Genomic DNA, 56,072 nt, shown 5'->3' with positions numbered 1-56,072 from the left:
TAGGCGTTGCCGTAGGTGGCGTAGCCGCTGATCTCGCAGAGGATCTCCGCGCCGCGGGCCCGCGCGTGCTCGTACTCCTCCAGGACGAGCACGGCCGCGCCCTCGCCCATCACGAAGCCGTCGCGGTGGGCGTCGAAGGGCCGGGAGGCGTGCTCGGGGTCGTCGTTGTTGGGCGACGTCGCCTTGATGGCGTCGAAGCAGGCCATCGTGATCGGTGAGATCGGCGAGTCCGACGCCCCCGCGACGCAGACGTCGGCCCGGCCCTCGGCGATGGTGTGGAAGGCGTAGCCGACCGCGTCGAGCCCGGAGGTGCAGCCGGTGGAGACGGTCTGCACCGGGCCCCGGGCGTCGAACCGCTCGGCGACGACCGAGGCGAGGGTGCTCGGCGAGAACGCCAGGTGCAGCTTGGGCTCGGCCTGCCGGTGGTCCACGTCCCAGCGCCGGCCCCGCTCGCTGACCAGCACGTAGTCGTGTTCCAGCCGGGTGGTGCCGCCGACCGCGCTGCCCAGCGAGACCGCGGTGCGCCACGGGTCCATGGTCTCGGTGTCGAGTCCGGAGTCGCGCACGGCCTCGGCGGCGGCGACCACGGCGAACTGGATGTACCGGTCCGCGTGCTGGCACAGATCCGCGTCCAGGCCGTGCTCGAACGGGTCGAAGTCGCACTCGGCGGCTATGCGCGAACGCAGACCCGCCGGATCGAACAGGGAGATGCCGCGGGTCGCGGTGCGGCCGGCTGTCAGAAGATCCCAGAACGCCGTCGCTCCGATGCCGCCGGGAGCGACCACACCTATACCGGTGACGGCCACTCGCCGGGTCATTTTATGGCCTCGCTCGGCTCGGCCGACCGGCCGATCTCGGGACCGCCGACCGTCAACTGCGGCCCGGTGGAGGCGCTTTCGGTCTCCTCGGTGTCGACGTGGCCGAGACTCGGGTGCGGGGCGAGCGGGCCCAGGTGGAACACCATGCGGGCCTCCTGGTCGCCGACGTTGCGGAAGCGGTGCCGCATGTCGATGGGGATCATCAGTCCCTGCTCGGCGCGGAGCGCGAACGGCTCGCCGTCCAGGTCCACTTCGAGCGCGCCGCTGACCACGTACACGAACTCCTCGGAGTACGGGTGGTAGTGCTCGCCGATGCGCTCACCGGGCTTGATGATCGCCAGGCCCATGAAGCCGCTGGTGGAGCCCACGGTGGCCGGGGTGAGCAGGGTTCTGAGGTCACCTCCGCGCCGTCGGTTGGGTTCCGTCTCGCTCAGGTCCACGATGCGTGGATGCTGCTTGGACATGGTTGTTACCTCCGGGTGTGCCGGTGACGTCCGGGCGTCCGCGGTCGCGGACGTCACCGCGGTGGACCGTCAGGAATCCGCGGAGCTGCGGTCGGTGACGGGCATCATGTCGGCGTGCGCCAGGAGCCGGTGCAGGGTGCGCTCCGAGTCCAGGGAGCCCTCGACGCCGATCGCGGCGCCGTCCAGGAGACGCTCCAGCTCGGCCGCCCCGCCCGGGGCCTTGACGCCGAGGGCGGCGGCGGGGTCGAGATCGAGCTCGTCGGTGACGTCGATCATGCGGACCACGACGTCGTCGCGCTGGAAGACGGTGCTCGCGTACACCGGGCTGTCCGGGTCGTTCGCCGCGGCCTCGTCCTGGTGGGCGAGGAACCTGGCCAGCTCCAGGCCGCGGTCCGCCACGGCCGGGTAGTACAGCATGTGCCGCCGCAGTTCGGCGGGTTCCGGACGGCCGGACGCCACGTGCTGCATGGCCGGGAGCGCCGCCCGGGTGAAGAACACCCGCGCGGAGTCGGAGTCGGACAGGTCCCGGTCCTGCTCCAGATAGGGGTTGATGGCCTCCTCCACCGCCTGGACCTCGGGCTGGCTGGCCACGTGGCACAGGGTGGCCAGCAGGTCGCCCTCCACCTCCACGGCCCGCACGACGCGGTTGCCGTGCATGAAGAGGGAGGTGCGGTGCAGTCGCGTGGTGCCGTTGATGCGCGTCTCGGGCGCGTCGTAATTGGCCAGGATGTCCACGACCTTGGACTCGGAGCCCGGCTTCACGGTGAAGGTGAGGGCGTGGCGGGTGATCCCGGCGCCCACGCGCGCTGCCTTCTGCAGGCTCGCCCGCGCGACCTCGGTGGTGAGCGGCTGGTCCGGGTGGGTCTCGCGCAGGACGCTGTAGCGCATCGACCGGGTGTCCCGGACGCAGCTGTGCATCGGCCGGACGATCTGGATGTGCTCCTCGCTGTTCACCCATGCGAGGAACGGCAGGGCGCTCTCCCACTCGCTGGTGATGAGCCACTGCGAGGGGTTCTCGATCGACTGGCACAGTTGGTCACTGATGTGACCGGGGACGGACGCGACCTTGTTGCGCATGTGCTCGTACGCGTCGAGGAACTGCTCCTGGGCCCCCTCGTACAGGTCGAGCAGCAGGATCACCCGCAGCCTCGAGCCGTCGAACGCCGACTGCGATATGCGTGCCGACATGGTCATCCGGCGCACCTCTCCTCTTCGTCGGAAGGTCGGGAACGACCGCCGTGCCCGTCGAAGGGCCGGGGTCGCCATGAGTCGATCGTTGACGCGTCCTTCCGGTGCGCGCGAGCGACACGGGGCAGGTGGGTGAACCGCGTGCCATCCGGGTGCCGCCGGGACGCGAACGGTCCCGCACCGGGCATGAAAGGTGCGTCCCATCCCACAGCCCGTCGAGGGCGACGCTGGAGGCGTTTCAATGAATCGATCGGATACGGCCGGCCGGGCGGATCACCGCACGCCGGTCCTCATCGTCGGCGGTTCCCTGGTGGGCCTGTCGATGTCCCTGTTCCTGGGACGCCTCGGCGTGCCGCACACGCTCGTCGAACGTCACGCGGGCACGTCGATCCACCCGCGCGGGCGGGGGAACAACGTACGCACCATGGAGCTGTTCCGGGCGGCCGGGGTCGAGCAGCGCATCGGCCGGGCCGCGTCGGTCCTGGCGGAGAACCACGGCATCTGGCAGACCCCGAGCCTGGCGGGTGACGAGGGCGAGTGGCTGCTCCAGGAGATCGACCCCGGTGGCGGGCTCGCCCGCTTCAGCCCCAGCGGGTGGTGCCTGTGCAGCCAGAACGACCTGGAACCGGTGCTCCTGGAGGGAGCCCGGGAGCTCGGCGGGGACCTGCGCTTCGGGACGGAGATGCTCTCCTTCGACCAGGACACCGAGGGTGTGACGGTGCTGGTCAAGAGCCGGGAGACCGGCGAGCACACCAGGATCAGGGCGGACTACCTCGTCGCCGCCGACGGCCCGCGCAGCCCCGTCCGCGAGTCGCTGGGCATCGGACAGAACGGTCCGGGCGACCTGTTCCACAACGTGAGCCTCACGTTCACCTCCCGCGACCTCGCCGGCGTCGTCGGGGACCGGCGGTTCATCGTCTGCTACCTGACCAACCCGGAGGCCGACGGGGCCCTGCTGCCGGTCGACAACCGGGAGCACTGGGTGTTCCACGCCCCCTGGCACCCCGAACACGGCGAGACACTCGAGGAGTTCACCGACGAGCGGTGCGTCGCCCACATCCGCAAGGCCGTCGGCGTGCCGGACCTCGACGTGGAGATCACCGGCCGGGCCGCCTGGCACGCCGCCGAGCGGGTCGCCGAACGGTACGCCGACGGCCGGGTGTTCCTGGCCGGCGACTCGGCCCACGAGATGTCGCCCACCGGGGCGTTCGGCTCCAACACCGGCATCCAGGACGCCCACAACCTCGCCTGGAAGCTGGCCGCCGTGCTCGGCGGCTGGGCCGAGCCCGGCCTGCTGGAGTCCTACGACGCCGAACGCCGGCCCGTCGCGGAGGCGACCAGCGCCCGTGCCTCCTCCCGCTCGAGCGAGCACAGCCACCCCGGCTACACCCCGGCCCCCGGTGCTCCCGCCCTCGGCGCCCCCGCACCCGGCGGTCCCGGAGCCGGCGGTCCCGGCGGACCTGGTGGCCCCGGCGGTCCGAGGGCCGGTGGTCCCGGAGCCGGTGGTCCCGGTGGTCCCGGAGCCGGTGGCCCCGGTGGCCCCGGCGGCCCCGGGATGAAGCCGGGCGGCATCCTCAACGTGGCGCTCTGCTACCGCTACCCGCGCGGCGCGGTCCTGGGCGCCGACCCGGCGACGCCGGTCATCCCCGACGGGGTGATGCTGACCGGCGAGCCCGGCAGCCGCGCCCCGCACGTGTGGCTGGACCGCTCCGGCACCCGGATCTCCACGCTCGACCTGTACGAGCGGTCGTGCGTGCTGCTGAGTTCCGCGGACGGCGCCTGCGACTGGCACACCGCGGCGGCGAAGGTCGCGAAGGACCTGTCCGTACCGCTCGACGCGTACCGGGTGGGCGACGGCCCCGACGCGGAACTGACCCCCGAGGACGGTGCCGACTGGGCCGGGGCGCACGGGATCACCGCGGACGGCGCGGTACTGGTCCGCCCCGACGGCTTCGTCGCCTGGCGCTCCGAGGGACCCGCACCGGACCCGGCGGCGGTGCTGCGGGAGGCCGTCACCACCGTCCTGGCACGGAACTGACGCGGGAGCGGCGGCCGGCGGACGTCACCCTCCGCCGACGCCGCCCTGCCGTCCCCGTTCCGCCTTGGCCTGGTGCTGCTCGAACCGCTGGAGCGCGGGCCCGTCGGTGTTCCACGGCCAGGGTGTGACCATGCCCTGCAGCGTCTGGAACACATGGTGCGCGTCGACGGCCCGGCCGGCCGCGCACAGCGCGTACGCCAGCACGTTCAGATCGGCCTGCGCCGCCGCGTGCTGGAAGAAACCCGGCTTCGCCCACAGCGCGGCCGCCTGGTCCAGCGCGGCCGCGATCTGTCCGCCCTCCCACAGCTGACCGGCCGTCATGGCCCGCACCCCGCCCTGCGCCAGCAGTCCCTGGTACTGCCGCACGGCCGCGGTCAACTCGACCGCCGCACAGGCCGCGTTGGCCGGGATACGGGTGCGCACCACGTCGACGAAGTCGAGGACGGCCGCGCTGGACCCGCCCTCCTCCGGCGACAGGTAAGCGAGCATCTGCAGATACGCCTCACGGTGCCAGCGGTCGCGCCCGGTGGCCTCCCGCCAGACGGCGTTGACGTCGTTCTGGCCGTAGCGCTCGATCCGGGACACACCGAGCAGGACCACCCACGGCAGCGGATCCTCCGGTCTTCGCTCGGCGGCCTGGTGGCACTGGGAGACCAACTGTCCGGCGTCCTCCAGGTGTCCGTCCCGCAGACCGCGCACCAGCCCGGTCCAGGAGTGGAACACCAGGGCGTCCGCGCTCTGCGGCTCCCGGCCCAGCCACGCCGCCGCGATCCCGGCGTCGGCCGTCGCCTCGGCCAGTACGGACACCCGGTGACCGCGACGGTCCCAGTCGTCCCCCGTCTCCTCCAGCAAGGAGGACACGAGGGTCACGTCCGCGGCCCTGCCGCCCCCGTTCCGCTTGCTCAACCGCCCCAGTACGCGCGCCAGCTCGGCGTCGTCGAGGGCGGGCACGATACGGGGGCGTTTACCGGTGCGACTGCTGAAGAGGGCCATGCCGGAAGACTAGGAACTCCACGTGCCCCGGCAACCCGTACGGGATGATCGTTACCGATCTGCCCCTTACCGCCGGTACAGCGGGCATACCGGGGCGGGGCCGGGCATCTCGCCCGCCCCGTCCTGTCGTCGCGTCCGTTCCGCTTGCCGGCCTCCCGGGTCAGACCGCCGGGGCCGGGTAGGTCGGGTACTCCACCCCGGAAACGTACTGGACGACCCGGATGACCTGGCAGGAGTAGCCGAACTCGTTGTCGTACCAGAGGTAGAGGATCGCGTTGTCGCCCTCGACCTTCAGCGCGCCGGCGTCGACGATCGAGGCGTGGCGCGAGCCGATGAAGTCGCTGGAGACCGCGTCGGGCGCGCTGATGAAGTCGATCTGGCGCTTGAGCGGCGAGGTCAGTGACACGTTGCGCAGGTGGTCGAGGACCTCCTGACGGTCGGTGGCACGGCCGAGCTGGAGGTTGAGGATCGCGATCGAGACGTCCGGCACGGGCACCCGGATCGAGCTGCCGGTGATGGTCGCGTCGAGGTCGGGCAGCGCCTTGGCGACGGCCGAGGCGGCACCCGTCTCGGTGATCACCATGTTCAGCGGCGCCGAACGGCCGCGGCGCTCCGACTTGTGGTAATTGTCCAGCAGGTTCTGGTCGTTGGTGAACGAGTGCACCGTCTCCACGTGCCCGCGCAGCACCCCGTACTCGTCCGCCATCGCCTTCAGCGGCGGCACGATCGCGTTGGTGGTGCAGGACGCGCAGGACAGGATCCGCTCGTCCGGCTTGAGGGTGTCGTGGTTGACGCCGTGCACGATGTTGGGCACGTCGCCCTTGCCGGGCGCGGTGAGCACCACCTTGTCGATGCCGGGGCGCAGGTGCAGCGAAAGCCCCTCGCGGTCGCGCCACTTGCCGGTGTTGTCGATGAGGATGGCGTTCTTGATGCCGTACGCCGTGTAGTCGATCTCCGTCGGGTCGCCCGCGTAGATCACCTTGACGGTGTTGCCGTTGGCGGTGATCGTGCTGTTCGCCTCGTCGACGGTGATGGTGCCCTGGAACTGGCCGTGCACGGAGTCGCGGCGCAGCAGCGAGGCCCGCTTGACGATGTCCTGCTCACCGCCCCGGCGGACCACGATCGCGCGCAGGCGGAGACCGTTGCCGGACCCCGACTTCTCGATGAGTAGCCGGGCCAGGAGGCGGCCGATGCGGCCGAAGCCGTAGAGGACGACGTCGCGCGGCTCGCGGCGGTCGATCTTGTCGGCGCCGGTCGCGCCGGCGACGGCCTCGGCGGTGAACCCGGCCACCGACAGCCCCCGGTCGTCGGCGCGGTAGGCCTCGGCGAGCAGGCCGATGTCGATCTGGGACGGGCCGAGGTCGAGCGTGGTGAGCGCCTGGAGGAAGGGCAGCGTCTCGGTGACCGAGAGCTCCTCGCCGGCGATCTGCCGGGCGAAGCGGTGGGTCTTGAGGATGCTGACCACCGACTTGTTCACCAAGGAGCGGCTGTGCAGCAGGACGGTGACGTCCCGCTCGCGGTGCAGCTTCCCGATGATCGGGATCATCGACTCCGCGATCTCCTCGCGGTGCTTCCAGCTGGTGAACGAGTCTTCGTTGACAGTCACAGGATCATCTTTCGAGCTAGAGGGTGCTCATATGATAGCCATGCGGATCATCGGGTCCGGAGGGGGTGCCGGAAGGGCGGTGAGCAGGCCGGAACCCGCAGGGTTGCGCGACATGCGAACGGGTACGCGTGCAGCACCGTGCCCGGGCCGGATCTTGTCCCGGGCGGGCCGTACGACCGCCGCTACCAGGGAATCTGCCATGGAAACACCCGCGCACGAGAACAACGCCCCCACGCCCGCGCAGCGGGCCCTGGACGCACTGTCGGAGAACACCGAGGACACGATGGCGCTGGACGCCCTCGCGAACAGCGACGTACTGATCCCGGTGCCGGACGACGCGGGCGACGAGGAGGCCGCCGACCCCGGCGCGGTCGCCCTTCCGGTGCTGGAGCAGCCGGGCGGCACCCAGGTGGTGCCCGTGTTCACGTCCGAACTGGAGATGGCCGGACTGCTGCCGTTCGTCTCCCGCTACCGGCTCGTCCCGCTCGGCGCGCTCGCCGCCCAGTGGCCGGCCGAGGAGCTGTCACTCACCATCGACGGCAGCTCCGAGCACCGTCTGACGCTCACCTCGGAGGGGGTGCGTACGCTGCTGGCCCGCCCGTAGGTCCGGCCCGGGTCCTATTCGCCCAGTGTGCGGGCGAGTGCGGCGCGCTGTACCGGCAGCGCCTCGGCGTGCAGCTCCCGCCCCTTCGGGGTGAGCTGCACGTACACCCCGCGCCTGTCCTCCAGGCACATGCTGCGCTCCACCAGGCCGTCCTTCTCCAGGCGGGCGATGAGGCGGGACAGCGCGCTCTGGCTGAGGTGGACCCGGCCCACCAGGTTCTGCACCCGGCACTGCTCGCCGTCCGGAGGCGTCGCGGTCGCAAGCAGATCGAGCACCTCGAAGTCGGAGGCGCCCAGACCGTACGGGTGCAGCGCGCGGTCGATCTCGCCCAGGGTGCGCGCGTGCACCGCGAGGATGTCACGCCACCGTTCCTCGAGCCGCGCCCCGGCCGTCTCCGCTGCCATACCCGAACGGTAACACTCGTCCGACATTCAATGAATGTGCAACGAACGCGCGGCGACGGCCCTTCACGGCAGGTCGGGCGGGCGCGTCCCGGAGCGGACCGGCGAGGTCGCCGTCCGGGCCCCGCACGGAGGCGATCGGCGTGCCGCCGCCGGCGTCCCGCGGGGTTCCACCCCGAGCAGGACCCGGAACCGTGCCTTCGCCGGGCCGGGGCCCCGCGCGGGGCCTACGTCGAGTCCCGCTTCACCAGCTCCGTCGGCAGGATCACCGCCGCCGGGTCCTCGCCGCCGATCTGCGCCAGCAGCACCCGCACCATCTCCGTGCTGATGCGGTCCCACGGCTGGCGGATCGTGGTGAGCTCGGGGCTCGCGGCGACGGCCGCGGGGGAGTCGTCGAAGCCGCCGACCGCGACGTCCTCGGGCACCCGGCGCCCCGCCCGGTGCAGCGCCGTGAGCACGCCCTGGGCCATCAGGTCGGACGCGACGAACACCGCGTCCACGTCCGGGGCCCGCGCCAGCAGCCGCTCGGCGCCGGCCTCGCCGCTGGCCCGGCTGTAGTCGCCGGAGACGACGAGCCGCTCGTCGGCCTCGACGCCCGCCTCGGCGAGCACCTCCCGGTAACCTGCGAGGCGCTCCACGCCGCCAGGGGTGTCGAGCGGACCGGTCACCACGCCGATCCGCCGCCGGCCCAGTGCCAGCAGATGCCGCACCATGTCCCGCGCGCCGTCCCGGTCGTCGGCGGCCACGTAACTGACCTTCGAGCCCATCCCGATGGGCTTGCCGCACGCGACCAGCGGCACTCCCGCCGCCCGCAGCTCCTCCGCCACCGGGTCACCGGAGTGGCTGGACACCAGCAGCACCCCGTCGACGTGCCCGGCGGTGATGTACCGCGTGATGCGCCGCCGTTCGTCGTCCGTGCCGGCCAGCATCAGCAGCAGCGGCACGTCGTGCGCGGCCAGCGCCTGCGTGCAACCACGCAGCAGGACATTGAAGTTGGGGTCCTCGAAGAACCGCTCCTGGGGCTCCGTGAGCAGGAAGCCCACCGAGTCGGACCGGCCGGTGATCAGCGAGCGGGCGTGCCGGTTGACGACGTAGCCCGTCTTGCGGATGGCGGCGTCGACCGCCTGAGCCGCGGCGGGGCTGACGTAGTGACCGCCGTTGAGCACCCGCGAGACGGTGCCGCGCGAGACACCGGCCTCGCGCGCCACGTCGTGGATCGTCGGCGGCTTGCGCCTGCCCCCCGTGTTGCTCATGGTCATGACTTTACGGCCCCGGAGAGCAGATCCAGGCTCCAGAACCGCTGGACGACCAGGAACAGCGCCACCAGCGGGAACACGGCGAGGAACGCGCCCGTGATCACCAGTGTGTACAGCGCCGGGGTGTTGGCGCCCTGTTCGAGCAGGGTGTGCAGACCGAGGGTGATCGGGAACTTCTCGTCGTCGCTGAGCATGATGTACGGCAGCAGGAAGTTGTTCCAGATCGCCACGAACTGGAACAGGAAGACCGTCACCAGTCCGGGCACCATCATCGGCAGCGCCACCCGGGAGAAGATCCGCCACTCGCCCGCGCCGTCCATCCGCCCGGCCTCCACCACGTCCGTCGGCACCGCGGCCGCGGCGTAGATCCGCGCGAGGTAGACGCCGTACGGGGAGAGGATCTGCGGCAGCAGCACCGACAGGTAGGAGTCCGTGAGGTCCGCCTTCGCCAGCAGCAGGTACTGCGGGATGGCGAGGATCACCGGCGGCATCAGCACGCCCGCGAGCAGCACGTTGAACAGCGCCTCACGGCCCCGGAAGCGGTAGACCGCCAGCGCGTAGCCGCTGAACGCCGACACGCACGTCGACAGCAGCGCGCCCGCTCCGGCGTACAGGGCGGAGTTGCCCATCCACTGCCAGTAGACGCCGTCGCGGTAGGCGCCGAGGTCGGAGAGGTTGTCGGCGAAGCCGGTGCCCGGCCAGAACGTGAAGGTGGAGAACAGCTCCGAGCCGGACTTGGTGGAGGCGATGACCACCCAGGCGACCGGCAGCAGGCAGTACAGCGCGCCGAGCAGCAGCGTCACGGTCGGGACCAGCGCGGTCCGGCGGGGGCGCGCCGGACCGCGGGCGGTGCCGGCCGTGGGCTCGGCCTTGGGCAGGGCCAGAGAGCTCATCGGGCCGCCTCCTGCTTGTTGCGTCGGTTCGTCGCCCGCAGGAAACCGAAGGACAGCACCAGGGTGGCGAGCGCGATGAGGGTCGCCTGGGCGGCGGCCGCGTGGATGTCGCCGTTGCCGAAGGCGTCCTGGTACACCTTCATCAGCGGACTCCAGGTGGTGGAAACGGAGTTGGTGAGCGGCTTGAGGACGGTCGGTTCGCTGAACACCTGGAGCGTCGCGATGATCGAGAAGAAGAAGGTCAGCACCAGTGAGGGCGCCACCATCGGGATCTTGATCCGCAGCGCGATCTGCAGCGGCGTGGCGCCGTCCAGCTTCGCCGCCTCGTACACCTCGGCGGGGATGGCCCGCAGCGCGGTGTAGATGACGATCATGTTGAAGCCGGTGCCGCCCCAGACCGCGATGTTCGACAGCGCCAGATACAGCGGCCCGCCGTCCAGCAGATCCGGCTGCGGCAGACCGAACTCGTCGAGCACGAAGTAGAACGGGCTCACGTCCGGCAGGTACAGGAAGCCCCACAGCAGGGCCGCCACCACACCGGGGACGGCGTACGGCAGGAAGATCGCGAGCCGGGTGAAGGGAGCGAGCCGCACCTTCTCGGAGTCGAGCATCAGCGCGAACAGCAGCGCCAGGCCCAGCATGACCGGCACCACGATGCAGCCGTAACCGAGCACGCGCAGCGCGCCGTTCAGCAGCTCGCTGTCGGACAGGGCGTCGGTGTAGTTCTCCAGACCGGCCCAGACCTCCTCACGGGCGCCGGCCCCGAGGCCGAGCCCGGAGACCTGCACCTTGCGGAAGCTGAGCCAGACGGCGTACCCGATGGGCAGTGCGAAGAACAGGAGGAACAAGAGGGTCGCGGGGACGAGGAAAAAGTAGGGGGCGCTTCGCGCTCGTTTGAGGGCGGTGGTGGGAGACGGGTGGGCGTACGGGGCCCCCTTGACCCCGTACGACGTCCGGCGGACGGGGGACTTCACTCCGCGACCCCGAAGCCCTGCTTCTTCAGGTCGGCGACCGTGTCCCGCTGCATGGTGTCCAGGGCGGCGGTGAAGTCCGACTTGTTCTTCGCGGCGGCACCGAAGGCGTCCTTGAACGTCGTGTAGGCGACGTTGACGTTCGGGCCCCAGGCGGACGGCGCGGTGGTCTCCGCGATCGCGGCGGCCTTCTTGTAGAAGTCGGGCTGGTTGGCGAAGTACTCGGGCGGGCTCATGAAGGCGCCGCTGAGCTGGGCCGAGGTGGAGGCCGGGTAGATGCCGCCCTCCTTCGCCAGCGCGTTGAGCGCGTCGCCGTCGGTGTTCAGCCAGGCGGCGAACCTCGCGGCGGCCTCCTTGTTCTTCGAGTCGGTGGTGACACCGGTGGAGGAACCGCCCCAGCTGCCGGTGCTGCTCTCGCCGTCGCCCCACTGGGGGAGCGGGGCCATGGCCCACTTGCCCTTGGTGTCGGGCGCGGCCGTGGTCAGCGTGCCCGGCGCCCACACCGCGCTCACCCACGCGATCTGCTTGCCGGTGTTGAGCGCCTTGTTCCAGGCCGGGGTGTACATCGGCTGGTTGTCGACGGCGCCCTCCTTCACCAGGCCGCCCCAGAACTCGGCGACCTTCTTGGTGGCGTCGTCGTCGATGCCGACCTTCCACTTGTCGCCGGAGGTGGTCCACCACTGGGCGCCTGCCTGCTGGGCGAGCCCCGCGAACAGGCCGGAGTCGTTGGCGGAGAAGGTGGTCAGGTCCTTGTCGGGGGCCTTCCTCTTCAGCTCGCGGGCCGTCTCGGCGAACTCCTCCCAGGTGGCCGGGACGGAGAGCCCGTACTCCTTGAACAGGTCCTCGCGGTAGTAGAACATCATCGGCCCGATGTCCTGCGGGACCGCGTAGACGGCGTCCGTGCCGAGCGTGGTCTGCTGCCAGACGCCCTCGGCGAACTTGCTCTTCACGTCGCCCACGGTGTCGCCTATGTCGGCGAGCGCGTCATTGCTGACCAGCGTGGGCAGCGCCTGGTACTCCGCCTGCACCAGGTCGGGCGCCTTGCCGGCCTTGTGCGCGGTGAGGATCTTGGTGACCAGCGTGTCGCCGGACGCCTGCTTCTTCACCGTGACGGTGATCTGCTCCTTCTTGCCCGGCCCCTTGTTCCACAGGTCGACGACCTTGTCCATGCCGGGGGTCCAGGTCCAGTACGTCAGTGAGACCGGGCCCGACCGGGCCTCGCCGTCGTCGGACGACGAGCCGCAGGCGGCGAGTGCGGTGGCGCCGAGCGCGACGGCGACGGCGGAACTCACGAGGCGACGGCGCTTCGTGTACGGCATGGAACTCTCCCCTGACCTGGGGCCTCCGCCTGATGCGAAGACCAGCCATGCTTCTGTGATCGTTCACAGTAGAGAAACATCCCGGACACTTGTCAATGGTTGTTGCTGTGCGGTTATGTTGGCCCCGCACCGCCGAAAATGTGTGTGCACGTTCCCAAAAGATCGACACATCGGGAGAGAATCCATGCCGGAGACCACCCCCAGGGGCCTCACCGGGCTCGCCTTCGGTGGGGACTACAACCCCGAGCAGTGGCCGGAAAACGTCTGGGACGAGGACGTACGGCTGATGCGGGAGGCCGGCGTCACCATGGTGAGCGCCGGGATCTTCTCCTGGGCCCTGCTGGAGCCCGCGCCCGGCGAGTACGACTTCGGCTGGCTCGACCGCAACCTCGACCTGCTCCACGCGGGCGGCATCCGCGTCGACCTCGGCACGCCCACCGTGGCGCCGCCCGCCTGGTTCTACCGCGCCCACCCCGACGCGCTGCCCGTCACCGAAGACGGCGTGCGCCTGGGGTTCGGCTCCCGCGGCGCCATCTGCCACAGCAACGCCGACTACCGGGCCGCCGCCGCGAACATCACCACCAAGCTCGCCGAGCGCTACGGCGACCACCCCGCGCTCGCCCTGTGGCACGTCCACAACGAGTACGGCGTCCCCGTCTCCGCCTGCTACTGCGACTCCTGCGCCGCTCACTTCCGCCGCTGGCTGGAGCGGGAGTACGGCACGGTCGACGCAGTCAACGAGGCCTGGGGGACCGCCTTCTGGGGCCAGCGCTACGCCGCCTTCGACGAGATCAACCCGCCGCGCCGGACCCCGACGGTCGGCAACCCCGCCCAGGCGCTGGACTACCGGCGGTTCGCCGACGCCACCATGCGCGAGAACTTCACGGCCGAGCGGGACATCCTGCACCGCCTCTCACCCGGCGTCCCGGTCACCACCAACTTCATGACCGCCCTCAGCCAGTGCGACTCCGTCGACTACTGGGCCTGGGGCCGCGAGGTGGACCTCGTCACCAACGACCACTACCTGATCACCGACGGCCGCCGCACCCACGTCAACCTCGCCATGGCCGCCGACCTCACCCGCTCCGTCGCCGGCGGCGCCCCCTGGCTGCTGCTCGAACACTCCACCTCGGGCGTCAACTGGCAGCCCCGCAACCCCGCCAAGGCCCCCGGCCAGATGGCCCGCAACTCCCTCGCCCACGTGGCCCGCGGCTCCGAGGGCGCGATGTTCTTCCAGTGGCGCCAGTCCCGGCGCGGCGCCGAGAAGTTCCACTCCGCGATGCTGCCGCACGGCGGCACCGGGACCCGCGTCTTCCGCGAGGTGACCGAACTCGGCGCGTCCGTCCGGTCGTTGGCGCCGGTCCGGGGCACCCGCACCGAGGCCGACGTCGCCGTGCTGTGGGACTGGCACTCCTGGTGGGCGCAGAACCTCGACTGGCGCCCCAGCGAGGACCACGACGCCCGCGAACGCGCCGACGCCTGGTACGAGGCCCTCTACGACCACCACCTCACCGTCGACTTCGCCCACCCCGAAGCCGACTTGTCGAGGTATCCCCTTGTCGTCGTACCGGCCCTGTACCTGATGACGGAGGCGGCCGGGAACAACCTCAGGGAGTACGTCGAGAACGGCGGCACCCTCGTGGTGTCGTACTTCTCCGGCATCGTCGACGAACACGACGCCGTGCACGAGGGCCCCTACCCGGGCGCCCTGCGCGACGTCCTCGGCCTGACCGTCGAGGAGTTCTCCCCCCTCCTCCAGGGCGAACGGGTCCGCCTGACCGGCCCCGACGGCGCGGAACTCGACGCCGACGTGTGGACGGAGTTCGTGGTGCCGCGGGGCGCCGAGACGGTGTGGACGTACGCCGACGGTCTGACCGGGGGACGCCCGGCCGTCACCCGGCACCGCCTCGGCGAGGGCACCGCCTGGTACGTCTCCACCCGGCTCGGCGCCGAGGGCCTCACCACCCTGCTGGGCCGGGCCGCCGAGGACGCCCGGATCGCCCCGCGCGCCGACCTGCCCCGCGATGTCGAAGTGGTGCGCCGCGCGGGCGAGCCGGGCACCTTCCTGTTCGCGATCAACCACACCGCCACCGACGCCAAGGTGCCGCTGGACACCCCCGGCACCGAGCTGCTGACCGGTGAACGCGCCGCGGGCCGCCTCGCGGTCCCGGCAGGAGCCGTCCGGGTCGTACGACTCGACGGCTGAGCCGCGACTCCCCTCCGCCCGCGTGAGCGCACAGGCCGCGGGCGGAGGGGGCCTCGCCCTCGCCCTCCGGGCGCGGGACATCCCCCCTCCCCACGTCGAAGGGACGACGAACGCCCATGTTCCATCCCAGACGCACACTCCGGGCCCTGCTGCCACCGCTCGTGGCCGGGCTCGCCCTCACCGCCCTGCCCGCCCAGACCGCGACGGCCGCGAGCACGCTCACCAACGGCGGCTTCGAGACCGGCGGTTCCGGCACCGCCACCCCGGCCGGCTGGTCCGAGTACGGCGACACGGCCGCCTCGTACACGGAGTCCGGCGGCCGCGGCGGCGGTCACCGCCTGTCCCACTGGTCGTCCTCCGCCTACCAGGTGGAGACGTACCAGTACCTGTCCGGCCTGGCCGACGGCGACTACAAGCTCACCGCCTGGGTCCGCTCGGGCGGCGGCCAGAACTCCGCCCACCTCGCGCTGAAGAACTGCGGAGGCGCCGAGCAGCGCACCGACCTGCCGGTCTCCGACTCCGGCTGGATACGGATCGTCGTGCCGGTGAAGGTGACCGGCAACCAGTGCACGATCAGCGTCAACAGCGACGCGAACGCCGGCAACTGGATCAACGTCGACGACCTGACCTTCGCCCGCGGCACCTCGGGCCTGCCGGTCAAGGGCGCCGACATCTCCTCCCTGCCCAAGAGCGAGGCCAAGGGCGGGGTCTACCGGACCGCGTCCGGCTCCGCCGGCGACCCGGTCGCGATCCTGAGGTCCGCCGGCATGAACTACGCCCGCCTGAAGGTCTGGGTGAACCCGGCCGACGGCTACAACGACAAGGCGCACGTCCTCGCCATGGCCAAGCGGATCAAGGCGCAGGGCATGAAGCTGCTCGTCGACTTCCACTACTCGGACGCCTGGGCCGACCCGGGCAAGCAGAACAAGCCCGCCGCCTGGGCCGGACACGGCTACGGGCAGCTCAAGAAGGACGTCTACGACCACACGTACGACGTCCTCGACGCCCTCAAGAGGCAGGACACCACCGCCGACATGGTCCAGGTCGGCAACGAGATCAACGGCGGCATGCTGTGGAGCGAGGGCTCCACCGACGACTGGGGCCGGCTCGCCGGACTGCTCAACTCCGGCTACGACGCCGTCAAGGCCGTCAGCCCGTCCACGGTAGCCGCGCTGCACCTCGCCGAGGGCGGTGACCTCGACGGCACCCGCTGGTGGTTCGACAACGCGGTCTCCCACGGCGTGAAGTTCGACGCCATCGGCCTGTCGTACTACGGATACTGGCACGGCACGCTGCACGACTTCCAGACGACCCTGGACGACGCGGCCGGCCGCTACGGCAAGCCCGTCTTCGTCGCCGAGACGGCCTACCCCTTCCGTCTCGACAGCGAGGACGGCCTCGAGAACATCATCGACCTCGACGGCGAACTCGTCCCCGGCTACCCGGCGTCCACCACCGGGCAGACCCGCTGGATGAACGACGTGGCGAGCATCGTGGAGGCCGTCCCGAACGGCCGTGGCCTCGGCGTCTTCTACTGGGAGGCCACCTGGACCGCCCGCGCCGGCAACGGCTGGGACCCGGCCGACCCGTCCTCCGGCAACGGCTGGGAGAACCAGGCGCTGTTCGGCTACGACGACCGCGCGCTGCCCGCGACGGCCTGGTTCCGCCACCGCTGAGCCCGCCGGCCCCGCCCCGCAGACCGGGGGCGGGGCCGAACGGCCTTTTCCCGCACGCCCGTTGGGTCCCGGACAAGGTGCCGTCGGACCGGGACACGGAGCCCCCGCTCACGGCAGAGTGGAAGGGCTCCGGAGCGCGAGGCCCGGCGCGGAGGTGTACGAGATGCTGAGGACCCCCGTCGACGGGACACGACTGCGCATCCTGACGCTGCTGAGGGAACAGGACGCGGCGGCCGACGGCCTGACCGCGGAGGCCGTCGCCGCACGGCTCGGTCTGCCCCACCCGGCCGCCCTCACCCACCTGCGGCTGCTCACGGCCCTCGGCCTGCTGCGCACCACCCGCTCCGGCGCCCGTGTGCGCTACCGGCGCGACGAGGCGCGGATCGCCGAGGTGGCGCGGCTGTTCGAGAAGGGCTGGTAGCGCGCAGGACCGCGACATGACCCGCCGCGTTCCGGGACGTTAGGCTGATCCCGAGCGAGTGGGAGACGTACGACGGTGACAGCCCCGGAAACCGAGGGCCCTCGGGCCCGCCCCGCCTTCCGCACCCAGGCCCCCGTCGTCGCCGCCGTCGCGGTCGGCGGGGGAGCGGGGGCGGCGGCCAGGTACGCGGCCTCCCTGTGGTGGCCGACACCGGCGTACGGGTTCCCCTGGACGATCCTCTGGGTCAATGTCGCCGGCTGCGCCGTCATCGGCGTGTTCATGGTGACCATCACCGAGGTCCGCGCCGCCCACCCCCTGCTCCGCCCGTTCTTCGGCACCGGCGTCCTCGGCGGCTTCACCACCTTCTCGACGTACGCCGTCGACATCCGGAACCTGCTCGACGGCGGCGAGGCGGGCGCCGGACTCGTGTACCTCGCGGTGACCCCGCTCGCGGCGCTCGCCGCCGTGTGGACGGCCGCCACGGCGACCCGCCGCGTTCTGATCAGGAGGCAGCCATGACCCGGCCGACCGGCACCGTCCTCCGCCTGACCGTGTACGTCGGCGAGAACGACACGTGGCACCACCGGCCCCTCTACTCGGAGATCGTCCACCGGGCCCACGCGGCCGGACTCGCGGGGGCCAGCGTCTTCCGCGGCGTCGAGGGCTTCGGCACCTCCTCCGTCGTCCACACCTCCCGGCTGCTCTCCCTCAGCGAGGACCTGCCGGTGGCGGTCGTCGTGGTCGACACCGAGGAGCGCGTACGGGCCTTCCTGCCGGAACTCGACGGGCTGGTCGGCGAGGGCCTGGTCCTCCTCGACCGCTGCGAGGCCGTCCGGCACGTACGCCGCGACGACGGCACCGGAGCCACGGACCGGACGGGCGGGGCGCCGCGGTGAACTGGCTGTACGTGGTGCTGGGCGCCATGGCCGGTGCCCCGCTGCGCTATCTCACCGACCGCGCGGTGCAGTCCCGGCACGACTCGGTGTTCCCCTGGGGGACCTTCACGGTCAACGTCACCGGCAGCCTGGTCCTCGGCCTGCTCACCGGCGCGGTGGCCGCGGGCGCGGCCGACTCCCGCCTCCAGTTGCTCCTCGGCACGGGCCTGTGCGGCGCCCTGACCACCTACTCCACCTTCTCCTACGAGACCCTCCGCCTGGCCGAGACCGGCGCCCGCGGCTACGCCGCCGTGAACGTGGCGGCGAGCGTGACGGCCGGCCTGGGCGCGGCCTTCGCGGGCGCGGCCCTGGCCGGAGCGGTGTGGGGTTAGGCCTTGTCGCGCAGCGGCTCCCCGACCTGCCTGAGGTGACGCAGGGCCTGACGGTGCGAGGCGAGCAGACCCGTCCGGCAGTACGGGATGCCCAGCTCGGCGCAGTACCGCTCGGTGATGACCTGGGCCCGGCCGAGGGCCGGCGTCGGCATGCTGGGGAACAGGTGGTGCTCGATCTGGTAGTTCAGCCCGCCCATGAACACGTCGGTGAACACCCCGCCGTCGACGTTGCGGGAGGTGAGGACCTGACGGCGCAGGAAGTCCAGCTCGGTGCCCTCCTCGATCATCGGCATGCCCTTGTGGTTGGGGGCGAACACGGAGCCGAGGTAGATCCCGAACAGACCCTGGTGCACGGCGATGAACGCGAGCGCCCTGGCGGGGGAGAGGACCAGGAACAGACCTCCGAAGTACACGGCGAAGTGGGCGACCAGCAGCGTCCCCTCCAGCACCGGCCGCTTCATCGACGGGCTGCGCAGCGCCTTGAAACTGCTGAAACTCAGATTGAGGCCCTCCAGGGTCAGCAGCGGAAAGAAAAGGGCCGCCTGGTGCTTTCCGATGAATCGCGCAGGGCCCTTCGCCTGTTTCGCCTGACGCCGTGACCACACGATGATGTCGGGAGCGACATCGGGGTCCTTCTTCTCGTGATTGGGGTTCGCGTGGTGGCGCGTGTGCTTGTTCATCCACCAGCCGTAGCTCATGCCCAGCAGCACATTGGCCACCAGCAGCCCGCCGGTCTCACTGGGGCGCCGGCGGGAGAACACCTGGCGGTGGGCCAGATCGTGCGCGGCCAGTCCGAGCTGCCCGAACACCACCGCCAGAGCGGCGGCGACGATCAGCTGGCTCCAGCTGTCACCCAGGACGAGAAAAGCGGCGACACCGCCGGCGAGCGCCGTTCCCACGGCCCCGAAACGCACCGTGTAATACAGCGGGCGGCGGCGCAGCAGACCCGCTTCGGCCATGCGCCGTGACAATTCGGAAAAGTCGCTTCCCTTTTCGCGTGCGGGCGTGGGCGGGACAGCGGTGAGTACCGTTGGATTGGCCATGTGCTCGAGTATGTGAATGATTTCCGCGGAGCGGAATGACGTTGGCCCCCCGGAGGGGAGTGACGGGGACCCCCCGGCGGGGGTGTGGCTGACCCCACCCTCCCGGCACGGGCCCTCCGCTTGACAGCGCCCGCGCCGCCCCCGCACCATCGGCCCCGTGAACCTGTCAGACAGCCAGACAGGTGGTGCGGGTCCGCGGCGCGTCAGCGCGATGGAAGCGGTCCTCTCCCACCTCCGCGGCGCCATCGAACGCGGCGAGTACGCGATCGGCGACAAGCTGCCCTCCGAGGCGGAGCTGTGCCGCACCCTCGAGGTCTCCCGGCCCGTGCTGCGCGAGGCGCTGCGGGCCCTGCAGACCATGGGCCTGACCGTGTCCAGGACCGGCAAGGGCACCTTCGTCGTCGCCGACGCCGTCGAGGACCCCACCTTCGGCGACTACGCGGCCAGCGACCTGCTCGAGGTGCGCCGGCACATCGAGATCCCGGTCGCCGGGTACGCCGCCGAGCGCCGCACCCCGGAGAACCTGGACCGGCTGAACCGTCTGCTGGACCGGATGGAGCGCGAGACCGACACCACGGCATGGGTCGCGATGGACACCCTCTTCCACCTCACCGTGGCCGAGGCCGCCCAGAACCCGGTCTTCCGCCGGGTCATCGAGGAGATCCGGGACGCGCTGGCCCGCCAGTCCGCCTTCCTCAACGAACTCGGCGGACGCCGTGAGCAGTCCGACCGCGAGCACCGGGCGATCGTCGAGGCACTGACCGACGGCTCCGCGCACGACGCCGTCGAGGCCATGACCCACCACCTCGACCGCGTCGAGACGACCCTCACCGACATCGTGCGCTCCGCGCGCACACCGGCCCACGACTCCCCCCAGGCAGTGTGATGTACAGCACCGTCCCCGCGGACGCACCCCTGATCCGCGAGCCCCTCCACGCCCCCGTCGCCCACCTGATACGCGGCGGGGTCGTCGAAGGCGTCCACTACGGCTCCGTCGTCGTCCTCGGCCCCGACGGCGAGGTCGACCTCCAGCTCGGCGACATCGAGGCCGCCTGCTATCCGCGCTCCGCGCTCAAGCCCGTCCAGGCGGTGGCGATGGTCCGCGCGGGGCTCCCGCTCGACGGCGAACTGCTGTCGCTCGCCGCGGCCAGCCACTCCGGCGAGGAACGCCACCTCGCCGGCGTCCGGCGCGTCCTCGAACTCGCCGGGCTGACGGAGGACGACCTCCGCAACGTCCCCGACCTGCCGTTCGACCCGGTCGTCCGGGACACCTGGGTGCGCGAGGACCGCCCGCCGTCCCGGCTCGCCCAGAACTGCTCCGGCAAGCACGCCGCCATGCTGTACACGGCCAGGCTGAACGGCTGGTCCCTCGACGACTACCTCGACCCCGCCCACCCCCTCCAGCAGGCGATCGCCGAGATCGTCGAGGACCTCACCGGGCAGCGCGTCGCCACGGTCACCGTCGACGGCTGCGGCGCGCCGTTGTTCGCGGTCTCCCTGCGGGGTCTCGCCCACGCCGCCGCGCGGATCACCACCGCCGCGCCCGGCACGCCGGAGGCGCGCGTCGCCGACGCGATGCGGGAGCACGCGGAGATGGCCTCCGGGTCGGGCCGGGACGTGGCCGCGTTGATGCGGGCGGTGCCGGGGCTGCTCGTGAAGGACGGATTCGAGGGTGTTCAGGTTGCCGCGCTGCCTGACGGGCGGGCGGTCGCCGTGAAGATCTCGGACGGGGCGGGGCGGGCGCGGGTGCCGGTCGCCGCGGCGGCGCTGGTGCGGGCGGGGGTGGACGCCTCCTTGCTCAAGGAGTTCGAGGGTGAGGTGTTGCTCGGGGGTGGGCGGCCGGTCGGGGAAGTGCGGGTCGTTCGTGCGCTGGAGTCTGTGACCTCACCGGCCTGGGTGTAGTTGTCCGCGCAGTTCCCCGCGCCCCTTCGGGGTGATTGCGGATTCCTGTTGACCGCGGGTCGGTGGGGGCTTGTCGCGCCCACGCGGCGGAGCCGCATGTCGAGTACAGCCCCGCGCCCCCTCGGGGCGCTCTCGTCACCCTTGATTCGTTGGTACCGGGCCCCATCTGAGGCGTAGGTACAGGGACACGCTCGCGGCGCCCAGGAGGGCGGCCGCGGCGATGGTCCAGGTGACCGGGCGGTGCGGGGTGTCGTGGCTTCGGGCCACGGGGGTCGTGGCGGGCTCCGCCTCAGGGCCGGCCGGCGGGCCGGGGCGCAGGGCGTCCAGGGAGCCCACCGGGGTCACGTGCCCGGTCGCCTCGAAGCCCCAGTCCAGCAGCGTGCGGGCCTCCTCGTACACCGCGTGGCCGCCGCCCGACCGGGGGTTCATGACCGTCACCACGAGGGTGTGACCGTCCCGGCGCGCGGCCGCCACGAGGGTGTTGCCGGCGTTGCTGGTGTAGCCGTTCTTGATGCCGATCAGACCTTCGTAGGGTTCGACGCCGTCCGCGCCGGTGAGCAGCCGGTTGGTGTTCACGATGCCGTACGAGCCGCCGTCGCGGGCCGGGAACAGCGCCTCGTGCCTGGCGCAGTACCGTGCGAACTCGTCGTTGTGCAGCCCCGCCCGCCCGAACACCGCCAGGTCGTACGCCGACGACACCTGGCCGGGTGCGTCGTAGCCGTCGGGTGACTTGACCCGGGTGTCGCGGGCGCCCAGCGCGCGGGCCTTGGCCTGCATCCGCTCGGCCGTGGCCCGCCAGCCCCCGCTGAGCGCGGCCAGCACGCGCACCGCGTCGTTGCCGGAACTGAGGAAGACCCCGTTCCACAGGTCGGACACCCGGTACGTACGGTTCTCCGCGACCCCGACGAGGCTGCTGCCGGGGCCGATGCCCACCAGCTCCTCCTCGCTGACCCGGTGCCGGATGCCGGCGGGGAGGATCGGCAGCACGGTGAGCGCGAACAGCGTCTTGAGCGTGCTGGCCGGCGGCAGCCGGCGGTGCGCGTCGTGCGCCGCCAGTACGTCGCCGGTGCGGGCGTCGGCGACCAGCCACGACAGGGCGGACGGATCCGGGACTCCGGGTGCCCCCGGGAGCGGGCGGACGTGCGTGCCGGGCCGGTACAGCAGCGACTCGGCCGTCGCCCGCGGCCCGGGATCGACGCCGGCGATCGCCGCGGCGGGCGCCGTCACCAGCAGGCCCGCCGTACAGAGCACGCAGGTCGACACGGTAGCCCGCGAAGTAAATCCGATAGTCATACCGCAAACGTAGGAATGGACCTCCCGAACACCGCGCTGCCCCGGCCGGGGACCGCCCGCGAGCACCCGGATGCCGCACGCCGACGGCGCCTCAGCCGCCCGGCAGGGTCGGCTGGACGCGCCGCAGGAACGCCGCGTTGTCGGGGGTCTCACGCATCCGGCCCAGCAGGGTCTCCAGATCGGCCAGCCCGTCCCGCGACCGCAGCACGCGCCGCAGTCCCCGTACGGCGGTCAACTCGGCCGGAGTGAGCAGCAGTTCCTCGCGGCGGGTGCCCGATCCCGTGATGTCGACGGCGGGGAAGAGCCGCCGCGCGGCGGCCTCGCGGCTCAGCCGGAACTCCATGTTGCCGGTGCTCTTGAGCTCCTCGAAATAGAACTCGTCGGCCCGGGAGCCGGTCTCCACCAGGGCGGAGGCGAGAATCGTGAGCGAGCCGCCCTCCTCGGCCTGACGGGCGGCGCCGAAGAACCGCTTGGGCCCGAGCGGCGCGGAGGCGTCGACACCGCCGCTGAGGGTGCGGCCACCGGACGCGGCCGCGTTGTTGTACGCCCGGCACAGCCGGGTCAGCGAGTCGAGGAGCACGACGACGTCCTCGCCCGCCTCGACCAGCCGCCTGGCCCGCTCGACGACCAGCTCGGCGAGCGCGATGTGCTCCTTGGCGGGCCGGTCGAAGGTCGAGGCGTACACCTCGCCGCGCACCGAGCGCCGCATGTCGGTGACCTCCTCGGGGCGTTCGTCGAGCAGCACCACCATCAGCCGGCACTCGGGGTGGTTGCCGGCGACGGCTGCCGCCAGTTGCTGGAGGAGGACGGTCTTGCCGGTCTTGGGCGGCGCCACGAGCAGCCCGCGCTGCCCCTTGCCGACCGGCGCGAGCAGATCGACGACCCGCCCGGCGAGGCCGGACGCCGGATGCTCCAGGCGCAGCCGCCGGTGCGGGTGAAGCGGCGTCAGGTCACGGAAGTGCCGCCGGCCGTGCGGTGCGTCGGGCGTGCGGCCTTCGACGCGGGTGACCTCGGTCAGGGCGTGCCGGTCGCCGCGCACGCCCTCCACGAGGTCGCCCTTGCGCAGGCCGTGGCGGCGCAGCAGCGCGGGGGAGACGGACGGGTCGGAGGGGGAGGGCAGGCAGTTCTCGGCGCGCAGACGCCCCTTCCCGGCCGCGTCGATGTCCAGGACACCGGTGACGAGCTGGGGCCGCTGCCGTACGGGAGGGTGATCGAGTGTGGTGGTGGTCATGCGGGTCGGTCCTTTCGCGGACGACGGACAGGGACGTGCGGTGGGAAGGAGAGAAACCGCGCGGGGAGGGCGGACACGCGCCTCCGGGCGGCGGAGAACAGCACCCCGGTCACGGCGGGAAGAGACCCTGCCGACGAGGTGGTGCGGGAAAGCCGTACGCCGGTCGGACACGACGGGCGGAAGCGGCGAACCGAAGTGATGTGGGAGGAAGAACTGGCACCGACGCCCGAATGGGAGGGGGCGTAACACGAGTGCTGCTTGCACTGTACCACCCGGTGCGGTGGTGGGTACGAAAAAGCGCGGTCCGTACGGACGACGGGCCCGCCGGTGACGACCGGCGGGCCCGTGTCGGAGTCTCGCTCCCGCGCGGGTTCAGGCGGGGCTCTCTCCCGCCTCGCGGGCGATCCGCTCGAACCGCGCCCCCATGGCCGCCGCGAGCGCCTGCGCACCCGACAGCGGACGCACCATCACGGTCAGCTCGTCGATGCGTCCGTCCTCGTCGAGGTGGAGGAAGTCGCAGCCGTCGATCCGGCGGTCACCCACCCGCGCGGTGAACACGAGCGCGTGGTCACGGCCGCCCGCGTCGCCGATCCCGCGCACGTACCGGAAGTCCTCGAAGACCTCCGCGACCGCGCGCAGGATCGCCCCGGTGACCGCTCTGCCGGTGTACGGCTTGAACACGACCGGGCTGGTGAAGACGACGTCCTCCGCCAGCAGCGCCACGACGGCGTCGAGGTCGTGGGCCTCCACCGCCTCCCGGAATGCTCGCATCACGACTCCTATAATCAACTTGTTGAATAGGTGCGGATGACAATAATCACTCGCTGCTAACGTGTCCACATGTCCCTCAAGTACGCCGTCCTGGCCGCCCTCCTGGAGGGCGAGGCCTCGGGCTACGAGCTGTCCAAGATCTTCGACGTCTCGTTCGCCAACTTCTGGGCCTGCACACCCCAGCAGCTCTACCGGGAACTCGAGCGGCTGGCGGGGGACGGGCTCGTCGAGGCCCGGGTGGTACGGCAGGAACGGCGTCCGGACAAGCGGATGTTCACCCTCACCGAGTCCGGCCGCGACGACCTGCGCGCCTTCGCCGCCGAGCCGCCCCGGCGGCCCACCGCCATCCGCGACGAACTCCTGATCAAGATCCAGGCCATGGACGGCACGGACCCCGGGGCCACGGCCGCGCTGCTCGAGGAGCGGATGGCGTGGGCGCGCGGCAAACTCGCCCGCTACGCGCGCGTGCGCGAACGCCTGCTGGACGGCCGCTCCGAGGAGCAGTACCTGAGCGAGGCCGAACGGGTCGGACCGTACCTCACCCTGCTGGGCGGAATCGCCTTCGAGGAGGAGAATCTGCGCTGGTGCGAGCGGGTGCTGACCGTGGTGCGCGGCCGTGCTCCCCTAGGCTGACCGGATGTTCAGCCCCGAAGGCCCCCGGCTGCGCGAACTCGCCGTCCAGGCGCTGTCGTCCGTGGAACGCGGCTACGACCTCCTCGCGCCGAAGTTCGACCACACCCCCTTCCGCACGCCCGACTCGGTGCTCGACGCCACCACGGAGGCACTGCGGCGGGCCGGGCCCTTCGACGCCGGGCTCGATCTGTGCTGCGGCACCGGTGCGGGCGTCGACGTACTGCGGCAGGTGTGCCGGGGGAGCGTCACCGGCGTGGACTTCAGCGCCGGCATGCTGACCGTCGCGCGGGAGCGCGTCCGGCCGCCGGGGCCGCCGGCCGGCTGGGTGCGGGCGGACGCGCGGGCGCTGCCGTTCGGCCCGGTCTTCGACCTCGTGGTCAGCTTCGGCGCGTTCGGCCACTTCCTGCCGCGTGAACTGCCGGGGCTGTTCGCCCAGGTCCACTCGGTGCTCCGGCCGGGCGGACGCTTCGTCTTCCCCGTGGTCGCGCCGCCCCGGCCGGGCTCGCTCACGTACGGGATGCTGCTGGGGTTCGACGCCGTGATGCGGGTGCGCAACGCCGTGTGGCGCCCGCCGTTCGTCATGTACTACCGCGCCTTCCGTTTCGGTGCCGTGCGGCGCGAGCTCACCCGGGCCGGGTTCCGGGTGGAGTCGTGGGCCCTGCCCGAGTTCGGACGGCGCCGGAACGGCGGCCCGCAGGTCCGGCTGATCGTCGCCGGACGCCCCGGACCCGGTCAGACCGCCGCCGGGACCGTGAACTCGTAGACCAGGGCGTCCTCCTGGGCGTCCATGACGAGTTCGGTGATCTCCAGCGGGCGGGCGTACTGGTCGTGCACCCGCCGGGTGACCCGGACCGACGGCGTCCCCGCGACCGGCGTGATCGTGTCGCGGTGATGCAGGGTCAGGCCCGCCCGGCGCATCCAGTCGTAGGCCCGCCGCAGCTCCGCCGCACCGGTGCCGCCGGCCCGGTCGCGGTAGCGGCCCAGCTCCTCGACCTCCGCGAGCGCCACGGCGGAAAACGATGTCACCGCCGCCCGCAACTCCCGCCCGTCGGCCGACGCCGACCAGTAGCGGTGCACCAGCGTCGGCCGGGCCGGGGCCACTCCCAGGGCCTCGGCGTGCCCGGGTGGCGGGGCCTCCCAGGTCACGGTGGCCCTGGTCATCGCGCCCCGCTCGGCGCACCACGCGCCGAGCGGGAAACCGGACGACGCCGGCGTCTCCACCGGCAGGCCGGGCAGCGTGGCATGGCTGCCCCGCCGGTCGGTGGCGACCAGTCCGTCACGGCGCAGCACCTGCAGCGCCTGCCGTACGGTCTCCCTGCTGACCTCGAAGTGTTCGGCCAACTGCCGCTCGCCGGGGAGGCGTTCGCCGGGCGGAATCGTTCCGTCCCGCAGTTCGCCGAGCAACTCCGTGGCGATCCTCCGATAGAGGGGCTCACCTTCGGTGGGAGAGTGGTCGTGCGGGGTGGTGCGGGCCATGCCGCGCCTCCTGTTGATGACGTTCCGTAGCCGCTCGGGCTCGTTGCGCCACCACATCTACCATTGGTCTACACCACCAGGGAAGAGTGGTCCGGCAGTTCGGCCGGAACCGTACGGTCCCTCAGATGTACGAGCGCATCCAGCGCAGCTTGGCCGCCTCCTGGAACGCGCCGCCGCCCTCGTGGTCGTTGAAGTCGTACACCTCGATCGCCTTGTCGTCGTGCGCCCAGGCGTTGAAGGCCCCGAACACCGTCGAGGGCGGGCAGGTCTGGTCCTCCAGGGCCGCCGAGAACAGGGCGGGCGCGCTGCCGCGGGCGGCGAAGTGCACGCCGTCGAAGTAGGACAGCGTGCGCAGGACGTCCTCGAAGCGGCCGCGGTGCGTCTTGAGGTAGGAGCCGATCTCCCGGTACGGCTGCCGGTCGGTGAGCGTCGTCGCGCGCGGGAAGTCGCAGAGGAACGGCACGTCCGGCGCGATGCCGGCCAGGTCCGGGACCAGTCCGCCCACCGCGATGGTGATGCCCCCGCCCTGGCTGCCGCCCACGGCGACCGTGCGGCCCGCGTCGGTCAGCGGGTGCGACCGCGCCGCCTCCACCGCCCGTACGGCGTCCGTGAACACCCGGCGGTAGTAGTAGTTCTCGGGGGCGTCGATGCCGCGCGTCATGAAACCGGGGTACGCCGGAGCGCCGCCCACCGGGTCCGCCGTACCGCCGCCGGCGCCCCAGGCGCTGCCCTGGCCCCGGGTGTCCATCACGAAGTGGGCCCGGCCCGTGGACGCCCACAGCAGGTGCTCGTGCGGCAGCCCGCGGCCACCGCCGTAGCCGATGAACTCCACCACCAGCGGCAGCGGGGCGTCGGCGTCGGCGGGCAGCACCAGCCAGCCCTTGACGGGGTGACCGCCGAACCCGGCGAACGTCACGTCGAAGACGCGCACCGTCGACAGTCCCGTGTCGACCGGCTCGAAACGGGCGTCCAGATCGTGCTCGCGCGCCTCGTCGAGCGTCTTGGACCAGAACGCGTCGAAATCCTCGGGCGCGGTGGACGCGCTGCGGTACTCGCGCAGTTCGTCGAGGGGGAGGTCGAACAGGGCCATCAGGGACCGCCTTCGTGAAGAGACAGTGCGAAGCGATGACACCGTACGTGGATCACCGGCGCCATCGCCAGAGGCTTTGGGGAAAGTCCCAGGTGGCGGGCATGGAAAGCGATTGCTTTCGGGGGTGGCGGAAGGTGATCGTCCGCTCAGACGCCGCGGTGCGTCCACTCCGGTCCGGTGCGGGCCCAGTCCCGTTCCCACTCCGCCAGCCTGCGGCGCATCGTCGCCCCGCGCACCGCCCGGTGCGCGAGCAGCACCACGGCCGCGGTGCCTCCCGCGGCGCCGGCCCCCATGCCGATGCCGTACTGCCACACCGAGGCGTCGTCGACCGGCGGCGGCACATCGCGCCCCTGGGAGTCGAACCACACGTGCACCACGTCGCCGGGGCGCGCGTTCGCCGGGACGCGGGCGACGGCGGTGCGCGGCCCCTCACCCGGCTCCGTCCAGCGCACGTCCGCGCGGAACACATGTCGTCCGCCCGTCTGGGCGGAGGACCGCACCTGTGTGGACCGCTCCACGACCTCGGCGCGCACGCGGTGGCGGTCGGCGCGCTGCTCTTCGGCGGTCGCCCGTGCCTCACCGTGTGCCCACCAGGCGGTGACCGCCCCCACCAGTGGTGCCACCACACACAGCAGCACGGCGACGGCCAGCACCGTCCACTCCTCGACGACGTCCGAGCGGCGGCACAGCGGACTGCGCCGGCGCCGGCACAGCACCCGCGTTCGCATCTCGGACCTCCCTGCCGTCACCGAGGCCGGGGCATGGACGGCCGTACGCGACGGCGGCCCCCGGCGGCTCCCTCCGCGGCGCGCGGCACCCACGGAACAGCCCCGGCCGGGTGCCCGGCCGGGGCCGCGCGAAACGGCGGGCGCCCCGACGGGGACGTCCCGGTCAGCCGAAGCGCTCGATACGGATCCGCTCCACGGGCTGGCCGGCCGCAACGAGCAGCCTGGAGGCGTGCTCGGCAAAGGAGTTGGAGCCGCACACATAGGCCTCCCACCCGCTGGGAGGCTGCTTGGCCAGGAACGGCGCCACATGTGCGGCCGCCATACGTCCCACGGGCACACCATCCGGGGCGCTGCGCGTGAACACCCGGGTCGTCTCCGCGCCGAACTCCCGCGCGTAGATCAGCTCCTCGGGGCTGCGGGCCGACACCACCAGGCGCAGCGGCAGTCTCATGTCCCGGGACCGGTGGTACCGCACCATCGACATCAGCGGGACCACTCCGGAGCCGGCGCCCACCAGCAGCGCGGGCCGGTCGCCCGGCCAGGCGAAGAAGCCGCTGAGCGGGCCGCGCACCTCGACCCGGTCACCGGGGCGGGCCACCGTGTGGAACCAGCCCGAGACCTCGCCGCCCTCGACCCGGTCCAGGGTCAGCTCGAGGTGCCCGGAGTCGTCCGGCGCCGACGCGATCGAGTAGTGGCGCTGGGCCACGTAGCCGTCCTCGGCGGTCAGCCGCAGCAGCAGGTGCTGACCGGGCACATGCCCCGGCCAGCCGGGCACGGCGAACCGGAAGGTCGTCGCCCGCGGGGTCTCGCGGCGGATCTCCGTCAGGGTCGCCGTCCGCCACACGGACGCGGTCAGCTCGTTCACGCCGATCCGCCCGGGCACCGCGAACCGCGTCGGCGGGGCGAAGCGCTCCGGCGCGGCCGGCGATGTCGGTGTCACGGGTGTCATCGGTGTCGTCCGCTCAGTCACCGGAGTACCGCTGCTCCTCCCAGGGATTGCCGCGCGCGTGGTAGCCGTTGCCCTCCCAGAAGCCCGGCTCGTCGTGGTCGAGGAGCCGCAGCCCCGCGATCCACTTGGCGCTCTTCCAGAAGTACAGGTGCGGCACGATCAGCCGCGCCGGGCCGCCGTGCTCGGCGGGCAGCGGCCGGCCGTCGTACTCCCAGGCGATCCAGGCCCGGCCGCCGGTCACATCCGCGAGCGGCAGGCTGGTGGTGTAGCCGGTGTGCGCATACGCGACCACATGTGTCGCCGACCCATGGGGCCGGACCATATGGAGAAACGCGTCCAGCGAGACGCCGCCGAACCGCACCCCGAACTTCGACCAGCTCGTCACACAGTGGATGGCCCCCTCGTACGCCGAGGCCGGCAGCGCGTGCGCCTGCTCCCAGTCCCAGGTGCGGGGCTCCGCCACCAGCCCGTCGATCCGGAAGGTCCAGTCGGCGGGCGCCAGGTCGGGCGTGACCTCGGCGGACAGGACGGGCCATTCGTCGCCCGCGTCGTACTGACCCGGCGGCAGTCCGGGATTGTGCACGCGAGGGCGGCCGGTGAAGCCTCGGGTGATGTTCACGTGATCGGCGATTCCGTTGCGACTGGTGCTCAAGTGTTTTTCGTGTTCAACCGTACGCGGTGTCCGCGACCGATGCGGTGCCAGGCCGGTCACGGCCCCGTGGGCCGGTCCGCGCGGCGCTCCTCGGGGGCCGCGCGGCGCTTTCCGGGGAACGCGCGGCGGCTCCCGGTCACCCGGGCCGGGATGCGCCGGCCGTCCTCCGCCGGCCGCGCCGCCCGCGGCCGGGCGGCCCTCCGGGTCCGGGCGCCGCCCGGCCGGGCCGGACCGCTCCGGCGCGGTCATCCGGCGGCTCACCGCCGGCCTCGCCCGGCGCGTAGGGGGCTGCCGGGTCGGTGGCCCGGCGGCAGCCGCTCGTCTCCGGCTGCCCGAGCGGCGTGTACGACACCGGCGACGGCTCGGGGCGCGTACGCGCGGCCGACGCGCGGGCGCCGAGACGGGCGCCGCATCCTCAACGCCCTCAGCGCGTACACCCGGCCGACGCGCGGGCACGGCGGACGAGGGCCGTCTTCTCGCGACGGCCGGTCTCCACGGCCCCGGCCGCCTCCACCCGCGCACACCGCCCCCGCGCTCCCGGATCCCGAACACGCCGTACGACAGCGGTGATCGTCGGGTAGTGTGGCCGTCCGGCTGCGGACCGCCCCAGCCGGGGGACGCCGAGGAGGTGAGACCCATTACCGCTGTGTCAGGTCGGGTGCTCTCACCTCGAAGCGACGCGGACCACCGGCAGTAGGTGACCGCGAGAGCGCCCTTCGGCTCCCGAAAGGCTCAAGGCTCTTGCCGCACATGCCGTCTCCGTCATCCTCTCCCTCCGCCGTCCCGCCGTCTCCGTCCCGGGACGCCGTCGTGGCCGCGCTCCGCGCCGCCGGCTGCGTCTTCGCCGAGGACGAGGCCGAGTTGATCCTCGCCGCCGCGCCCACCCCCCAGGACATCGCCCCGATGGTCGAGCGCCGGGCAGCCGGACTGCCCCTCGAACTCGTCGTCGGCTGGGCCGAGTTCCACGGCCGGCGCATCACCGTGGAACCCGGTGTCTTCGTGCCCCGCCGCCGCACCGAGTTCCTCGTCGGACAGGCACTCGCCCAGGCGCCGGACGCGTCCGTCGTCGTGGACCTGTGCTGCGGCTCCGGCGCCGTCGGCGCGGCCCTGGCCGCCGGACTCGGCGCGGTCGAGCTGCACGCCGCCGACATCGACCCGGTCGCCGTGCGCTGCGCCCGCCGCAACGTCGCCGGACTCGGCGGGCAGGTCCACACCGGCGACCTGTTCGCGGCGCTCCCCGGCGAGCTGCGGGGCCGCGTCGGCATCCTCGCGGCCAACGTGCCGTACGTGCCCAGTGACGAGATCGGCCTGCTGCCCCCGGAGGCCCGCGACCACGAGCCGCTGGTCGCGCTTGACGGCGGCGCGGACGGCCTCGACGTGCTGCGCAGGGTCGCCGCCGGGGCGCCCGGCTGGCTCGCGCCGGGCGGCTGCCTCCTGGTGGAGACCAGCAGCCGCCAGGCCCCCGCCGCCGTCGACGCCTTCACCACCGCCGGCCTACGGACCCGCCTGGCCGTCTCCGACGAGTGGTACGCCCATGTCGTGATCGGTGTGAAGCCGTAGGACCGTTCAGGAGCCCGGTGTCGTCGCGCGGGCGATGAGGAGGGCCACGTCGTCGAAGTTGTCGGGTTCGTGCAGGGTGCGCAGGAGGAGGTCGCAGACCTCCTCCAGGGAGTGGCCGGGGTGGTCCAGCAGGGCCAGCAGCCGGTCCAGGCGTTCGTCCAGCGGATGCCGGCGCGTCTCGACGAGGCCGTCGGTGTAGAGCACCAGCCGGTCGCCCGGTTCCAGCTCCACGGTGGTCGTGGAGAAGGGGACCCCGCCCACCCCCAGCGGCACGCCGGTGGGCAGGTCGAGCAGTTCGGGGGCGTGGCCGGCCCGCACCCGGGCCGGCGGCAGATGCCCGGCGTTGGCGATCGTGCACCGCCGCTCGCGGGGATCGTGGACCACGTAGACACAGGTGGCGATCGCCTGGTCCAGGCCGCTGGTGATCCGGTCCAGGTGCTCCAGGAGGACGGCCGGATCGAGGTCGAGGGAGGCGAGGGTGTGGGTGGCCGTGCGCAGCCGCCCCATGGTGGCCGCCGCGGGGATGCCGCTGCCCATCACGTCCCCCACGACGAGGGCCGTCTTGTCGTCCTCCAGCGGGATCACGTCGAACCAGTCGCCGCCGACCTCGCTGGTGGCGCCCGCCGGCTGGTAGCGGGAGGCGACCTCGAGGCCGCCCGTCACGGGCGGATGGCTCGGCAGCAGGCTGCGCTGCAGGGTGAGGGCGGTGTCGCGGGCGTTCTGGTACCAGCGGGCGTTGTCGATCTGCACGGCCGCGCGGGAGGCCAGCTCCCGCGCGAGCAGCAGATCGTCCTCGTCGAACGGGAGGGGGTTGCGCATGCGGGTGAGGTCGAGGGCGCCCAGCACCTCCCCGCGCGCGATCAGCGGCACGGCCAGATACGAGTGGACCCCCGCCCGTGCCAGCAGCGCGGCCGCCTCCGGGGAGCGGGCGATCCGCGCCAGGTCCTCGTCCTTGGTCCGCGGCACCATCACCGGCAGCCCGGTGCGCACGCACTCGGTGATCAGCCGGTCCGGCGCGTACCGGGTCACCCGGCCCGGCGGGTCGGCCGCCGTCAGCACCTCGGACGCCGCGTCCACCCCGCGCACCGCCAGCGCCCGGATCACCGCCGGCTCGGCGGGGCCGAGGGTGCTGCGACGGCCCCGTACCACCGCGTCCAGCAGATCCACCGCCGCCGCGTCGGCCAGCTCCGGCACGGCCACGTCGGCCAGCTCACCGGCCGTACGCTCCAGGTCCAGGGTGGTGCCGATCCGCGCGGTGGCGTCGGCGATCACGGCGAGCCGCCGTCGCGCGGTCTCGGCCTCGGCGTTCGCCCTGTACTGCTCGGTGACGTCCACCACCGACACGGCCACGCCCAGCACCGTGCCGAGCGCGTTCTCCAGGCGGTACAGCGAGACCGACCAGGCGTGGTCCTCGTCCGGATCGGCCGGGGTGCGGCCGGTCGTGGGCCGGTCGACGACCGGCCGGCCGGTGTCCAGGACCCGGCGCGCGGCGGCCTCGAGCGCCTCGGCGTCCACCAGCGGCAGCACCTCGCGGACCGTGCGGCCCAGATGCCCCTCGGCCGGGATGCCGTTGATCTGCTCCAGCGCCGGATTCACCGAGACGTAGCGCAGACCGGTGTCCAGCACGGCCAGTCCGATGGGGGACTGGGCGACGATCCGGGTCGACAGGGCCACGTCCTGTTCCAGTCGGCGCACGGTCGACTGGTCCACCGCCAGACCGAGGGCGTACACGTTCCCCCGGGCGTCCAGCAGCCGCATGTTGCGGAACTCCACCAACCGGGTGTCGCCGTCCTTGCGGCGGATCGGGAAGGCCCCGGCCCAGCTCCGTCCGGTGCGCATGACGTCGGCGAAGAGTTTCACCACGAGGTCCAGGTGCTGCTCGTGCACCATGATCCGGGCGGCGTACTGGCCCAGCGCCTCCCGCGCGCCGTACCCGAACAGCTCCTCGGCCTGGGGGCTCCACAGCACGATCCGCCCCTCGGCGTCCAGGACCACCGAGGCCACCCGCAGCACATCGAGCAGCCCGCTGGGACGCACCGGCCCGCGCACCGGCCCGTCGCCGTCGGCCGGGGGTGACCCCGCTGCACTCATCGCACGCCCCGCCTTCACCGATTCCCACGGCACGTCGTCACCGTGCCGACACCCCTTGTTCTACCGCGCGCGGGGCTGATTTTCCGCCGCTCCTGCCGTCCGGTTCCAGCTTCTCCCACCATCGGGGCGGGCGCCCGCGAAGCCGTCACCGCGGCAGCGGCGCGCGGGTAGTGCTCTTCGCCGGGTGGTGCTTTGCTGAGTGAGGGGGCGGGGGACGCGTGGGCCACGAGAGGAGCGATCACGATGGGCAGCGAGCGACCGCACCCGGAGTCCGTCTCGGTCGAGATCAGCGGATGCAGCAAGGACGACGCCCGGATCGTGTTCGACACGCTGTGCGCGTGCTTCACGTCCGACCGGTGCTCCGACGACGTACCGGAGGAGTTCTCCGAGACCCGCCCGACGGTCTGGCTCGGCACCTTCGACGTCGCCGACGCCCGCGAGGGCGCTCGGCCCGAGGCCAGGCTGGCCTCGTCGGTCGACGCCGACGTGCACGGCGGCTACTGGGCGATCGACCGGTTCCGTACGACCCTGGGCTCCCTGTTCACGGTGCACGACCTGAGCACGGTCCCCGGTGACCAGGAGGAGGAGCTGCACGTACGTCTCGAAAGCCGGTGACGCTCCCGGCCCCGTGTGCCCTCCGTCTCTTATGCAACTAGTTGCATAAAGCGGTGCGCGTGCCTTACAACTACAGGCACGACACCGCGCACGGAGGGCCCGATGAGCCGTTACCCCCACCTGCTGACCCCCCTCGACCTGGGCTTCACCACCCTGCCCAACCGGGTCCTCATGGGCTCCATGCACGTGGGCCTGGAGGAGGCCGAGGGCGGCTTCTCCCGCATGGCCGAGTTCTACGCCGCCCGCGCCCGCGGCGGGGTCGGCCTCATCGTCACCGGCGGCATCGCCCCCAACGACGAGGGACGGCCCTACGAGGGCGGCGCGAAGCTCACCACCGAGGCCGAGGCGCAGCAGCACCGGACCGTCACCGACGCCGTGCACCGCGAGGGCGGGCGCATCGCGATGCAGATCCTGCACTTCGGCCGGTACGCCTACCACCGGGACCTGGTCGCCCCCAGCCCCGTGCAGGCGCCGATCAGCCCCTTCCCGCCCCGCGAGCTGACCGACGCCGAGGTCGAGCGCACCGTCGACGACTACGCCCGCGCCGCCCGCCTCGCCCGGCGGGCCGGCTACGACGGCGTCGAGATCATGGGCTCCGAGGGCTACCTGATCAACGAGTTCATCGCTACACAGACCAACCACCGCACCGACCGCTGGGGCGGCTCGTACGAGAACCGCATGCGCTTCCCCGTCGAGGTCGTCCGCCGGGTGCGCGAGGCGGTCGGCGAGGACTTCATCGTCATCTACCGGCTCTCCATGCTCGACCTGGTGCCCGGCGGCTCCACCCTGGACGAGGTGGTCACCCTGGCCAAGGCGGTCGAGGAGGCCGGCGCCACGATCATCAACACCGGCATCGGCTGGCACGAGGCCCGCATCCCCACCATCGCCACCTCCGTGCCGCGCGGCGCGTACACCTGGGTGACCAAGCGCCTGATGGGCGAGGTGTCGGTCCCGCTGGTCACCACCAACCGCATCAACACCCCCGAACTCGCTGAGCAGTTGCTCGCCGAGGGCTGCGCGGACATGGTGTCGATGGCCCGCCCGATGCTCGCCGACCCCGACTTCGTCGCCAAGGCCGCGGACGGCCGGCCCGAGGCGATCAACACCTGCATCGGCTGCAACCAGGCCTGCCTGGACCACACCTTCAGCGGGCAGATCACCTCCTGTCTGGTCAACCCGCGCGCCTGTCACGAGACCGAGCTGGTCCTCTCCCCGACCCGCCGCCGCAAGCGCGTCGCCGTCGTCGGCGCGGGACCGGCCGGCCTGGCCTGCGCGGTGAGCGCCGCCGAACGCGGCCACCACGTCACCCTGTTCGACGCCGCGAGCGAGATCGGCGGCCAGCTCAACGTGGCCCGCAAGGTCCCCGGCAAGCAGGAGTTCGACGAGACCCTGCGCTACTTCCGCACCCGCCTCGCCGAACTGGCCGTCGACGTACGCCTCGACACGCGCGTCACCGCCGACGTCGTGGCCGGCCACGACGAGGTCGTCGTCGCCACCGGCGTCACCCCGCGCGTCCCCGACATCCCCGGCGCCGACCACAGAAGCGTCCTCGGCTACCTCGACGTCCTGCGCGACGGCGCCCCCGTCGGCGACCGGGTCGCGATCCTCGGCGCGGGCGGCATCGGCTTCGACGTCGCCGAGTTCCTCACCGACGGCGGCGACAAGGCGCACGAGAACCCCGAGACGTACTTCCGTCAGTGGGGCGTCGACCTCGACTACCGCGCCCCCGGCGGCCTCGCCGCACCCGAGCGCCCCGCCCCGCCGCGCACCGTCCACCTGCTGCAGCGCAAGACGTCCAAGGTCGGCGCCGGTCTCGGCAAGACCACCGGCTGGATCCACCGCACCGAACTCAAGCACCGCGGCGTCACCATGGTCCCGGGCGTGCGCTACGACCGGATCGACGACGCCGGACTGCACGTCACCGTCGACGGCGAGAGCACCGTCCTGGAGGTCGACACCGTCGTCCTGTGCACCGGCCAGGAGCCGCGCCGCGACCTGTACGAGGAACTGGTCGCCGCCGGACGCGCCGTCCACCTGATCGGCGGCGCCGACGTGGCCGCCGAACTGGACGCCAAGCGCGCCATCAAGCAGGGCACCGAGCTGGCGGCGGCGCTGTAGGCCGGGCGCGGCCCGTCCCTAGGATGAGCCCATGTCACTCCCGCACGCGATCCTCACCGCCCTGCTCGAGAAGCCGTCGTCGGGGCTGGAGCTGACCCGCCGGTTCGACCGGTCGATCGGCTACTTCTGGTCCGCGACGCACCAACAGATCTATCGCGAGCTGGGGAAACTGGAGGCCGAGGGCCTGATCCGGGCCCTCCCCTCCGAGCAGCCGGCCCGGGGGCAGAAGAAGGCGTACGAGGTCCTGCCGGCGGGGCGCGCGGAACTGGCCCGCTGGACCTCCGCGTCCCAGGATCCCAAGCCGCACCGCGACGCGATGCTGCTGCGGCTGAGGGCGGCGGCCGTGGTCGGCACCGCGGGCCTGGCGGCCGACCTGCGGCGCCACCGGGAGCTGCACGAACGCCAGTTGGCGGAGTACCGGGAGATCGAGCAGCGCGACTTCCCGCCCGGCAAGGACGGACCGGAGGACCGGCTGCGCCATCTGGTGCTGCGGGCCGGCATCGACCTGGAGACCTTCTGGACCCAGTGGCTCGACCACGCGCTGGCGGAGTTCGCCCTGCTGCCGGACACCGGCGGACCCGAGAGCCAGGGCGTACGGGAGGCGTGACACCGCGACGGGTCGACGCCGGCCGCCCGCCCGGAGCGCGTCGGACGTGACGGCGGCCGGCGCCGGGTCCAGGGGGTGTCGTTCGGATCCTGCCGGGGTCGCGGGGTCTGGCACCGCGCCTCGCCGCGTTGTCGTCGGTCGCCAGGGCTCCGCCCTGGCGCCCTCCTCCGCCTTGCGATGCTCCCCCACTGCCTGAAGGGTGTGGGAGGCACCCCCACCGCCAGACCCCGCTCGGCCCAGCCGCAAGGCACCCCTCACCGGAGCCGGCCTGATCCGAACGACACCCCTTAGAAGTGGCGCGGAGTGCTGCGGCGGCGCAGGTACCAGGCCGTGGCGGCGATCCCCGTGCCGACCAGTGCGCCGCCCGCCACCAGAGTGACCGTGCCGTAGTCCGTCGAACCGCCGCCGACGCCGCCCATCACCCCGCGGGACGGCGAGGCCGTGGGCGAGACCGAGGGACTGGGAGCCGTGGAGACGACGACGGACTGCGTGCCCGCGGTGCTGCCGTTCGAGCACACCACGACCACCGTGTACGTGCCCGGACTGACATTCGACCAGGCGGCGGACTGTCCCGAACTGCTCCCCGACAGCGCCACCTGACGGCCTTGCGAGAAGCTCGTCTGGCCGCTGCTGAGCAGCGAGGCGGTGCCCCAGTGGCCGTTGATCTGGGTGCACGAACTGGTGCTCACCGAGACCGTCGACCCGGTGGTGCTGACGGAGATCCCGGCCGCGGCGGCCGGCCCGGCCAGGGTCAGCGCGAGCGCGGCGGCGACAGCCGCGGTCGGACCGGAGCGGAGCAGTGGCTTCGAGTTGCGCATGTGGACCGCTTTCCGGCGGCACGGCCGGCGGTACATCCCTTGCGCCGCCGAGGTCGGGGAGCGCCCGTGCTGCCACGAGGCAAGCCAACGGGCACCCGGACCGGCCCGCACTCCGGCGGCATCCGGGCAGGTGACGGCTTCCTCCGGGCGGCCGACCCCGGGGCCGGGTCAGCGCCCGGCGCCCGTCGTGACCGTGCGCTCCGCCGAGAAGCCGCCCCAGGTACCGTCCGGCAGCATCGCCCGGATCCGCACCCGGTGGGCGACCCCGGCCTCCCGGCCGGCGTAGAAGCGGTACGTCGCCCGGTCGCGCGGTGCGTCACCGCCGTAGACGAGCGAGGTGGCGACCCGGCCGTCCAGGCGCACCTCGTACTCGGTGACCACCCCGTCGACGCGCGGCGGCACCCAGTGGAGGACGATGTGGTACGCGCCGTCGGACCGTTCACTGGTGGCCCGGAAACCGGTGGGAGCGCCGGTCCGGCCGTCCGCGCTGCCCGCGGTGGTGAGGCGGACGGTGGCGCCGGCCGGGGAGAGGTTGTCGGCCGCGTCCCTGGCCCGGACCGTGAAGGAGTAGCGGGTGCCCGGCCGCAGCCCCGTCACCACGGCGGCCGTCTGGTTCCCGCCCACACTGTGGATCTTCGTTCCGCCCTGGTAGATGTTGTACGACACCACACCCCGGTCGTCCTTCGAGGCGGACCACGACAACTGGACCGCCCGGCTGCCGGCGGCCCGGCCGCGAAGCTCCGCCGGACGGGTGGGAGCGGTGTCGTCGGCCGTGGTCGCCCCGGGTGTCGTCGCCCGGACCTCCTGGCTGCGCGGCCCGAGCCGTCCGTCCGCGTCCCGGGCCCGTACCGTGAACACATAGGTGGTCGCGGGCCGGAGCCTGGTGACGTCCACCATGTGCTCGGCACCGGGCACTTCTTTCACCTTTGTGGTGCCCCGATATACCTCGTACTGGCTCACCTCGGCGTCGGCGGCGGCGACCGCGTTCCACATGACGTGCACACTGGTGGCGCTGCCCGCCTCGGCCGTGACACCGGTCGGCGCTCCGGGCGGCCGTTCACCAGCGCCGGGGTCGTCCGAGCCTCCCCAGCGGCAGGAGGTGAGCAGCAGGAGAGCCCCGCCGAGCGCGAGAAGGCGACGCGGGGACAAGGCTGGGGGAACACCACGCACGACTCTGCCTCCCGGGACGGCACACGGGACCGCTCGGACAATGGTCCGTACCAATATGGCTGGGGTGACGCGATCACATCAAGAGGGCGGGGGCGGGGGAGCGCTCGCACGCGTTACGTATGCTGAAGTCCGAACGGGCCGAACCACCCCTTGAGGCAGGGGAGTTCGGGTCCGTGGCGCGGACCGCTGTCGTCGCAGATCCCGCGCCGGCGCGGGTGGCCTGACGGCCCGGGTCGACCCGGGCCCGAGCCCCGGCCCCTTGTCGTGGTCGCTGGTGCGATCGTGCTCCGTCCGGCCCTGTCGGGGCTGTCACGCCGCCATATCGGGACGAAATGGTGCAAAGGTGCCCGTGAGTGTGCGTCCGTGACCCCGACGAGAGGCCCCCTTGATCGTGTCCCGTGTCCAGTCGCTCACCCTGGCCATGGCCGGTGTCGCCCTGCTGGCCCCCTCGGCTCCCCCCGCCACCGCGCCCCAGCCCCGCCCCGAACCGGCCGCACGGCGCACGGCCCCTGCCCCCGCCACCACCGCGCCGGCCGAGGCACGCTCCGAACCGGCCGTGCGGCGCACGGCCCCGGCCCCCACGCCGGCCGAGGCACGTGCCGACGAACCGCCCGCACGGCGCACGGCCCCCGTCTCCGCCGCCGACCTGCTGGCCAAGGTACGCACCTGCGCCCCCGTCTCCCGCGGCCGCTACCGCGAGGACCACGGCGCCAAGGCCACCGTCCCGGTGTGCGGCACCCGCGACGCCGTGTTCTGGAAGGCCGACATGGACATCGACTGCGACGGCCGCCCCGGTCTCCGCTGCAACGCCCGTACCGACCCGTACTTCTCCTCCTCCACGGCCTTCGCCCAGTCCGACGGCCGTCCGCTGAGCTCCGAGGAGACCCCCTACGTGGTGGTGCCCGCGCCCAGCGCCGTGTGGAACCACCGGTCCCACGGCGTGCGCGGCGGATCGGTCGTGGCGGTGGTGTACCGCGACCGCGTGCGGTACGGGGTCGTCGGCGACACCGGCCCCGCCGACATCATCGGCGAGGCGTCCTACGCCATGGCCGAGTCGCTCGGCATCGACCCCGACCCGCACAGCGGCGGCACACCCTCCGGCGTCACCTACATCGTGTTCAAGGACAGCCGGGTGACCCCCATCGAGGACCACCAGGCCGCGGTGACGGCAGGAGAACGGCTGGCCCGGCGGTTCGTGGACGCGGACGAGTGAACCGGCCGGGCGCCGCCGCCCTCCTCACACCTTCCGGTACGTGTACGCCTCCACGGCCGCCGCCTCCACCGCCGCCAGGTCCGCCCCCGTGGCGGCCGTGACCACCGCGGCCACCGCGCCCTCCACGAACGGCGCGTCCACCAGCCTGGTGCGCTCGGGGAGTTCGTCACCCTCGGCGAGCAGCGCCTTCACGGTGAGCACCGCGCTGCCCAGGTCGGTCAGCACGGCCACCCCCGCCCCGCGGTCGACGGACGCGGCCGCCGCGGCGATCAACTCGGCGCTCGTGCCCAGCCCGCCGCCCTCGGTGCCGCCCGCCGGCGCCACGGGAACCGCCCCGCCGACGCCCGCCAGGCCCTGTGCCAGCTCCGCCACCGACGCGGCCACCGCCGCGCTGTGCGACACCAGCACGATCCCCACCAGCTTCCCGTCACTCACCGCCGGCCTCCACGAGCCCGGCGATCAGCAGCGCCGCCGACGTGGCCCCCGGATCCTGGTGCCCGATACTGCGCTCGCCCAGATAACTGGCCCTGCCCTTGCGCGCCCGCAACGGCGTCGTCGCCACGGCACCCTCCTCGGCGGCGTCGCGCGCGGCGGCGAAGGAGTCACCGAGGGCGTCCACCGCGGGCACCAGCGCGTCGATCATCGTCTTGTCGCCCGGTGCGGCACCACCGAGCTGCCGCACCGCGTCCACCCCGGCGCGCAGCGCCTCGGCCAGTTGCCGGCCGTCCACCTCGGCGGCGTCCCCGAGCGCCTTGCCGGTGCGGCGCAGCAGCGTCCCGTACAGCGGACCGGACGCACCGCCCACCGTCGAGATGAGCAGCCGCCCGGCCTGGGTCAGCACCGCTCCGGGCGTGGTGGGCGGCTCCTTGTCCAGCGCGTCCTTCACCGCCCGGAACCCGCGCTGCAGGTTGCTGCCGTGATCGGCGTCCCCGATCGGCGAGTCGAGCGCGGTGAGCCGCTCCGCCTCGCGGTCCACGGACGTGGCGGTGGCCGTCATCCAACGGCGGAAGAAGTCGGCGTCGAGCACGGGAACTCCTTGTGTGGTCATGGTCCCAGCGTCCCTCACACGCCCCAGCGCAGTCCCGGAGTCCGCACCGGCGCGTCCCACAGCCGCAGCAGCTCCTCGTCGATCTGGCACAGGGTGACCGAGGCGCCCGCCATGTCGAGGGAGGTGACGTAGTTGCCGACCAGGACACGGGCCACGGGGACCCCGCGTTCGCCGAGCACCCGCTGCACCTCGGCGTTGAAGCCGTACAGCTCCAGCAGCGGGGTGGCGCCCATGCCGTTGACCAGGACCAGGACGGGGTTGCGCGGAGTGAGGTCCTCCAGGATCGCGTCGAGGGCGACCTCGGCGATCTCACCGGACGTCATCATCGGCCGCCGCTCCCGGCCCGGCTCGCCGTGGATGCCGATGCCCAGCTCCAGCTCACCGCCGGGAAGATCGAAGGTGGGGCTGCCCTTGGCCGGCGTGGTGCAGGCGCTCAGTGCCACCCCGAAACTGCGGGAGTTCTCGTTCACCTGCCGGGCGACGGCCTCCACCCGCTCCAGCGGCTGCCCCTCGTCGGCCGCCGCGCCCGCGATCTTCTCCACGAACAGGGTCGCGCCCGTGCCCCGCCGGCCGGCCGTGTACAGGCTGTCGGTCACCGCCACGTCATCGTCGACCAGCACCTTCGCGACCTGGATGCCCTCGTCCTCGGCCAGCTCGGCGGCCATGTCGAAGTTGAGCACGTCACCGGTGTAGTTCTTCACGACGAACAGCACCCCGGCCCCGCTGTCCACGGCCGCCGCGGCCCGCACCATCTGGTCGGGCACCGGGGAGGTGAACACCTCACCGGGACAGGCCGCCGACAGCATCCCCGGCCCCACGAACCCGCCGTGCAGCGGCTCGTGCCCCGACCCCCCGCCGGACACCAGGCCCACTTTCCCGGCCACGGGCGCGTCCTTGCGTACGATCACCCGGTTCTCCACGTCCACCGCCAGCTCGGGATGGGCCGCCGCCATCCCCCGCAACGCGTCCGCGACCACGGTCTCCGGGACATTGATGAGCATCTTCATGGGTACCTCCTGGGAAGCCTGACTGGCCAGTCGATGACCTGCGTCTTTGCTGGTCAGGGTGGGTGGAAGCGGTTTTCTGTTTTGACGGTCCGTGACGGCCCGGAGCGGGTTCCGGCGGTACTGATGCCGACTTCGGTGACGGTTCGCCGGGCCGTCGGACGGTCGGGTGCGGATCGGTCGGGATGCCGCTGTCGGCAGTATCGGCCTTGCGGCAGCGAAGGTCACGCCCGAGAACGGCACGGGCGCGCCCAGGTCCCGGAACCGGCTGTGCCGGATGTCGGCGTCCTGCGGGCCTTGATCGTCAGGTCGCTGGTCCAGCGGGTCGAACCTGGGCGATTGGCCAAGCATGCCCGTGGGCCGACGCGCGGAGGAGAACCTCGACCGGCACCAAGTCGAGCAGACCGGTCGACGATCACGATCGCAGCGCGTGCCCGACGGGGCCGGACGGGCACGGCCTTGTTGCCGGTCGTCAGGAGCGTCCACCGCCGAGGCCGCCCCCTGCGGCACCGACCCGCCCGGACGAGCATCCTGACCCGCTCCGCCGGGGCCGCGTTTCGTTCCTGCCGGGCGTGATGACGCCTGGCGGCAGACCCTGGCCGACGCCGGCGCGAGCCGTGGGCGCACGTGTCACGAACGGTGGCGCACATCTGTCGATGCCGGTGGAATCAAGAGACAAGAGAGGGGACACCATGCGTCCCGTTTCGATTGCCGGCAGAGCATCACACGTCGTGCGGGCCCTCGGCGAGGCGCTGGCGGTGCTTCGTGCGAGGGAGGCCCGCCACCAGCCGTTCCCGACCGTCAGGCATGCCGGGGACCCGCCCGGCACGGAGTGGGAGCACGTCGCTGGGCCCCTCCTGAGCCGGGCCCACCGCCTCGTGGCGCTGACGGCCTACGAGAGATGCGCGCCCGCGCACGAGTATGGGTACGGAAGGGGCGAACACCACACGTGGAACGTCTGTCGCCGTGTGATCGCGGACTTCTCCCGCCGGGACGACGTGACACCCATGGACAAGCGGCGACGCACCTGAGGTGCCGATAGCCCGGGAGGACACGCCGGGCCCGGCCGGGGTTCGGGTGTGCCCTCGACGGAGGCGGCAGTCAGCGTACGCCGACGACGGCCAGGGACTTGGGGCCGGGTCCCGACCCGCGCAGCGTTATGTCGAACAGCAACCGACCGTGTCCCGGGCGCAGGACGGCTGTACGGCCCGGTGCAATCTCCGTTTCGGGGCTCTGCCGACGTTCACCCTGACGCGGCCCGTGGATGACGGTGACGTACACCGCTCCCGGTCCAGTGTTGCGTACCGTCACCTGTTCGGTGGCTCGGCAGCCCCCTGCCGCGTCGTGCGCTGGGCACAGGTGACGCAGATCGCCGAAGCCGTATGTTCCGCAGGACAGTTCGGCGTCGGCCTGGAGAGCGGACCGGCAGGTGCGACCGGGGCCCATCCGGTTGGCCGTATCACCATCGCTGGTAAGGGACAGGCATATCGCGGCCAGGGTCAGGGCGGCGCACCCCGGCAGCATGACAGACGGGACACGGTCCGGGCGCCTGCGACCAGTCCTCATGGCGTGGACGCCCCGCCTTTCCCAGTACGGGGTGCGAGGCCGGCGAGGGGCTGTCACAAGGACGGTCCCGGCTTTGTCTTATATGGCACGGACAAGCGGCGGCGGGCGTGCGCCCCGCTCCTCCGGCAGGACGTCGTTTCTCGCAAGCAGTCGCACTTGCGGACAGCGGAGAGGCCCTCGCTCATGAGTGACGATGCCGTGTTGACCAAGCGGTGGAGCACCTTGACCCGTGTCCATCGTCGGATCGAGACCCGAATCGGGCGCTGCCTCCATCAGCACCTGGGTCTCGGAACCACCGAGTTCTACGCTCTTCGTGCCTTGCGGGAAGGCACGCGGGCCGGAGCGGGTTCGCTCTACCTCAACGACCTGGCCAATGAGATCGGGTTGAGTCAGTCCGCCACCAGCCGGCTCGTGGGCCGTCTGCAGGACCGCGGACTGATCACCGTGCAGACCTCGTCGCGCGACCGCAGAAGCGTGGACATCGAACTGAGTGTCGCCGCAGATGACGTCCTGCGGAGGGGCGTGCCCCTCCTGCACCAGGCAGTCGGGGACGTCGTGAGGGAACTCGGTGGTGAGAAGACGGACGAGGTCCTGCTCCGCTACCTACGGGGAGACGCGGACGACGCGGCTCTCCGACCGGACGGGCCGGTCGTCGCGTCCTGTCGGGCCACGGCGTGATCCGCGTTTCCCGTGCCGGAGAAGTCAGCGCCTCCGGGGCGTCGAGCCCGCGGTAGTTCCGGATTTGACGAGATTGCGGGGACTGGCCATGATGTTCGATGTACAACGAACATCGAACTAGGAGTACTCCATGCCTGCGCACACCGACGACTCGACCTTCTCCGGGCATGTCGCGATCGTCACCGGTGCCGGATCCGGGATCGGCCGGGCCACGGCCGTCGCCTTCGCCGAAGCCGGTGCACACGTGCTCGGCGTGGGCCGCCGCGAAGAGCCGTTGAGGGAAACCGCCGAGGCTCACGAGAACATCGACATCATGGCGATCGACATCTGCGGTGACGGTGCACCCGCCAAGATCGTTGCTGCTGCCGTGGAGCGGTGGGGACGCCTTGACCACCTGGTCAACAACGCCGGCGCCACAGCGGTCATGCCGCTGGCGGAGACCGACAAGCAGACCATCGTCGATCTGCTCGACCTGAACGTCGTCGCTCCGAGCCTGCTGGCTCATGCGGCCCTGCCGCATCTGCGCAGGACCTCCGGAACCATCGTCAACCTCTCCAGCACCTACGGGCACCGCCCCATGGCGGGCGGCGCACACTATGCCGCCACCAAGGCGGCCATCGAGCAGATGACGCGGAGTTGGGCACTGGAGCTCGCAGGTGAAGGTGTTCGCGTCAACTCCGTCGCTCCCGGCCCCACCCGGACCGACGTCATGCTGCACGCGGGCCTCACGCCCGAAGCCGCCAACGACATGTACGCCTATGAGCGCGAACGTATCCCCACCCACCACATCGCGAGCGCTGACGAGATGGCCCATTGGATCCTCCGGATGGCCGACCCGGCCGGGCGTCATGCGACCGGCCAGGTGATCACCGTCGACGGTGGGCTGGAACTCATCTGACCCGTGTTCCCCCAGCCCGCCTCCCAGCGGGCTGAGGGCAGCCGGCCGGTTCGCCTTCGGTCGGCCCGGAGCCGGCCTTCGAAGAGATCCTCGTCCGTGCGGTGCTGACGGCAGTGCGCATCCTGGCTTCCCGTGCTCCGACCGCTGTCGCGTCCCGCCACGCCGGCCGGACATGGGGATCGGACGGCCGCCCGCGCCGTCCCGCTGCTTCACCGAGCGCAGCCTCCGACCCCGGACCGACTCGCTCCGGTGTGCGGCGCGCTCCCCGTGCCGGCGCCCGGAGTCATTCGGCTGACGTGCCGTCCACCGACGAGGCGTCGCCCATCGGCTCGTCGACGCCGGTGGGGACGGGCGGGACGGCTTCGCGGCGCACACCGGTCGTCGGGGACCACACAAGGCTGACGGCAGGACCCGGGTTCACCTCCGGATGGTCGGACCGGTTGTGACAGTCCCGCGTCTCGCGCCGCTCCAACGCGCATTCCAGCGTCGCGCGAGCGGCGACCACGGCCGACCTGAGGTCATAGGCGTGCGCGAGGTCCTGATAGCCACCGATGTCGACGTGCACGCCCATGTCCATCATGCGGGCCTCGACCTCATCGAGCTCCGCGAGCCCGGAGACGAGCCCGGACTCGTCACGCACGACACCGGCGTGCTCGGTCATCAGGTGGCGGACGGACCGATGCAGTGCGCGGACGTTCCGGTCGCCGTCGGCGATCAGGAGGCGGTTCACGTCCGCCTCCGCGGCACGGACCACTGCCGGCGACCGTCGCTGGCCGGTGAGCCGGGCCGAGTACTCTGCCGCGGCCCGGCCGGCGACTCGGCCGTGGACGAGCGGTTCGGTCAGCGAGTCCGCCTCCGACCGGTTCGCGCCGTGCGGACCACTGGCCGCCTCTCCGGTCACGAAAAGCCCGTCGACATCGGTGCCGTGGTCCTCCGTTCTGACCCGGACACCGCCCAGGGAGCACTGGGCGGTCGGCGCGACCTCGATCGGGTCGCGGGTGATGTCGAGCATCTGGGAGTCCAACAGGGCGTGGTACACCTTCGGCAGTCGCATGAGGACCGTCTCACGTGGCAGGAGGGACAAGTCGAGCCACACGCCCCCGGCTTGGGTGCCGCGCCCCTCCTTGATCTCGGTGTAGGACGCCAGCGAGATCGTGTCGAGGCCGGAGAGTTCCATGCGTTCGGCGTCGTAACGCGTCATGAACCGCTCACCGCGGTTGTTGAGCAGGACCCCGCCCTCACCGCGTGTCGCCTCGCTGACCAGCAGGTCACCTGCGCTGTCCGGCTTGACCAGGCCGAAGGGGTGGAACCGCACCAGTTCGGGATCGCGCAGGCGGGCTCCGGCCTCGACGGCAAGGCGGAAGGAGTCGCCCGTGTTCTCGTTGCGGCGCGAGGCCGTACGCCGCCAGAGGCGCGTGTGCCCGCCGGTCGCAAGGATCACGGAATCGGCGTGCACCAGGTAGCGGGAGCCGTCGATGAGGTCGAAGCCGTAGGCACCGAAGACCGTCCCGTCGTCGACGAGCAGTCGGGTGACGTAGACATTCGACAGGACGGGGATGGCGAGTCGCCTCGCGTGTTCGCGCAGCGCTCGTCGTACTTCCCGGCCGGTGTACTCGCCGACGGAAGCGGCGTGGCGGGCCACGATCCGCGCGGTGCGCGGGTCGGCCAGCGAGTGGGCCTCCCGCAAGCTGTCGGCCGCATGCGACTCCCACCTGTCGACGGGGCCGGCGCAGGTGAGCACTGCCTCGCGATCACCGCGCGCCGAGCCCGCGTGGACATCCATGTGCGTGACCATCGCCATCACCGCCACTCCCGCTTCGGCGACTTCGATGGCCGCTCGGAGAGCTGGAGTTCCGGCTCCCACGACGAGGACGGACGTGGCGACCTGATGTCCGGGCGAAGACATGGGACCTCCTGCGGCATGCAACGGGCGAGACGATAGCCAGGGGACGACCGGACAGGGGTGCCATCTGTGACAGTGTCAGGAGCATTCCTTGCGTGGATTCCGTCACAACACATCGACAGAAGATGTGAGAAGTCTCCCGGGTATTGTTGTAACAATCGCCCGTCTCGACAACGTTGTGAAGCCTTTCCCCTCCGGATTCCTCTAAGGAGCCGCGTCGCATGATCGCCCACCCGCTTCCCCATCTGGTTGGTCGGCATAGTGAGTGTGCGGCGCTCGACGACCTGCTGATCGGCCTGCGCGAAGGCCAGTCCCGAATCCTGGTGGTCCGTGGTGAAGCCGGTATCGGCAAGTCGGCGCTTCTGGAGTACGTGGCCGCGCAGGAGTCGCGGTCCAAGGTGACGTGGGCGCGCGGCGTCGAGGCCGACATGGAGCTGCCGTATGCGAGCCTGCACCAGCTCTGTGCGCCGTTCCTGCACGACCTCGAGAAGTTGCCGGAACCTCAGCGTGATGCCCTCCGTGTGGCGTTCGGCATGGCGGCAGGCGACCCACCGGACCGCTTCCTGGTCGGTCTTGCCGTGCTGACCCTGTTGACCAGGGCCTCGGAGACCCGGCCGGTGCTGGTCCTGGTGGACGATGCCCAATGGCTGGACCAGGTGTCCCTCCAAACCCTTGACTTCGTTGCCCGGCGACTGCTCGCCGAGGCGGTCGCGATGGTCTTCGCGGTGCGTGATCCCGAGGGAGAGGCCGTGCTCGGTGGACTGCCCGTACTGCACCTCGGGGGCCTCGACACCACAGCAGCCGGGGAACTCCTCGAGGCCGCTGTGGGCGGACGGCTGGAAAAGCGGGTGAGGGACCGGTTCGTGGCCGAGTTGCACGGCAATCCCCTAGCGTTGCTCGAATTCTCCCGCGGCCGCAGTGCCGCGGAGTTGGCGTACGGCCTGGACTCGTTGAGTTCTCCCGGTGATGAGGGGCCGGTCGCCAGCCGTGTGGAGCAGGACTTCGCGAGCCGGCTCCGTGCGCTGCCGGCGGCGACCAGGACGCTGCTGCTGATCGCCGCGGCGGAACCCGTCGGTGATCCCCGTCTGCTGGTCCGCGCGGCCGCCGCTCTCGAGATCACACCTGACGCCGCCCCCGCCAAGGCGGCGGGCCTCATCGATTTCGGTGAGTCCGTTCGGTTTCGGCACCCGCTGGTCCGTTCGGCGGTCTACCGCGGAGTTGAGCACCATGAACGCAGAGCCGTGCACCGGGCGCTGGCCGAGGCCACGGACCCGGTCCTGGATCCCGATCGCCGCGCCTGGCACGCTGCTCAGGCCGCCGACGGCCCGGACGAGGAGGTCGCCGCAGGGCTGGAGCAGGCCGCCGACCGCGCGCGTCAGCGCGGCGGCATCGCGGCCGAGGCGGTACTGCTGGAGCGCGCGGTGGAGGTGACGCCGGACCCTCGGCTGCGGGGACGCCGCGCTCTCGCGGCGGCCGAGGCACATTTCTCGGCCGCCGCGCCCGATCGTGCCACGGAACTGGCGACGGTCGCCGAACTGTGCCCCCTTGGCGCCCTGGACCAGGCCCGCCTGGCCCGCCTGCGGGCCAGGGTCCTCTTTGCCCGCAGTCGCAGCGACGAGGCGGCACCACTGCTCCTCGACGCCGCCGCGCAGTTCACCGCCGCTGGGTCGCCGCTGGCGCGGGAGACGTACCTTGAGGCGATCAGCGCCACCGTCTTCGCGGGTCGGGTGCACGGTCCGACAGGTGCCCGCGCCGCCGCGATCGCGGCCCGAGGTTCAGGAGCGCCCTCCTCGGGCTCCGAGGCCGCCGACCTGCTCCTGGACGGTGTGGCCGCGCTCCTCGCGGACGGCTATGAGAGTGGTGTGCCGGCACTGCGCGGCGCACTGGAACAACTCGCGCACGAGGAGCTCGGCACCCGAGAGGCGACCATGCGCTGGCTTCTGCTGGTTCCGGTCGCACTGGAGGCGTTCATCCACTACGCGTGGGACCTGCACGCGTGGGACACACTGTCGAGTCGCGCGGTGCGTCTCGCGCGCGACGTCGGAGCGCTGGGCGCTCTGCCGCCGGCCCTCATCTACGCGGGCGGGGTGCACATCCATTACGGCGACTTCGTCGAGGCAGCCAAGATGATCGACGAGGCCGACGCCATCGCCGCGGCGACGGGCCACGCTCCGCACAAGTACGCGACGCTCGTCCTGGCCGCGTGGCGCGGCGAGGTCTCCGTCGCCATGGGCATCATCGACGAGGCCAGGGAGAGCGCCGTGCAACGGGGCGAGGTGTCCCTGCTGGGCGCCACGGGCTACATACAGAGCCTGCTGTTCAACGGCCTGGCGCGGTACGAGGAGGCCTTGGAGGCGGCCCGCAGGGGAATCGAACACGACGGGTTCAACTTCACCGGCCTCTCACTGGTCGAACACGTCGAGGCCGCGACCCGGTGCGGTGAGCTCGACCAGGCCCGCGCATCGTTGCAGCGGCTGGTCGAACTCACCCGCCCTGCCGAGTCCGGCTGGGCCTGCGGGGCGCGCGCCCGCAGTCAGGCTCTGCTCACCGACGGCGACGAGGCCGATCGTCTGTATCGGACCGCGATCGAGGAGTTCGACCGCGGCAGTGTGGTGGTCGAGGTGGCGCGCACTCACCTGTTGTACGGCGAGTGGCTGCGTCGCAACAACCGCCGCACACTGGCCCGAAAGCACTTGCGCATGGCGCACGAGATGTTCGACGGAATGCGAGCGAGCGCGTTCGCCGAACGGGCCCGCCGTGAACTGCTCGCCACCGGCGAGCGTGTCCGGGCGCGGGAGGGCACGCGCACGAGCGCCCTCACCCCCCAGGAACTACAGGTGGCGACGCTCGCCTCCGAGGGCATGACCAACGCGAGGATCGGCGCGGAACTGTTCATCAGTCCGCACACCGTGGAGTGGCATCTGCGAAAGGTGTACACGAAGCTGGGGATCAACTCCCGTCGCGCACTGTCCGGTGCCCTCGTGAGCACCTCGGCTGTGCAGAGCGAGATCGCGGACACGGCGCGGACCGGTTGAGGAAGGGGGCGGCCCCCGGACACCCCATGGGGTCCCCACGGACTCGACCACGGGCAGCAAGGGCGCGGCGGGGGGTGGCGCGGACGGAGGGTGGAACCCTCGCCCACGATGGGCGCCGCCCACCGAACAGGAGTCCCCGATGCCCGCGCCCATGTCGAAGGAGACGACGCCGACCGGGCCCCTGGCCGTCAGGCCGGCCGAGCACGGCTCGGCCGGGGACGACCTCGATCCGGCACTCGACGTCTTCCTGTCCGAGCGGTCACGACTGTTCCGCATCGCCTACCGGATCCTCGGGGATCCGGCGGGCGCCGAGGACGTGCTGCAAGAGGTATGGCTGCGCTGGCAGCTCACCGACCGTACGCGGATCGAGAATCCGGCCGCGTACCTGACCACCGCCACGACGCACATGGCGATCAAGAGCATCCGGTCGGCGCGCTACCGACATGAGACGCCCACGGAGCCGCAGTTGGTCAACCTGGACGACCAGGACGCCCAGGACCCCTCGCTGCGTGCGGAGCAGTCCGGGGCGGTCGCGGACGCCCTGGCCCTGCTCATGTCGAAACTGACGCCGGAGGCCATGGCCGCCTACGTGCTGCGCAAGGCTTTCGGGTACGCCTACGCCGACCTCGCGGCGATGCTCCGGATCAGCGTGCCGAACGCACGAGTGCTCGTTCACCGCGCACAGGCCCGCCTCGCGAGTGCCCGTGTACGGCCGGTTCCCGCCGAATCACACCGGCGCCTCGTCACCGCGTTCCAGGTGGCAGTCGGCACCGGTGAGGTGGAAGGACTCACGCGGTTGGTCACCGGCACCGGCTCCGCGGGCGTCCCCGTCGGGTCACCGGTTACCCCGCGAAGGTGGGGGAGCACGGATGAGGCCACGGAGTGTGCTGCCTGAGAGCAACACCGAAACTGTCGTGGAGCGTGGCGCTCTCCTCGGGACCGGTCCGCGCGCCGGGTGGAGCGGGGAGGCGTGCTGTCACATGGTTGAAATGCGATACACTTTTCACAGTGTTCGCGACACTGTTATGCACGGTCCCCGTGGCAGCAGTCCGCAACACGATGAGCACCTGCCGTTGGAGCTGCGCAGGTGCGATGCTCCGGACGCCACCCGATCCCCCGCGGGTCGGCGTCCGGAGCGTTTGGTCAGGACTGACGGCGGGCGGCGCCAAGGATCGGCCATGACCTGTTCGGGAGCTGCCGAAGAGGCGGTTGGAAAGTCCTGACCAGCGTCGGCGCCGCCGTGATCCGGGTGCGGGCCGGTGCGACGCCATGAGCGCTCGCCGTGCGAGGTGGCTTCCTCATGAAGACATCGGCCGGATCGTCGGGGCCGGGTCCGTGGAGGGGATCCGGGGCGGTACCACGGAGAGCGAGCGCCGCACCTCAGGCGTCGGCCGGCACGCCGTCCCCGGGTCACCGCAAAGGCCACCGTGCCGTTCTCGCAGGGGTGAGGGCGGTATCGCCTCGGCATCGCGTCGAAGTATGTCGATGCGGCACGGGGGCGGCTTCTCGGATGGGAGAGGCGACCGGGCGGGAGCAGACGGAATTTTCCCGACGTAAATGTCACGTGACGGCCGGTTCTCCTGTCATAAGGATGAAAGAAACACGATTAATTCGAGTCGTCCCCTGCGGAAGCCCGGACCGTTTACGGTCCCAATTTGACCATGCGTCATGTCAAGAAAGGCCCCCGAGATGAACCCTCGTTCTCTTCACCGCCGCCTTCGTACACCATTCGTCTTCACGGCCACGGCGACCGTCGCCGGCGTTCTTCTCCTCACGTCGGTCGCCCCGGCGAGCGCCGGCAGGGCATCGTCGTCGAAGGACCGCAAGCCGACCGTGGTGCTCGTCCACGGGGCGTTCGCCGATTCGTCCAGCTGGAACGGCGTCATCAAAAAGCTGAAGCGTGACGGTTACCCGGTCGTCGCCGCGTCCAACCCGCTGCGCGGCCTGAGCAGCGACTCCGCCTATGTCAAGGAACTCCTGGCCGGCATCGAAGGACCCGTGGTCCTGGCCGGACACTCGTACGGCGGATCGGTCATCAGCAACGCGGCCAACGGAGCCGACAACGTCAAGGCCCTGGTCTACATCGCGGCCTTCCTGCCGGAGAAGGGCGAGAGCGCGGTCGAGCTCTCGGGCAAGTTCCCGGGGAGCACCCTCGGAGAGGTCCTGAAGCCCGTTCCGGTCACTCAGCCCGACGGCTCCCAGGGCGCCGATCTCTACATCGACCAGGGCGAGTTCAACCACCAGTTCGCGGCGGACGTCCCGAAGAGCACCGCCGACCTGATGGCGGCCACTCAGCGTCCCGTGACCAGCGCCGCGCTGGAGGAGGAGGCCGGCGAGCCCGCCTGGAAGACCGTCCCGTCCTGGGTCCTGGTGGCCACACAAGACCTCAACATCCCGCCGAAGGCCCAGACGTTCATGGCCGACCGGGCCAACGCACATGAGGAGAAGGTCCGAGCCTCGCACGCGGTGAGCGTCTCGCAGCCGGACAGGGTGGCCGACATCATCGAGGACGCCGCGCGGACGGTCCACTGACCGGTCGAACGGAGGAGGAGGGCGGGGTGGCGCGTCGGCGTCACCCCGCCCTCCCGCCTTTCCTGACCTGCGTGCGATCGACCACGTCATGGGGCCCGACGACCGCCGAGGAAGGCCCTGATGCCGCTGACGTCGATCACGTGCGTTCTCCGGTGGCCCCCGCCCCGGCGGCCCGCGGCACCGATCGCCGCGTCCACCTGACGGATCCGAAGGCCGGGCGCCCCTTCGTGGGGCCACCGAGAAGGCAGGGGAGGGCAACCGGGGCGATGGCCGTCTGCCGGACGAGGGCGCGAGAGGCCCGTCGGAGCCGAGTTGCGCACGGACCCGGGGCCCGGACCGGGAGGGCTCGACGCAGCGCCGAGCGGCAGGAGGCGAGATGCCGAGCCCGAAGCCAGGCCCGGCCTGGTGGGAGCCCCCGAAACGACCGGCACACCAGACCCCGGCGGACGGGTGTCTGGTGTGCGAGAGGCAGTCCGTGTGTCAGGCGGCAGCCTGCGCCTGTTCCTGGCGCACCGCCGAGATGTCGAGCGTCAGCGTCACCTTGTCGCTGATCAGGAGGCCACCCGTCTCGAGGGCGGCGTTCCAGGTGAGCCCCCAGTCGGACCGCTGCAGGGTGGCCCTGCCCTCGAAACCGATCCGGTGCTGCCCGTAGGAGTCCTGGCCGGCACCACCGAGGGTGATCTCGAGCTCGACGGGCAGCTCGACGTCCTTGATTCTCAGGTTGCCGGCCAGGCGGAAGACGTCGTCCCCGACGGGCACGATCCTGGTGGAGCGGAAAGCCATCAGGGGAAAGGTCGCGGAATCGAAGAAGTCCGGACCCGTGAGATGGGCGTCCCTGTCCCGAATGCCCGTATTCAGGCTCTGCGTCTGGACGCTTACGTAGGCCTCCGACCGTTCCGGCCGGGAGCCGTCGATGGTGAGAAGCCCTTCGAACGCGTCGAACTTCCCCCGGACGTTGGAGACCATGGCATGCCGGACGGAGAAGCCGATCGTGCTGTGGACCGGGTCGATGACGTAGGCGCCGGTCAGTGCGTCGTACGGTCCGGCCTCGGTGAGGGTGTTGTTCGTGTCGTTCCTGAGCATGACGGGACGCTCCTTTCGTGACGGTGGGAGAGAGGTGGGTCGGTGTCGACACGCCGGTAGCGAGCGGGGTGGCCCCCGGAAACAGGGGCCACCCCGGCTGAACTGGTTTCTGCCGTCGCTTACCGCTGCTGGGCGGCGGCCCAGTCGGCGATCCGGGTCTCGGCGAGCTGCGCGTCGGGACCGGGAAGCAGGGTCGTCTCCTGGAGCTGCGCACCGAAGTAGGGGGCCTTCGGGTCCGCCACGACCTTGCGGGGGTCCTTCTTGGCGGCAAGCGCGTTGCGGACCAGCTCGTCCAGCTGGAACGCCTCGGGGCCGGCCACCTCCACCACGCCGTTGACGGGCGTGCCGACGGCCGTGCGGCCCACAGCGGCGGCCACGTCGTCGGAGTAGATGGGCTGGATCTTGACGGGCGCCAGACGCACCGTGTCGCCGTCGGTCGCGGCGTCCGAGATGCCCCTCATGAACTCGAAGAACTGCGTCGCGTGGACGATGGAGAACGGAATGCCGGACTCCTTGATCAGCTCCTCCTGTGCCTGCTTGGCACGGAAGTAGCCGCTCTCCTGGAGGCGCTCGGTGCCGACCACGGAGAGTGCGACATGGTGGGTCACACCCGCCTCCGCCTCCGCCTTGAGGAGGTTGGTGGTCGACGTACGGAAGAACTCCATCACGTCGTCGTCCGCGAACGAAGGAGAGTTCGAGACATCGACCACGACGGAGGCGCCCTGCAGGACCTCGGCCAGGCCCTCGCCGGTCAGGGTGTTGACGCCGGTGTTGGGCGCCGCCGGCACCGCTTCGTGACCGTGCTCGCCGAGCTTGGCGACCAGCTTGGAGCCGATGAGGCCCGTTCCGCCGATGACTACAACCTTCATATCTGGATCCTCTCCATTCTTCTCGGAGTGCGGCGAGACGCTGTTCCGCACTTCGCATGTGTTCGTCATTGGGAATGACAGGGTGGTAGCCGCATTTGTGACACGGCGGCCGAACGGACACGAGCTGTGTCGCGGACGGTGTGCCGCTGCCGAGGTGCCGGCGGTTCACTCGGCGGCATTGCGTCCGTCGAGATGTCGAAAGGGATGCCGAGATACGCGGTCACCGGGGCCGCTGACGGCGGCTGTACGGTGAGCCCTTCGGACGGGCAGGGCCGCCTCCCCCGTGAGCCGGTCCGAGGCCGGCGGCCCGGTGAGGCCATGACATCCGGCGGTCGGCACCGTGCCGACCGCACGATGCCCCGCCGGTGGCACACCGGCCGCGGACGGAGGATGCGTGGACCGGCGGGCGGGTGGGCCGGGTCAGGGCAGCAAACTGGCGAGGGGGACGTCGGGATCGGCGAGAAGCCTGTCATCGACGTCGGCTCGTGACCGGACCAGGGCGCGGATCGGATCGACGACATCCCAGACATTGACATTCATGCCCGCCAGTACACGGTTGCCCGCCATCCAGAAGGCGATGAAACGCCGCTGACCGGTGTCACCGCGGAAGACGACGCGGTCGTAACCGCCGGGCTCCGTGAAGCCCGTGTACTCCATGCCCAGGTCGTACTGGTCCGAGTGGAAGTACGGCAGTCTGTCGTACACGGCTTCCTGGCCGAGCATGGACAACGCGGCCGTGTCCGGCTGGTTCAGGGCATTGGCCCAGTGCTCGACGCGCACATGGCGGTCGAGGAACGGGTGATAGGCGTTGGCGACGTCGCCTGCCGCGTGGATCTCCGGCGCCGTGGTCCGCAGGTGCTCGTCCGTGACGATGCCGTTGCGCACCTCCAAGCCCGCCTGTTCGGCGAGTCGTACGTTGGGGGTGATGCCGATGCCCACGACGACGGCGTCCGCGGCGAGACGCGTCCCGTCGGCGAGCAGGACCCCGTCCACCCGCCCCTTCGTCCCGGTGATGCGTTCGACCTCGACGCGGGGCAGGAGACGGACGCCGTGATCCTTGTGAAGGCCGGCGAATATCTCGGCCGCCTCCCGGCCCAGCACCTTGAGCAGCGGCAGATCGGAGTGTCCGAGCACGGTTACCTCCGCCCCCGCCGTGCGTGCGGCGGCCGCGGTCTCCAGTCCGATCCAGCCGTCGCCGATCACCACGATGCGCGAGCCCTCGGTGAAGACGGTCCTGAGCCGCTCGCTGTCGCCCACCCGGCGCAGATACAGCACGTTCTCGAGATCGGCTCCCGGAACCCGCAGGCGTCGCGGGGAGGAGCCGGTGGCCAGCAGCAGCCCGGTGTAAGAGATGCGGCGGCCGTTCTCCAGTTCC

Annotated in this window: 51 protein-coding genes (2 of these 51 cut by a window edge); 22 read left to right on the top strand and 29 right to left on the bottom strand. The window is 71.8% G+C overall.

Annotated features, from left to right (window positions below; translation table 11 throughout):
- The 3 genes from AMK33_RS23715 to AMK33_RS23705 form a co-directional block, all read right to left on the bottom strand.
- Positions 1–818, bottom strand: partial view of a beta-ketoacyl-[acyl-carrier-protein] synthase family protein gene (locus AMK33_RS23715; RefSeq protein WP_073934957.1) — the 5' portion only. 451 nt of this gene lie to the left of the window's left edge; only the first 818 of its 1,269 coding nucleotides appear in the window; its start codon is at positions 816–818; its stop codon lies beyond the left edge, outside the window.
- A complete protein-coding gene (locus AMK33_RS23710) occupies positions 815–1,282 on the bottom strand; it encodes a cupin domain-containing protein (RefSeq protein ID WP_073934956.1) in 468 nt (155 codons plus the stop codon). Before AMK33_RS23710 ends, AMK33_RS23715 begins: the two co-directional genes overlap by 4 nt.
- Positions 1,283–1,351: 69 nt before the next feature.
- Positions 1,352–2,476 carry a SchA/CurD-like domain-containing protein gene (locus tag AMK33_RS23705; protein WP_073934955.1) on the bottom strand — a complete coding sequence of 375 codons (1,125 nt, stop codon included), beginning with the start codon at positions 2,474–2,476 and terminating at the stop codon, positions 1,352–1,354.
- A 235-nt stretch (positions 2,477–2,711) separates the two neighbouring features.
- Between AMK33_RS23705 and AMK33_RS23700 the strand changes: the two genes are divergently transcribed.
- Positions 2,712–4,508 carry an FAD-dependent oxidoreductase gene (locus AMK33_RS23700; protein WP_073934954.1) on the top strand — a complete coding sequence of 599 codons (1,797 nt, stop codon included), beginning with the start codon at positions 2,712–2,714 and terminating at the stop codon, positions 4,506–4,508.
- Between the two features lie 24 nt (positions 4,509–4,532).
- On the opposite strand, the gene AMK33_RS23695 is transcribed toward AMK33_RS23700, so the two are convergent.
- Positions 4,533–5,501 (bottom strand): hypothetical protein, encoded by a 969-nt coding sequence (locus AMK33_RS23695; RefSeq protein ID WP_073934953.1) that lies wholly within the window; start codon positions 5,499–5,501, stop codon positions 4,533–4,535.
- 160 nt (positions 5,502–5,661) lie between these two features.
- Positions 5,662–7,107, bottom strand: a complete 1,446-nt coding sequence (locus tag AMK33_RS23690; protein WP_073934952.1) for a glyceraldehyde-3-phosphate dehydrogenase — start codon at positions 7,105–7,107, stop codon at positions 5,662–5,664.
- 199 nt (positions 7,108–7,306) lie between these two features.
- On the opposite strand from AMK33_RS23690, the gene AMK33_RS23685 reads away from it, so the two are divergent.
- Complete coding sequence (locus AMK33_RS23685) at positions 7,307–7,711, top strand: SseB family protein (protein ID WP_073934951.1); 405 nt, start codon at positions 7,307–7,309, stop codon at positions 7,709–7,711.
- 14 nt (positions 7,712–7,725) lie between these two features.
- Here the strand turns inward: AMK33_RS23685 and AMK33_RS23680 are convergent, their stop codons facing one another.
- The 5 genes from AMK33_RS23680 to AMK33_RS23660 form a co-directional block, all read right to left on the bottom strand.
- The gene (locus AMK33_RS23680; protein WP_073934950.1) at positions 7,726–8,115 is read right to left on the bottom strand and encodes a MarR family transcriptional regulator; all 390 of its coding nucleotides are present in this window, start codon (positions 8,113–8,115) and stop codon (positions 7,726–7,728) included.
- 224 nt (positions 8,116–8,339) lie between these two features.
- On the bottom strand, positions 8,340–9,371 hold the full coding sequence (locus tag AMK33_RS23675; RefSeq protein WP_073934949.1) for a LacI family DNA-binding transcriptional regulator: 1,032 nt from the start codon (positions 9,369–9,371) through the stop codon (positions 8,340–8,342).
- The gene (locus tag AMK33_RS23670) at positions 9,368–10,261 is read right to left on the bottom strand and encodes a carbohydrate ABC transporter permease (protein ID WP_073934948.1); all 894 of its coding nucleotides are present in this window, start codon (positions 10,259–10,261) and stop codon (positions 9,368–9,370) included. Before AMK33_RS23670 ends, AMK33_RS23675 begins: the two co-directional genes overlap by 4 nt.
- A complete protein-coding gene (locus AMK33_RS23665) occupies positions 10,258–11,235 on the bottom strand; it encodes a carbohydrate ABC transporter permease (RefSeq protein WP_073934947.1) in 978 nt (325 codons plus the stop codon). Before AMK33_RS23665 ends, AMK33_RS23670 begins: the two co-directional genes overlap by 4 nt.
- Positions 11,232–12,551, bottom strand: coding sequence for an ABC transporter substrate-binding protein (locus AMK33_RS23660; RefSeq protein WP_073934946.1), 1,320 nt, complete (start codon positions 12,549–12,551; stop codon positions 11,232–11,234). Before AMK33_RS23660 ends, AMK33_RS23665 begins: the two co-directional genes overlap by 4 nt.
- A 184-nt stretch (positions 12,552–12,735) precedes the next feature.
- Between AMK33_RS23660 and AMK33_RS23655 the strand changes: the two genes are divergently transcribed.
- The 6 genes from AMK33_RS23655 to crcB (AMK33_RS23630) all read left to right on the top strand — a co-directional run bounded on the left by AMK33_RS23655 (position 12,736) and on the right by crcB (AMK33_RS23630) (position 18,121).
- Positions 12,736–14,757: a beta-galactosidase gene (locus AMK33_RS23655; RefSeq protein WP_073934945.1), complete on the top strand. Its 2,022-nt coding sequence runs from the start codon at positions 12,736–12,738 to the stop codon at positions 14,755–14,757.
- Positions 14,758–14,873: 116 nt separating this feature from the next.
- The gene (locus AMK33_RS23650; protein ID WP_073934944.1) at positions 14,874–16,433 is read left to right on the top strand and encodes a glycoside hydrolase family 53 protein; all 1,560 of its coding nucleotides are present in this window, start codon (positions 14,874–14,876) and stop codon (positions 16,431–16,433) included.
- 163 nt (positions 16,434–16,596) lie between these two features.
- Positions 16,597–16,854: a helix-turn-helix domain-containing protein gene (locus AMK33_RS23645; RefSeq protein WP_073935114.1), complete on the top strand. Its 258-nt coding sequence runs from the start codon at positions 16,597–16,599 to the stop codon at positions 16,852–16,854.
- Positions 16,855–16,929: 75 nt separating this feature from the next.
- Positions 16,930–17,373: a fluoride efflux transporter CrcB gene (crcB, locus tag AMK33_RS23640; RefSeq protein WP_073934943.1), complete on the top strand. Its 444-nt coding sequence runs from the start codon at positions 16,930–16,932 to the stop codon at positions 17,371–17,373.
- On the top strand, positions 17,370–17,750 hold the full coding sequence (locus AMK33_RS23635) for a DUF190 domain-containing protein (protein WP_073934942.1): 381 nt from the start codon (positions 17,370–17,372) through the stop codon (positions 17,748–17,750). Before crcB (AMK33_RS23640) ends, AMK33_RS23635 begins: the two co-directional genes overlap by 4 nt.
- A complete protein-coding gene (gene crcB / locus AMK33_RS23630; protein WP_073934941.1) occupies positions 17,747–18,121 on the top strand; it encodes a fluoride efflux transporter CrcB in 375 nt (124 codons plus the stop codon). The genes AMK33_RS23635 and crcB (AMK33_RS23630) overlap by 4 nt, the downstream gene beginning before the upstream one ends.
- Here crcB (AMK33_RS23630) and AMK33_RS23625 read toward each other — a convergent pair.
- Complete coding sequence (locus AMK33_RS23625) at positions 18,118–19,164, bottom strand: fatty acid desaturase family protein (RefSeq protein WP_073934940.1); 1,047 nt, start codon at positions 19,162–19,164, stop codon at positions 18,118–18,120. The two genes, crcB (AMK33_RS23630) and AMK33_RS23625, sit on opposite strands and share 4 nt — an antisense overlap.
- Positions 19,165–19,375: 211 nt before the next feature.
- Here AMK33_RS23625 and AMK33_RS23620 point away from each other — a divergent pair, with 211 nt between their 5' ends.
- Together AMK33_RS23620 and AMK33_RS23615 are read left to right on the top strand one after the other, a co-directional pair.
- On the top strand, positions 19,376–20,050 hold the full coding sequence (locus tag AMK33_RS23620) for a FadR/GntR family transcriptional regulator (protein WP_073934939.1): 675 nt from the start codon (positions 19,376–19,378) through the stop codon (positions 20,048–20,050).
- Complete coding sequence (locus AMK33_RS23615) at positions 20,050–21,066, top strand: asparaginase (RefSeq protein WP_073934938.1); 1,017 nt, start codon at positions 20,050–20,052, stop codon at positions 21,064–21,066. Before AMK33_RS23620 ends, AMK33_RS23615 begins: the two co-directional genes overlap by 1 nt.
- A 135-nt stretch (positions 21,067–21,201) precedes the next feature.
- On the opposite strand, the gene AMK33_RS23610 is transcribed toward AMK33_RS23615, so the two are convergent.
- From AMK33_RS23610 to AMK33_RS23600, 3 genes are all read right to left on the bottom strand, one after another.
- Positions 21,202–22,359: a D-alanyl-D-alanine carboxypeptidase family protein gene (locus tag AMK33_RS23610; RefSeq protein WP_073934937.1), complete on the bottom strand. Its 1,158-nt coding sequence runs from the start codon at positions 22,357–22,359 to the stop codon at positions 21,202–21,204.
- A 91-nt stretch (positions 22,360–22,450) separates the two neighbouring features.
- Entirely contained in the window at positions 22,451–23,590 is a 1,140-nt protein-coding gene (rho, locus tag AMK33_RS23605) for a transcription termination factor Rho (protein WP_073934936.1), read from the bottom strand.
- A gap of 372 nt (positions 23,591–23,962) precedes the next feature.
- Positions 23,963–24,361 (bottom strand): nuclear transport factor 2 family protein, encoded by a 399-nt coding sequence (locus AMK33_RS23600; protein WP_073934935.1) that lies wholly within the window; start codon positions 24,359–24,361, stop codon positions 23,963–23,965.
- A gap of 69 nt (positions 24,362–24,430) precedes the next feature.
- Between AMK33_RS23600 and AMK33_RS23595 the strand changes: the two genes are divergently transcribed.
- On the top strand, positions 24,431–24,994 hold the full coding sequence (locus AMK33_RS23595) for a PadR family transcriptional regulator (RefSeq protein WP_073934934.1): 564 nt from the start codon (positions 24,431–24,433) through the stop codon (positions 24,992–24,994).
- 4 nt (positions 24,995–24,998) lie between these two features.
- Positions 24,999–25,757, top strand: coding sequence for a class I SAM-dependent methyltransferase (locus tag AMK33_RS23590; RefSeq protein WP_073934933.1), 759 nt, complete (start codon positions 24,999–25,001; stop codon positions 25,755–25,757).
- Here AMK33_RS23590 and AMK33_RS23585 read toward each other — a convergent pair.
- The 5 genes from AMK33_RS23585 to AMK33_RS23565 form a co-directional block, all read right to left on the bottom strand.
- A complete protein-coding gene (locus AMK33_RS23585) occupies positions 25,727–26,470 on the bottom strand; it encodes a GntR family transcriptional regulator (RefSeq protein WP_073934932.1) in 744 nt (247 codons plus the stop codon). The two genes, AMK33_RS23590 and AMK33_RS23585, sit on opposite strands and share 31 nt — an antisense overlap.
- A 121-nt stretch (positions 26,471–26,591) precedes the next feature.
- Positions 26,592–27,560: an acetylxylan esterase gene (locus AMK33_RS23580; protein WP_073934931.1), complete on the bottom strand. Its 969-nt coding sequence runs from the start codon at positions 27,558–27,560 to the stop codon at positions 26,592–26,594.
- Positions 27,561–27,706: 146 nt separating this feature from the next.
- Positions 27,707–28,288, bottom strand: coding sequence for an Rv1733c family protein (locus AMK33_RS23575; RefSeq protein WP_073934930.1), 582 nt, complete (start codon positions 28,286–28,288; stop codon positions 27,707–27,709).
- 163 nt (positions 28,289–28,451) lie between these two features.
- The gene (locus tag AMK33_RS23570; RefSeq protein ID WP_073934929.1) at positions 28,452–29,237 is read right to left on the bottom strand and encodes a ferredoxin reductase; all 786 of its coding nucleotides are present in this window, start codon (positions 29,235–29,237) and stop codon (positions 28,452–28,454) included.
- Between the two features lie 13 nt (positions 29,238–29,250).
- Positions 29,251–29,856 (bottom strand): sulfite oxidase-like oxidoreductase, encoded by a 606-nt coding sequence (locus AMK33_RS23565; protein ID WP_073934928.1) that lies wholly within the window; start codon positions 29,854–29,856, stop codon positions 29,251–29,253.
- A gap of 783 nt (positions 29,857–30,639) precedes the next feature.
- On the opposite strand from AMK33_RS23565, the gene AMK33_RS23560 reads away from it, so the two are divergent.
- Complete coding sequence (locus AMK33_RS23560; RefSeq protein WP_073934927.1) at positions 30,640–31,449, top strand: putative protein N(5)-glutamine methyltransferase; 810 nt, start codon at positions 30,640–30,642, stop codon at positions 31,447–31,449.
- A 6-nt stretch (positions 31,450–31,455) separates the two neighbouring features.
- Here AMK33_RS23560 and AMK33_RS23555 read toward each other — a convergent pair whose 3' ends face one another.
- The gene (locus AMK33_RS23555) at positions 31,456–33,540 is read right to left on the bottom strand and encodes a SpoIIE family protein phosphatase (RefSeq protein ID WP_073934926.1); all 2,085 of its coding nucleotides are present in this window, start codon (positions 33,538–33,540) and stop codon (positions 31,456–31,458) included.
- A gap of 243 nt (positions 33,541–33,783) precedes the next feature.
- Between AMK33_RS23555 and AMK33_RS23550 the strand changes: the two genes are divergently transcribed.
- From AMK33_RS23550 to AMK33_RS23540, 3 genes are all read left to right on the top strand, one after another.
- Positions 33,784–34,155, top strand: a complete 372-nt coding sequence (locus AMK33_RS23550; protein ID WP_073934925.1) for a hypothetical protein — start codon at positions 33,784–33,786, stop codon at positions 34,153–34,155.
- 102 nt (positions 34,156–34,257) lie between these two features.
- The gene (locus AMK33_RS23545; protein ID WP_073934924.1) at positions 34,258–36,273 is read left to right on the top strand and encodes an NADPH-dependent 2,4-dienoyl-CoA reductase; all 2,016 of its coding nucleotides are present in this window, start codon (positions 34,258–34,260) and stop codon (positions 36,271–36,273) included.
- A gap of 31 nt (positions 36,274–36,304) precedes the next feature.
- Positions 36,305–36,880, top strand: coding sequence for a PadR family transcriptional regulator (locus AMK33_RS23540; RefSeq protein WP_073934923.1), 576 nt, complete (start codon positions 36,305–36,307; stop codon positions 36,878–36,880).
- A 287-nt stretch (positions 36,881–37,167) separates the two neighbouring features.
- Here AMK33_RS23540 and AMK33_RS23535 read toward each other — a convergent pair whose 3' ends face one another.
- Positions 37,168–37,698 carry a hypothetical protein gene (locus tag AMK33_RS23535; RefSeq protein WP_073934922.1) on the bottom strand — a complete coding sequence of 177 codons (531 nt, stop codon included), beginning with the start codon at positions 37,696–37,698 and terminating at the stop codon, positions 37,168–37,170.
- Positions 37,699–37,866: 168 nt separating this feature from the next.
- Entirely contained in the window at positions 37,867–38,868 is a 1,002-nt protein-coding gene (locus AMK33_RS23530) for a fibronectin type III domain-containing protein (RefSeq protein WP_073934921.1), read from the bottom strand.
- Positions 38,869–39,259: 391 nt separating this feature from the next.
- Here AMK33_RS23530 and AMK33_RS23525 point away from each other — a divergent pair, with 391 nt between their 5' ends.
- Entirely contained in the window at positions 39,260–40,081 is an 822-nt protein-coding gene (locus AMK33_RS23525) for a glycoside hydrolase family 75 protein (RefSeq protein WP_235618181.1), read from the top strand.
- 24 nt (positions 40,082–40,105) lie between these two features.
- On the opposite strand, the gene AMK33_RS23520 is transcribed toward AMK33_RS23525, so the two are convergent.
- From AMK33_RS23520 to dhaK, 3 genes are read right to left on the bottom strand one after another with little or no spacing between them, the layout of a single operon-like run.
- Complete coding sequence (locus AMK33_RS23520; RefSeq protein WP_073934920.1) at positions 40,106–40,516, bottom strand: PTS fructose transporter subunit IIA; 411 nt, start codon at positions 40,514–40,516, stop codon at positions 40,106–40,108.
- A complete protein-coding gene (gene dhaL, locus AMK33_RS23515) occupies positions 40,509–41,108 on the bottom strand; it encodes a dihydroxyacetone kinase subunit DhaL (RefSeq protein ID WP_073934919.1) in 600 nt (199 codons plus the stop codon). Before dhaL ends, AMK33_RS23520 begins: the two co-directional genes overlap by 8 nt.
- Before the next feature lie 35 nt (positions 41,109–41,143).
- Positions 41,144–42,136 carry a dihydroxyacetone kinase subunit DhaK gene (gene dhaK / locus AMK33_RS23510; protein ID WP_073934918.1) on the bottom strand — a complete coding sequence of 331 codons (993 nt, stop codon included), beginning with the start codon at positions 42,134–42,136 and terminating at the stop codon, positions 41,144–41,146.
- A gap of 1,746 nt (positions 42,137–43,882) precedes the next feature.
- On the opposite strand from dhaK, the gene AMK33_RS23500 reads away from it, so the two are divergent.
- Positions 43,883–44,377, top strand: a complete 495-nt coding sequence (locus AMK33_RS23500; RefSeq protein WP_073934916.1) for a MarR family winged helix-turn-helix transcriptional regulator — start codon at positions 43,883–43,885, stop codon at positions 44,375–44,377.
- Between the two features lie 130 nt (positions 44,378–44,507).
- Positions 44,508–45,275, top strand: a complete 768-nt coding sequence (locus AMK33_RS23495; protein WP_073934915.1) for an SDR family NAD(P)-dependent oxidoreductase — start codon at positions 44,508–44,510, stop codon at positions 45,273–45,275.
- Positions 45,276–45,558: 283 nt separating this feature from the next.
- Here the strand turns inward: AMK33_RS23495 and AMK33_RS23490 are convergent, their stop codons facing one another.
- Positions 45,559–47,181 carry an FAD-binding protein gene (locus tag AMK33_RS23490; RefSeq protein ID WP_073934914.1) on the bottom strand — a complete coding sequence of 541 codons (1,623 nt, stop codon included), beginning with the start codon at positions 47,179–47,181 and terminating at the stop codon, positions 45,559–45,561.
- Between the two features lie 218 nt (positions 47,182–47,399).
- On the opposite strand from AMK33_RS23490, the gene AMK33_RS23485 reads away from it, so the two are divergent.
- From AMK33_RS23485 to AMK33_RS23475, 3 genes are all read left to right on the top strand, one after another.
- Positions 47,400–50,213 (top strand): helix-turn-helix transcriptional regulator, encoded by a 2,814-nt coding sequence (locus AMK33_RS23485; RefSeq protein ID WP_073934913.1) that lies wholly within the window; start codon positions 47,400–47,402, stop codon positions 50,211–50,213.
- Positions 50,214–50,352: 139 nt separating this feature from the next.
- Positions 50,353–51,108, top strand: coding sequence for a sigma-70 family RNA polymerase sigma factor (locus AMK33_RS23480; RefSeq protein WP_073934912.1), 756 nt, complete (start codon positions 50,353–50,355; stop codon positions 51,106–51,108).
- 794 nt (positions 51,109–51,902) lie between these two features.
- Positions 51,903–52,745: an alpha/beta fold hydrolase gene (locus tag AMK33_RS23475; protein ID WP_079194938.1), complete on the top strand. Its 843-nt coding sequence runs from the start codon at positions 51,903–51,905 to the stop codon at positions 52,743–52,745.
- A 480-nt stretch (positions 52,746–53,225) separates the two neighbouring features.
- On the opposite strand, the gene AMK33_RS23470 is transcribed toward AMK33_RS23475, so the two are convergent.
- From AMK33_RS23470 to AMK33_RS23460, 3 genes are all read right to left on the bottom strand, one after another.
- On the bottom strand, positions 53,226–53,828 hold the full coding sequence (locus AMK33_RS23470; protein ID WP_073934910.1) for a YceI family protein: 603 nt from the start codon (positions 53,826–53,828) through the stop codon (positions 53,226–53,228).
- A 119-nt stretch (positions 53,829–53,947) separates the two neighbouring features.
- On the bottom strand, positions 53,948–54,697 hold the full coding sequence (locus AMK33_RS23465; RefSeq protein WP_073934909.1) for an SDR family oxidoreductase: 750 nt from the start codon (positions 54,695–54,697) through the stop codon (positions 53,948–53,950).
- A 420-nt stretch (positions 54,698–55,117) separates the two neighbouring features.
- Positions 55,118–56,072, bottom strand: partial view of an NAD(P)/FAD-dependent oxidoreductase gene (locus tag AMK33_RS23460; protein ID WP_073935112.1) — the 3' portion only. The gene runs 254 nt beyond the window's last position; only the last 955 of its 1,209 coding nucleotides appear in the window; its start codon lies off the right edge, out of view; its stop codon occupies positions 55,118–55,120.

Origin of the sequence: Streptomyces sp. CB02400, assembly GCF_001905725.1 — a bacterium.
GTDB classification, from domain to species: domain Bacteria; phylum Actinomycetota; class Actinomycetes; order Streptomycetales; family Streptomycetaceae; genus Streptomyces; species Streptomyces atrovirens.
The sequence above is the reverse complement of the archived record's forward strand: the minus strand, read 5'-3'. Positions and strand labels throughout refer to the sequence as shown.

What these genes read in the sequence shown, in the direction of transcription:
- AMK33_RS23495 (WP_073934915.1), top strand. Translation starts at nt 44,508, where the DNA reads ATGCCTGCGCACACCGACGACTCGACCTTCTCCGGGCATGTCGCGATC.
- rho (WP_073934936.1), bottom strand. Translation starts at nt 23,590, where the DNA reads ATGACCACCACCACACTCGATCACCCTCCCGTACGGCAGCGGCCCCAG.
- AMK33_RS23670 (WP_073934948.1), bottom strand. Translation starts at nt 10,261, where the DNA reads ATGAGCTCTCTGGCCCTGCCCAAGGCCGAGCCCACGGCCGGCACCGCC.
- AMK33_RS23645 (WP_073935114.1), top strand. Translation starts at nt 16,597, where the DNA reads ATGCTGAGGACCCCCGTCGACGGGACACGACTGCGCATCCTGACGCTG.
- AMK33_RS23555 (WP_073934926.1), bottom strand. Translation starts at nt 33,540, where the DNA reads ATGAGTGCAGCGGGGTCACCCCCGGCCGACGGCGACGGGCCGGTGCGC.
- AMK33_RS23695 (WP_073934953.1), bottom strand. Translation starts at nt 5,501, where the DNA reads ATGGCCCTCTTCAGCAGTCGCACCGGTAAACGCCCCCGTATCGTGCCC.
- AMK33_RS23600 (WP_073934935.1), bottom strand. Translation starts at nt 24,361, where the DNA reads ATGCGAGCATTCCGGGAGGCGGTGGAGGCCCACGACCTCGACGCCGTC.
- AMK33_RS23535 (WP_073934922.1), bottom strand. Translation starts at nt 37,698, where the DNA reads ATGCGCAACTCGAAGCCACTGCTCCGCTCCGGTCCGACCGCGGCTGTC.
- AMK33_RS23595 (WP_073934934.1), top strand. Translation starts at nt 24,431, where the DNA reads ATGTCCCTCAAGTACGCCGTCCTGGCCGCCCTCCTGGAGGGCGAGGCC.
- AMK33_RS23610 (WP_073934937.1), bottom strand. Translation starts at nt 22,359, where the DNA reads ATGACTATCGGATTTACTTCGCGGGCTACCGTGTCGACCTGCGTGCTC.
- AMK33_RS23560 (WP_073934927.1), top strand. Translation starts at nt 30,640, where the DNA reads ATGCCGTCTCCGTCATCCTCTCCCTCCGCCGTCCCGCCGTCTCCGTCC.
- AMK33_RS23500 (WP_073934916.1), top strand. Translation starts at nt 43,883, where the DNA reads ATGAGTGACGATGCCGTGTTGACCAAGCGGTGGAGCACCTTGACCCGT.
- AMK33_RS23710 (WP_073934956.1), bottom strand. Translation starts at nt 1,282, where the DNA reads ATGTCCAAGCAGCATCCACGCATCGTGGACCTGAGCGAGACGGAACCC.
- AMK33_RS23575 (WP_073934930.1), bottom strand. Translation starts at nt 28,288, where the DNA reads ATGCGAACGCGGGTGCTGTGCCGGCGCCGGCGCAGTCCGCTGTGCCGC.
- AMK33_RS23650 (WP_073934944.1), top strand. Translation starts at nt 14,874, where the DNA reads ATGTTCCATCCCAGACGCACACTCCGGGCCCTGCTGCCACCGCTCGTG.
- AMK33_RS23540 (WP_073934923.1), top strand. Translation starts at nt 36,305, where the DNA reads ATGTCACTCCCGCACGCGATCCTCACCGCCCTGCTCGAGAAGCCGTCG.
- AMK33_RS23465 (WP_073934909.1), bottom strand. Translation starts at nt 54,697, where the DNA reads ATGAAGGTTGTAGTCATCGGCGGAACGGGCCTCATCGGCTCCAAGCTG.
- AMK33_RS23570 (WP_073934929.1), bottom strand. Translation starts at nt 29,237, where the DNA reads ATGACACCCGTGACACCGACATCGCCGGCCGCGCCGGAGCGCTTCGCC.
- dhaK (WP_073934918.1), bottom strand. Translation starts at nt 42,136, where the DNA reads ATGAAGATGCTCATCAATGTCCCGGAGACCGTGGTCGCGGACGCGTTG.
- AMK33_RS23585 (WP_073934932.1), bottom strand. Translation starts at nt 26,470, where the DNA reads ATGGCCCGCACCACCCCGCACGACCACTCTCCCACCGAAGGTGAGCCC.
- AMK33_RS23625 (WP_073934940.1), bottom strand. Translation starts at nt 19,164, where the DNA reads ATGGCCAATCCAACGGTACTCACCGCTGTCCCGCCCACGCCCGCACGC.
- AMK33_RS23485 (WP_073934913.1), top strand. Translation starts at nt 47,400, where the DNA reads ATGATCGCCCACCCGCTTCCCCATCTGGTTGGTCGGCATAGTGAGTGT.
- AMK33_RS23470 (WP_073934910.1), bottom strand. Translation starts at nt 53,828, where the DNA reads ATGCTCAGGAACGACACGAACAACACCCTCACCGAGGCCGGACCGTAC.
- AMK33_RS23545 (WP_073934924.1), top strand. Translation starts at nt 34,258, where the DNA reads ATGAGCCGTTACCCCCACCTGCTGACCCCCCTCGACCTGGGCTTCACC.
- AMK33_RS23680 (WP_073934950.1), bottom strand. Translation starts at nt 8,115, where the DNA reads ATGGCAGCGGAGACGGCCGGGGCGCGGCTCGAGGAACGGTGGCGTGAC.
- AMK33_RS23550 (WP_073934925.1), top strand. Translation starts at nt 33,784, where the DNA reads ATGGGCAGCGAGCGACCGCACCCGGAGTCCGTCTCGGTCGAGATCAGC.
- AMK33_RS23700 (WP_073934954.1), top strand. Translation starts at nt 2,712, where the DNA reads ATGAATCGATCGGATACGGCCGGCCGGGCGGATCACCGCACGCCGGTC.
- AMK33_RS23635 (WP_073934942.1), top strand. Translation starts at nt 17,370, where the DNA reads ATGACCCGGCCGACCGGCACCGTCCTCCGCCTGACCGTGTACGTCGGC.
- AMK33_RS23490 (WP_073934914.1), bottom strand. Translation starts at nt 47,181, where the DNA reads ATGTCTTCGCCCGGACATCAGGTCGCCACGTCCGTCCTCGTCGTGGGA.
- AMK33_RS23655 (WP_073934945.1), top strand. Translation starts at nt 12,736, where the DNA reads ATGCCGGAGACCACCCCCAGGGGCCTCACCGGGCTCGCCTTCGGTGGG.
- AMK33_RS23590 (WP_073934933.1), top strand. Translation starts at nt 24,999, where the DNA reads ATGTTCAGCCCCGAAGGCCCCCGGCTGCGCGAACTCGCCGTCCAGGCG.
- AMK33_RS23620 (WP_073934939.1), top strand. Translation starts at nt 19,376, where the DNA reads ATGGAAGCGGTCCTCTCCCACCTCCGCGGCGCCATCGAACGCGGCGAG.
- AMK33_RS23615 (WP_073934938.1), top strand. Translation starts at nt 20,050, where the DNA reads ATGTACAGCACCGTCCCCGCGGACGCACCCCTGATCCGCGAGCCCCTC.
- AMK33_RS23660 (WP_073934946.1), bottom strand. Translation starts at nt 12,551, where the DNA reads ATGCCGTACACGAAGCGCCGTCGCCTCGTGAGTTCCGCCGTCGCCGTC.
- AMK33_RS23480 (WP_073934912.1), top strand. Translation starts at nt 50,353, where the DNA reads ATGCCCGCGCCCATGTCGAAGGAGACGACGCCGACCGGGCCCCTGGCC.
- AMK33_RS23685 (WP_073934951.1), top strand. Translation starts at nt 7,307, where the DNA reads ATGGAAACACCCGCGCACGAGAACAACGCCCCCACGCCCGCGCAGCGG.
- AMK33_RS23705 (WP_073934955.1), bottom strand. Translation starts at nt 2,476, where the DNA reads ATGACCATGTCGGCACGCATATCGCAGTCGGCGTTCGACGGCTCGAGG.
- AMK33_RS23580 (WP_073934931.1), bottom strand. Translation starts at nt 27,560, where the DNA reads ATGGCCCTGTTCGACCTCCCCCTCGACGAACTGCGCGAGTACCGCAGC.
- AMK33_RS23475 (WP_079194938.1), top strand. Translation starts at nt 51,903, where the DNA reads ATGAACCCTCGTTCTCTTCACCGCCGCCTTCGTACACCATTCGTCTTC.
- AMK33_RS23675 (WP_073934949.1), bottom strand. Translation starts at nt 9,371, where the DNA reads ATGACCATGAGCAACACGGGGGGCAGGCGCAAGCCGCCGACGATCCAC.